The sequence below is a fragment of the Mesorhizobium sp. M1050 genome, from assembly GCF_040318715.1.
In the GTDB taxonomy this organism is placed as follows: domain Bacteria; phylum Pseudomonadota; class Alphaproteobacteria; order Rhizobiales; family Rhizobiaceae; genus Mesorhizobium.
Map to the genome: position 1 here is coordinate 1 of NZ_JAMYMV010000052.1, position 45,547 is coordinate 45,547.

Here is a 45,547-nt window from a genome sequence, read left to right on the forward strand (position 1 = left end):
GGGGGGGGGGGTGCGCCGCACACCCCCCCCCCCTGCCCGCGGTGGGGGCGGGCTGAACAGTGGGGCGCCCTGCGTCGCCCGCCGCCGCCGCCCGGACGGCGCGGGGCCCCCCGGCACTACCACATGCTCGAAGAGGAGCACGCGCTGATCCTGGAAGGGCAGGTGACGCTGCTGCTTGGCGAGGAGCGCCACGAGATGAAAGCCGGCGACTATGTCTGCTTTCCCGCCGGCCTGGCAGTCGGACATTCCTTCCTCAACAGCGGTAGCGGACCATGCCGCTATTTGATGATCGGCGAAAGAAATCCCAATGAAGTCTGCGTCTATCCCGATTCCAACAAGATGGCTGTCGACGCCCTGCGCCGGCGCGACGGTATTTTCGACATGGCGGCGGTGAGGCGTTACTGGGACGGCGAAGAGACGCAATAGCGCCCCGCTGTCTCTGGCTCACAATTGCTTCTCCGCCAGTTCCCTGAATTCGTCGGGTACCGAACGCGTCGCCTCAAGCGCTACCGTGCCGTAGCCGACCGCCTGTTTGCCGAAGCGTTCGCGGATCTTGTCGATGGCGCGGTCGGCGTCGAAGCGTGCCAGGCCTTTCCTGGTACCGGGCCGGCGTTTCTCATCGGCGAGGCCGAGGGGCAGTTCGAGTTGCAGCTCGATGCTTTCCTCGAGATGCGAGACCGAGATCGCCAGCAGCGAGATCGTTTTGTCATGCGGGTGGTCGGCGAGCACGCCGCGCACTAGGTCGCCGGCGATCTCGGCCAGCATCGTTGTCGCCGAGATCGGCTGGTCCAGCGTGATCGAGCGCGTGACGGCACTGAGATCGGCAAAGCGAACGCGCACGGTCACCGTGCGGCCGGGCCTCGCCTTGGCGCGCAACCGGCTGGCGACACGGTCGGCCAGATGCAGCAGAGTGGGCACGATGACCCGCGCCACGGCAGGTTTTTGGCCGAGCGCCGATTGCGCGCCGGCCGAATGCGCGCGGCGCTTCGTCTCCAGTTTTCGCGGGTCGCGGTTCCATGACAGGGCGGCGAGCTTTTCGCCGGCGGCGGGACCGAGCAGCCGCGTCAGCGCGCCGCTGTGCGTCCTGGCCAGCTCTCCGATGGTCTCGACGCCGATTTCGGCCAGCCGCGCCCTGGTCGCCGGCCCGACGCCCCACATCAGCCCGACCGGCAGATCGTGCAGGAAGGCGATCTCGGTGCCGGGCTCGACGACCACCAGCCCGTCGGGCTTGGCGACCTGCGAGGCGATCTTGGCCAGGTGCTTGGTGCGGGCGACGCCGATCGAGATCGGCAGGCCAAGTTCGGCGCGTACCCGGCGGCGGATGGTCGTGGCGATCTCTTCAGGCTGCCCGAACAAATGCGTGCAGCCGGCGACATCGGCAAAGGCCTCGTCGATGGAGATGCGCTCGACCAAAGGCGTGAAATCGTCGAGCACCTTGATCGCCGCGTCGCCCAGCCGCTGGTAGTGGCTGAAATTGCCGCCGACGAAGATCAACTGCGGGCAGAGCTCGCGCGCCTTGCGCCCCGGCATGCCGCCGCGCACGCCGAAGGCGCGCGCCTCGTAGGAGGCGGCGAGCACCACGCCGCCGCCCACCGCGATCGGCTTGCCGCGTAGCGACGGGTCGAGCAACTGCTCGACCGAGGCATAGAAGGCGTCGAGATCGGCATGGAGGATGGTGGCTGTGGTTTCCATCCCGAAGGCACATCCGCAGTTGCTGATAGACACGAACAAATAGAGAACAAAGGGGGATTGTTGTCAAGCAAGAGGTGGTTTCTTGGAGCTCATCCGCAGCAGTGCTGCTTTTCTCAAGTCCGGAACTGCGACCGCCTAGACGATATGCTCCGCCAGCAGCGCCGCCTTCATGGCCTCCAGAGCGGGCTCGCCGCCCGCCGCCAGCTCGTCGGCGACCCGTGCGAGCTTGTCGTCGGCCTTGCGGTGCTTGCTTCCCCAGGCGCCAAGCGTGGCCAGCACGGGCAGCAGGTCGATGCCGGCCTCGGTCAGCCGATAGACTGTCTTCAGCCCATGCGTCGGGTCCTCGCTGCGGGTGAGGATGCCTTCGTCCTGAAGGGTCTGCAGCCGCTCGGCCAGCGTGCGCGACGAGATGCCCTCGTCGGACTGCAGGAATTCACGAAAGTGCCTTTTCCCGGCGAAGACCAGGTCGCGGATGATGAGCAGAGTCCAGCGGTCGCCGAGCAATTCGAGCGACAGGTTGATCGGGCAGCCGGATCTTTCCCGCGTCGACATCTATGGTTCCACTTTTAAAGCAATTTACTATTGATACCGTTTTCGTCCTGTGTCAATGGTTCCAAATGTAAAGCATATAACGCTGGTCGCGACGGCTCACTGGGCGCACGCTTCAAGCCGGCACAAACCGAAGGTGAGTAACGATGAAAAAGCTGATCCTTCAAATGCAGATGTCGGTCGATGGCTTTGTCGGCGCCAATGAGGATCATGCCTGGCAGCTCTGGGAATGGGGCGACGAGAGCGCCTGGGACGAGGAACTGAAGCAGGACTTCAACGCCGTGTTCGCCGGCATCGATACCATCCTGCTCAGCCGCAAGATGGCGCAGGAGGGGTATCTTACCCATTGGGGTAATGCGGCGAAGAAATTTCCGCGCGATCCATTCTATGCTTTCGCGCAGCGCGTTGTCGACGCCCGGAAGGTGGTGCTGAGCGACAAGCTCAAGCAATCGGCCCGGGAGCCGGCTTGGGAGCGCACGAGGGTGGCCAGCGGCGACCTGCCGCGCGAAATCAATGCGCTTAAGGCGAGCGAGGGTGGCGATATGGCCGTCTTCGGCGGCGCCGGCTTTGCGTCCGCGCTGATCGCGGCCAGGCTAGTCGACGAGTTCCAGCTGTTCATCAATCCAGCGGTGCTAGGGGCCGGACGCCGGATCTTCGACCAGGGCGGTTTCCAAAACCTGCGGCTGCTCGGCTCGAAGGACTATGCTTGCGGCATGGTGGTCAACCGTTACGCATCGGTGGGGTGAGGGAGAGAGAAGATCCGGGACCTGACGTATCCTTTTTGTCCGCCCGTTCGTCTCTGTCCTTGAAGGTCGCGCAGCCCGCGATCCGTAACCCGGGAGACCAGCATGGCGAGCATACAGAGCGAGGCGAACAGGAACCACTACGCGACGATCGCCGCCAATGCGGGCAAGCTGACCAGCCCGCAAGCGATCATCGACCACAACGACACGCATTGGACAGCACTGACCGGCGAACCCGGCGGCGTCGATTATGTCGAGGTCGATGCCGGCGGCGTGCCGGCGATGTGGACGGTGCCGAAGGGCGCCGACGAGGGGCGTGTGCTGCTCTATGCGCATGGCGGCGGCTTCATCGGCGGCTCGATCTATACGCACCGCAAGCTGGTCGGGCATCTGGCCAAGGCCGTCGGCTGCCGGGCGCTGCTCTACGACTATCCGCTGGCGCACCGGGCCAAGTATCCGGCCCAGCTCGATGCGGCGATGAAGGTCTGGAACTGGCTCGCCGATCGGGGCTTCGATGCCGGCCACATCGTGCTTGCCGGCGATTCCTGCGGCGCGATCCTGACCTATGGCGTCCTGCAGCGGCTGCGTGCGCAAGGGCGGCCGCTGCCCGTCGCCGCGCTGATCATCTCCGGCTGGTTCGACATGGCGCTGACCGCCGCCAGCTACGAGACCAACCGCGACAAGGACCCGGCCTTCGCCAAGGCCGCCGTCGACTGGCTGGTGACCAACTTCATCGGTGACCGCGACCGGCTCGATCCGGAGGTCAGCGCTCTCTATGCCGACCTCACCGGTTTTCCGCCTGTGTTCCTGCAGGCCGGTGCGGACGAGACGCTGGTCGACGAAAGCCGCATGTTCGCCGAGCGCGCCAGGCTGGCCGGGGTCGAGACGCGGCTCGATGTCTTTGACGGCATGCTGCACTCCTTCCAGATGATGGCCGGCCGGGCGCCGGAAGCAGATGACGCGATCGGTCGCCTGGCCGCCTGGGTGCGGCCGAGACTGGGCTTGCCCGATGCCAGCAAGGCTGCTGGCGACAGGGCGGCCTGACCATGCGCCAGCTGATCGTGTCGAACTCTCACTTGTGGAAGCGTGGCGCTTGCGCAAAGGTGTGGTGATGCCGCGATGAACCAGCAGATCCGCAAATCCCGTCAGACGTCGCAAGGGATGCAACCGAGTCTCGACCCCGAAGGGCTGTACGACCTGCGCTACGCGGCGTTCCTGGCGACCGTCTCGCATCTGCGCGTCAGGTTGCACCGCTACTGCGCGCGCATGACCGGTTCCGCCCTCGATGGCGAGGACATCATGCAAGAGGCGCTGTTCGAGGCATATCGCAAGATCGAACGGCTCGACGATGCGCAGGCGCTGCGGCCCTGGCTGTTCCGCATCGCCCACAACCGCTGCATTGACTTCATCAGAAGCCGCCGCGCGCGGCAGCGAGCCGAGGCTGGCTATGCCGGCGACGACATCGTGCTGCCTGTCGAGCCCGCCGGTCCCGGCGCCGGCCGTGCCATCGAGCGGCTGGTCATGCACCTGCCGCCGAAGGAGCGCGCCTGCGTGCTGCTCAAGGATGTCTTCGACCATTCGCTTGAGGAAATCGCCGACCTGGTCGACTCGACGTCCGGTGGCGTCAAGGCGGCGCTCAATCGTGGCCGTGCCAAGCTCGCCGCCTTGCCGGCGCAACCGGGCGCAGCACCCGCACACGATCCCGAACTGGCGCGGCTGCTCGGCCGCTATGTCGAATTGTTCAACAGGCGAGACTGGGACGGGGTGCGAGCGCTGACCAGTGCCGATGCGCGGCTGCGGGTCTCGGATTGCTACAACGGCCTGCTGTCAGGCTCGCCCTACTTCATCGAATATGAGCGCAGCGAGCTGCCTTGGCGCATGCGGCCGGGCGTGATCGAAGGGAAGATCGTGCTGGTCGTCGACAGGCTGCATGGCGAGGTCTGGCGGCCGGCGTATCTGGTGCGGATCCACGCCGCCGACGGTCTGATCGACCGCATCGCCGACTATTATGCATGTCCGTGGATCCTGGATATGGTCTCCGAGGACGCGGAATGAAGCGCCCCTCGTCCATGACGCTCACTTGGCATCGTGAAAAATGATGCCGACCGTGTGGCGCATGCCAGAGCGCAGCCGGCTGACGCCGTGGCGCAGATTGACGCGGTAGTTGCCCTTGGTTCCCTGCACCGGCCGGTTGTGGACGGCGAAGACAACGGCGTCGCCCTGGCGCAGCGGCACAACCTCGACCCGGCTCTGCATGCGCGGCCGCTGCTCGGTCAGCGCGAACTCGCCGCCGGTGAAATCCTGGCCCGGTTCGGACAGCAGGATAGCCACCTGCAGCGGGAAGGCGAGGTCGCCGTAGAGGTCCTGGTGCAGGCAGTTGAAGTCGCCAGGCACATATTGCAGCAGAAGCGGCGTCGGCCGCGTCTGGCCTGCGGCATGGCATTGTTCGAGAAACGCGGCATGGGTCGCGGGGTAGCGCATGGCCTGCCCCATGCGCTCGTTCCAGCGGTTGGCGATCTCGGCCAGCCTGGGATAGAGCGCGCTGCGAAGACCGCCCAACAGGTCGGGCAGGGGATAGCGGAAGTAGCGGTACTCGCCCTTGCCGAAGCCGTGCCTGGCCATATGGATGTGGCTGCGGAAATGCTGCTCATCCGAATAGAGACCGGCGATCTGCCGGCACTCCTGCGGCGAGAGCAATTTCTCGATCACCGCACAGCCGAAGCCGTCGAGTTCGGCCGCAAGCGCCGGCCAGTCGTAACCGGCGATGCGAGTCTCGGCGGCTTCGACCACGGACGGGGCAACCTTGGCGTGAGCGTTCATATCGCAGCCTCCTTATTGAGCAGAGCGCGTTTGCGTTCGACGCCCCAGCGGTAGCCAGACAGCGTGCCGTCGGTGCGGACGACGCGGTGGCAGGGAATGCCGAGCGCGATGGCGTTGGCCGCACAGGCCGTTGCCACGGCACGGGCGCCGCCGGGCTGGCCGAGCCGCCGGGCCAGCGCTGTGTAGGTGATGGTGGCGCCGCACGGGATAGCGCGCAACGCGGCCCAGACCCGTTGCTGGAATGGCGTGCCGTGGCGCATGTCGAGCGGCATGTCGAGGCCGGCGGCCGGCGTTTCGACGAAGCGCGCGATTGCCGCGAGATCGTCGCGCAGGGCGGGCTCGTCTTCGACCAGCATCTTGCCGGGGAAGCGATGGCCAAGGTCCTGCCCCAGTGCGTCGGAATCCGAGCCGATCAGGATGGCGCAGATAACGATATCGCTGCGCGCCGCCAGGATGTTGCCGATCGCGGATTGCCCGATGGCGTAGACGATGGTGTCGAGGGTGGCATGGATGGTTGCCGGTGCGGCGATTTGAGTTTGCATGAGGTTCATTGCCTTTACTCCTTTGCCTGAACCCTACAGAGACGGCTTCTCGCACTCACTCCGGTGCTTGCTTTCAAATTCGAATCTCCAAGGTAGGTGCTCTACGGCGCCCCCCTCTGTCCTGCCGGACATCTCCCCCTCAAGTGGGGAGATTGGCAGCTTCAGCGCCTCGCTCATTCTTGCAACATTGGAGATTGGCGAAGGCCGCGATGACAGCCAATCTCCCCACTTGAGGGTCACTTGAGGGGGAGATGTCCGGCAGGACAGAGGGGGGCGCCGTAGAGCGCTGATGGTGCTCATTCGACGCGCGTGACGAATATCTCGCCAAGCACGAACACCTCTCCGGTCCACAGCCGCAGCTCGATCTCGCCGGTCGCGGTGCGGCTCCACTCGGCTCTGCCGTCATCGACAAGCGTGCCGATGGCGGCCATCACCCGTGACTTCGCTTCTTGGATGCCGCGGCTGGCGGCAGCTTGGGTCTGGCTGTTCGCATCGGGAGAGCTTGCCATCGCGTGCATCGCGGGTCCTCGTCAGGCCCGCGAAGACCGATATGTGGGTGTCTTCACCACGCTCGATCCGACGGCCGCTTCACGGTCGAGGAGCGCGCGCTTGCGCTCTGCGCCCCAGGCGTAGCCGGACAGGGCGCCATCCTTGCGGATAACACGATGGCAGGGGATGGCGATGGCAAGTTTGTTGGCGGCGCAGGCGACGGCGATGGCGCGGGTGGCCTTTGGCGTGCCGATGCTCTCTGCAATCTCGGCGTAGGAGACAGTCTGGCCGACCGGAATGTCCTGCAAAGCCTGCCAGACGCGCTGCTGGAAGGCGGTGCCGCGCACGTCGAGCGGTAGGTCGAGGCCGAGCGATGGTGCTTCCACGAAACCGACGACGCGGGCTACCAGCGCCTCATAGTCACGGTCGCCGCCGATCAGGCGCGCCCTGGGGAAACGGTCCTGCAGGTCGCGCACCAGCGCGTCGGGATCGTCGCCGAGCAGGATTGAGGCGACGCCCTTCTGGCTCGAGGCGACCAGGATGGTGCCGAGCGAGGATTCGCCGACGGCGAAGCGGATCTCCTCATGGGCACCGCCGGCGCGATAGCGCGTCGGCGTCATGCCGAGCATGCCGGTCGATTTCTCGTAGAAACGCCCGCTCGAATTGAAGCCGGCATCGTAGATCGCCGCCGTTACGCTGACGCCGTCTTCCAGGCCCCGGCGGACCCTGGCGGCGCAGTGCGCGGCGGCATAGTTCTTCGGCGTCAGCCCGGTGACGGCCTTGAAGATGCGGTGGAAATAGCCGGCGCTGCGGCCGGCGGCATCAGCCAATTCAGCGAGTGACGGTTCTTCCTCGCTCTGCTCGATCCTGCGGCAGGCGACGGCGACCATCGCGGCGTTGCCGGCCTCGAGCGATGGGCCGTCCGGATTGCAGCGTCGGCACGGGCGAAAGCCCGTGGCCCTGGCCTGTTCCAGCGTGCCGTGCAACTGCACATTCCTGGGGTTGGCGCGCCGCGAGGGGCAGGAGGGACGGCAATAGACGCCTGTCGTCGCCACCGAATACCAGAACTCGCCGTCGGCAGACTTGTCGCGGGCGACAATGCGCGCCCAGCGCGGATCGTCGGCGACCGGCAGCGGCGCGGATTTCAGATTTTTGGCCAAGGTGATGAACATGGCCGCATTGAAGCCGCCAAAAGCCGGCCCCGCCACCCGTTTCCTGCCAACTGTCAGGAGGGGGCAAGCCTGTTCGTCGGGACGCATAAAGAGTATGACAAGATTGATCCGGAGAAGGTGTGATGGAAAACATTCGACCCATTAAGACCGAAGCCGATTACGATTGGGCGATCGCCGAAATCACCAAATATTTCGAGAATGAGCCGGAGGTCGGCACTCCCGATGGTTACCGCTTCGACGTTCTCGCAACTCTGATCGAGGCTTATGAGGATGACCATTATCCGATCGAAGACCGCTCTCCTAAGCCGCGCGTTTGGGCTCCACCGCGAACGGGCTGAGGCCGAGCCAGGTCTGCATCTTCCTGCCGATGGCCTGGTCGCCGGTCAGGGCGACCTTCGCGCCGGCCTTCTCGACGGTCAGCAATCCCATCCAGATCGCAGTCATCGTGTGCAGGTCGGTCGAGACGTAGAGGTCGACATCGAAGCCCGGATCGTACCAGCACAGATCGACCTCGCCGTGCTTCTCGACGATCAGCCACCACGAGCGTTTGGACGCCGGTAGATCCTGATACAGAAATTGTATCACCGTGCGCCCCTCGGGCAGCGGCGAGGGGTTCAAATTGCGCCGCATGTCCCACATCAGCAACGACGGATCGAGGTTCTTGAGCGACAGCCGGGACTCGACCCATTTCTGCCCCCAGAAGCCCATTGCCTCGACGACCGGGCGCAAGTCCCGGCCGGCCTCGGTCAACCGATAGTCGAAAATCCCCTTCTCGCCCTTGACCTCCTTGCGCTCGACGATCCCGGCGATCTCAAGCTCCTTCAGCCGTTGCGACAGAAGGGTTGGCGACATTTTGGGGACGCCGCGGCGCAGGTCGTTGAAGCGGGTCGAGCCCGCCACCAGTTCGCGCATCAGCACCATCGTCCAGCGGGTGCACAGCACCTCGGCGGCCATCGATAGCGGGCAGAACTGCTTGTATCCGTGCTGGGTCATGATTGGTGTCTCTCCCTCGAACCTTGGGCCGAACATTAGGCCTTCATGAATGAAGCGACCAGTACGGAAACTGTACTGCCCCGGTACAGATCGCGGACTGGTTGGCGAGCGCTCGACTGTGCGAGCCCTTTGGCCGGTTGCACGGGATACCCCTGTGCGCCGCAACCAGGAGACTACAAATGACCGCTTACGTTATCGCAGACATCAAGGTGAAGGACCCGCAATGGATGCCTTCCTATGCCGCCTCGGTGCACGACCTCGTCCACAAGCATGGCGGCAGATATCTGTCGCGCAGCGGTAATGTGAAGACGCTTGAAGGCAAGCCGCTCGACACCACGCTGATCGCCCTGATGGCGTTCCCGTCGGAAGCGGCGGCCCGCGCCTTCACAAACGATCCGGCCTATGCGCCCTTCGTTTCGGCCCGTCAGGGCGGTAGCGAAAGCCGTTTCCAGATGATCGACAACACCGATCTGGCCGGAACGATCCCGTATCTGCCGAAGGGATGACCGGCATCCCTGGCATCGTTTTCGGGATCTCCAAGCAACAACAGCCACAGCGCTTGCCTGCCGGGCCTCCGTATTTTCGGCGGCCGGCCAGCTGGGCTTTTTCAAGAAGAATGGAATGAAGATGATATCGAACTTTCGCGACAGACTTCTCATGGCAGGGGCCATGCTGGCCGTCTGCACCAGCATCGCACAGGCGCATCAGGAAGCGGCCGCGCCTGCGTTCGTCCCCAGTCCGCTGGCAGACAAGGTGCGGGCCGCCAACAGCCGGTTTCTCGACGTCAAGGCCGCTACATCGGAGGGCTATGCGCCCATTCCCTGCGCCAGCGGCATCACCGGCGGCGCCATGGGCATCCACTATGTCAACGGCCAGTATCTGAAGGACGACAAGATCGACATCGCCCGTCCCGAAGCCGTGATGTACGAGCCGATGGCCGACGGCACGCTGCAACTGGTGGCGGTCGAGTACATCACCTCGAAGGGGCCGGCATCGTTGGACGGCCAGTTGTTCAACTTCAACAGCGCGCCCAACCGCTACGGCCTGGGTGAATTCTATGAACTGCATGTCTGGGCCTGGAAGGGCAACCCGACCGGCACTTTCGCCGACATGAACCCGAAAGTGTCATGCGAGCACGCGATGGCTCCCAGCCAGTAAGCGCCGGGCCAGCGAGCAGCGAAGCCAGGCGGCGCCTATGCTGCCTGGATTCGCTCCTGGTGGCGTCGGATAGATAGATCGCTATGACGCTTGATCCGGAAGCGCCAGTCCCACCTCGATGGCATCCCGGCTCGCTTGCGGCAGGACGAAGCGTCCCGTCGCGTACCAGAGCAGGGACACCACAAGGATTGAGACATAGCCATCCACGGCATAGTGCCAGCCGGTGTAAACCGAGCCGAACAGGATGAACGCAGCAAAAGCCCAGCCTGCGATGGCCCGCCGACGACCGAAGCCTGCCAGGAAAAACGCGTTCAGGGTGGCGATGGCGACGTGCATGCTTGGCATGGCGGAGATGCCGCCGCCAAGTTCCGGGCGGCCACTTTGGTAGTCCGCAAGCAGATAGTTGGCATAGACATGGACCGATGCGCCGTAACCATTCTGCGCCAGGGCCATTTGCAACCCGGCAAACCGGTCACCGCCGTAGAACTGGTCGTGGAATATCGGGCCGGTTGACGACAGCAGGGTCGCCAGAACGGTGCCGCACAGGATCGTTGTCAGCGCGAACGCCCATAGATAGCGCAACCGCCTGGCCGGTTCGTTCCAGAAGGCGACGAAGAGTACGGTACCGAACCATTGCACGAGCCAGCCATACCCATAGCCAGCGAAAATGACGACCGAGACCGGTTCGGAAACGACGCTGTGCGCCCATGCCCAGGGATCGGTGCCATGCAACTGAAAGTCCAGCTCCGCCAGGATGCGGTCGGCGTAGAACGGCACGATGTCGGGAATGGCGACCTTCAAGGTGGTGAAGGCGGTGATGCCGAGAAAGAACAAAAGGATCACAAATGCGGCTGTCGGCCAGCGCTGTCCGAGCGTGTCGAGGATGAACCTTGTCGGAGCATGTCGGGCAAATGCCAGCGCCGCCACGCCAAGGCCGGCAGCCAGGAGTGCTGGCAGGAAAAAGGCGAACGGCTCGGCATAGGATAGCGCCAGATGCAGGTAGCGATCCGGCTGCAGACAAAAAGCGGTCACGGCATAGATGAGACACAGCGCGGTCAGCAGCCAGCCTCTCCTCCTGGTTGTCGCGATGTCCAGGTCAACGATGGCAGCCAAGCGGCGATTATCGCCGTGCTGCCCGGTGTGCGCATTCATCGAAGGACATCCCGCCAGCTGCCCGAAAGACTGTTATGGAGTATTTCGCAGATCAAGTATTACCATCTGGTTACACGCGCATTCAAGTAGACAGTTCTACATTAGATGATTATAATTCACAATTTGTTGGCAACGATTCATTGACAAAGATGTTGCGCCGGCAACGCCCGCATCGTCGCTGCCGCGCTGCTTTCAATGGTTGCAGGCTGCTTCTCGTCAAGCTTCGATCACGATCGAGAGAGGACCATCGCTTGGGCGGCGATGGCCACTTTCCAATCGGGCGGTTCGATCAGGCGGCCTTGATAAGACCGAGCTGGGTGAGGGCGGCGACGCCGTCATCGAGCCCGATCTCCTCGACGATCCTGCCGTCGATCACCTTCAGCACGGTGATGCCGGTAAAGCGCATGGTGCGGCCGGTGGCGGCGGGCAGCGAACCGACGAGGAAATCGCTGAAGGCCGGGCCGGTGTGCGTGCCGCCGCCTTCCCACTGGCCGACGACATAGTCGCCCTCGGCAATCAGGTCGGCCGTGGCCCAAAAGTTGAGGTCCGGGAAGGCGGCGCGGAAGTCGGTCATGAAGGCCTTGATGTCGTCGCGGCCGCGGCGCGGCTCGTGCAGCGAATATTTCAACAGCATGTCGGGCTCGGCGATGTCGTCGACGACGGACAGGTCACAGGTTTCACCCCAGAAATCGGTGAACCATCTGACGACGACGGCCTTGTTGTCTTCTTGGCTGGTCATTGGGAGGTCCTCTTTGTCTCTGCAACGCGATCGTCGGATTGGCCGACGACCTGGGGCGATCACTAGGACGATCCGCCCGACGCGAAACTCCGGTTCTTGCCGGCCAATCGAAAGGGCAAGAGATGGCAGGTGAGGAGGCGCAACCGCCTTGTCTCAGCCAAGGTAACGCTTTCTTCTCTGGTTTTGCTGCAGATTGGCCCGTGGCGGGGATGAGCGAAACAGATGATGGTTGGTCGGGACAAGAAGAGTCGCAACGGAACGTTCTGGGCCAGGGCCCTGGAGCGCGCCCAACTTGGCGTCTGGGACTGGGATCTTCGCACCGGCGACTGCTTCTATTCCGCGACCTGGGCGCGGATGCTTGGCTATGACGAGAGCGAGCTTGCCAGCACCAGCGACCTGTGGCTGAAACTGACCCACCCCGACGATCGTGAGCGGGCGCTGGCCAGCGGCGACCGCCACATTGCGGGACAGACCAACGCCATCGAGACCGAGCTGCGGCTGAAGCACAAGCAGGGCCACTGGGTGTGGGTGCTCGATCGCGGCGGCATCGTCGAGCGCGACGCGTCCGGAAAACCACTCAGGCTGATGGGCGTGCAGACCGACATCACCAAGCAGAAGGCGGCCGAAGCCGAGCTCGAACAGGTCAATGTGCGCTTCCGCCTGGCGCTCGCCGCCAGCGGCACCGGCATCTGGCATTACGACATCGCCACCAACAGGAGCTATTGGGACGCCCGCACCAGGGACATATTCGGCCTCGTTGCCGACACCGACGAGGTGACGGCCGACCTCTGGCACAGCTATCTGCATCCCGACGACAAGGAGGCCACCGAACGGGCTCACCTGCCGTCGCGCGGCTCGGACGGTGTCACCGCCTCGCAATACCGCATCATCCGGCGTGACGGCGAAGTCCGGCATGTTGAATCGCTGGTGCGCTTCATCACCGGTGCGGGTGCTGCCGGCCAAATCCTCGGCACGGTGCGCGACATCACCGAGGACAAGCTGCGCGAGCAGGAACTCGCCTATGCCGCCCGCCACGACGCGCTGACCGGTCTGTGGAATCGCTCCGCCTTCGACCGGCAGCTCGCCGACCATATCGCGGCGGGTGCGCCGCTGGCGGTGTTCTATGTCGATCTCGATTACTTCAAGGCGCTCAACGACTTTGCCGGCCACGCCGCCGGCGACCTGGCGCTGAAGAGCGTTGCCGCCGGCATTCGGGGCTGCCTGCCGCCGGCAGCACACGCGGCGCGGCTGGGCGGCGACGAATTCGCGCTGCTGGTGCCGCATTGCGATGCCGCACAGGCCGAGCGGATCGCCACTGGCGTGCTCGGCGCCGTACGCGAGGCCGATCTCGGCCTGGCCGCCTCGACGCGCAAGCTGGCGGCCTCGATCGGAATCGCCTTTATCGATAATGCCAACACCACGGTCGCCGACGCGCTCGCATGCGCCGACGACGCCTGCTACGCGGCCAAAGCCGCCGGACGCAACCGTTTCGCGGTGTTTTCGGCGACAGTGGAAGCGGGCTCGGGCGGGCTGAATGCCGCGCGCATCGCCGCCGACACCGTCGATGCCATGGAAGACGGACGACTGAAACTGTTCGGCCAGGAAATCCATCGGCTGGGCCGGCCCTGGCAGGAAAGCCGCCATGTCGAAGTGTTGGCAAGGCTCGTCGCACGCAGCGGCCGGCTGGTGCCGCCCGGCGAGTTCATTCCGGTGGCCGAGCGCTTCGGCATCGCCTCGCGGCTTGACCGCTGGATCATCCGCACCGCGCTGTCGCGGCATGGTGCCGCCTTGCGCTCGGGGGCGCTGACGCTCGGCTTCAACCTGTCGGCGCAGACGTTGAGCGATCCGCAGCTGTGGGCGTTCGTCGACAACGTCATCGAAGAGACCGGGGCGCCGCATTCGGGCATCGGCTTCGAGATCACGGAAACCGCCGCCGTCACCAATTTCGACGCCGCCGAACAATTCGTGCGCAAGGCGCGCGAGCGGCACTGCCGGGTCAGCCTGGACGATTTCGGCGCCGGCATGAGTTCGTTCGAATATCTCAGGCGTTTCCCCGTCGACACGATCAAGATCGACGGCTCCTTCATCGAGCACATCACGCAAAGCCGCTTCGACCGCGAAATCGTGCTGGCCATCACCAGCATCGCCCGCAGCATCGGCTGCGACGTGGTCGCCGAGAAGATTGAAAAGCAGGATACGCTGACCATGCTCAGCGATATGGGCGTTGCGTTCGGCCAAGGGTTCCTGCTGCACCGGCCGGAGCCGCTGGAGGCGATTGTTTCGCGCGCGACCGAGCCATCGATGGCCCGAAAGGCATCCTGATCCTGGCGTGTCGCATTTCAGGTGAGCCCGGCCTCACCTGAAACGCGACACATCTCAGCCGGTGTGCCGCGCCGTCGATCGCGGAAACTCCAGCACGCCAGCCTCGGGTCGCCTGTGCTGTGCTTCCGCCACCGCTTCGATCAACAGATCCAGGGCGTCACAGGCAGCGCGGCTCGTCTCGTCATTGCCTTGCAGATAGTGATAGGCACGTTCGAGGTGGATGCGGGCGGCTGAAAAATCGCTGGTCAATGGTTCCCTCCATGATCCCGCCCTAATTTCCATCTTGCCGGGCCTGGCGGAACGGAGGGTAAATATCCACAGGCGGCTTTTATTCAAATGCCGGCGAAATCTGGCGAGGAGGCGCGGCCGATGGAACTGTCGATCCCTTCCTCGTGTGCAGGGCGGCCATGAGAGGCGCAACAGGCTTCGGTGGTCACCTCTACAGCTCAACAACCCGCCCCATTCCCCGCCGAACCGCCTCGCGATAGGCGAGGTCGGCCGCAACCATGTCCTCCATGGCGACGCCCATGGCCTTGTAGACGGTGACCTGGTCGGCGCTGACCCGCCCCGGCCGCAGCCCGAGCAGCATTTCACCGAGCTCGGTTCCGGTTTGCGGATCGAGGCCAGCGAGTTCGCAAGAGCCGACCGGCGTCGGGGCAAAGGCCTCCCTGGTCTCGACGAACAGGCTGGCCCTGCCGATAAGCTCGACCGGCAGTTCGCCCCCGGGCGAGGCAACGCCTACCGACGAGACATGCGTGCCGGGCCGTACCCAGTCGGCTGAGATCACCGGTTCGTAGGAATGCGTTGCCAGGCAGACGACATCGGACGAGTGCACCGCAGCCTCGACATCGTTGATGGCGACGACGCCGGGATGCTGGGCGGCGAGCGCCTGCGCATCCGAAAACTCCTTCGAGACGACGCGGATCTCGGTGAAGTCGCGCGCCAGTGGCAGAAGATGCAAGTGCTGGCCGGCCTGTACACCGGCGCCGACCACCGTTGCGACCCTGGCGTCACGGCGGGCGAGTTCGCGCACCGAGAGCACGGCCGATCCGGAGGTGCGCACGGCAGTGATATAAGTGCCGTCCATGACGCAGACCGGCATGCCCGTCTCAGGGTCGAACAGATGGATGGTGGCGAGGTGGCTGGGGATGCCTTTGGCGATGTTGCCCTCGAAGACGTTGACGATCTTCACCGTCAGATGCATGCCCGCCGTCCAGGCCGGCATGGCCAGCGAATAGCCGGCCTGCGGAATATCGAGCTGCGGCCGCGCCGGACTGACGACCTTGCCGCCAGACAGCGCCTTGAAGCCGCCGGCGAGCGCGTCGAGAAGCTGGCGCAGGTCGATGCAGGTTTTCACCTCGGCCTCGCTCAGGATGAGCACGGGCGTGTCGCCTTTAGTCTGGGCGCTGCGGGAGGTTGATACCGCTGATGTCATGGGATCCGCTTTCGTTGTCTGTTGCACGACAACGGTATTGCGATCCGGGAGCGTGATGAAATATGCTGTTTTTGCAATTTTGGCGTGACTATCACGCTTCTTCTGGCTCAAAAGCGTGAATCCCGAAATGGAAGACCTCGACCGTATCGACCGCTCGCTGCTGCGTTTGTTGCAGGAGGACGGCCGCCGCACGACGCTCGATCTGGCCCGGCGGGTCGGCCTGTCGCCGACCGGGGCGGCGCAGCGCGTCAAGCGGCTGTTCGCCGAAGGGTTCATCCGCGCAGTGCGGGCCGTTCTCGACCCGGCCCGGATCGGACGGGCACAGCTCGTCTTCATCGAGGTGCGGCTCGACCACACGGCGCCGCATGTCTTCGACCGCTTCGCGGAGGCTGTTCTGCGGGCGCCCGAGATCATCGAGTGCCATATGGTCGTCGGCGGTTTCGATTATCTGGTCAAGGCGCGCATCGCCGACATGGCGGTGTTCCAGGATTTCCTGCAGCGGGTGATCCTGCCGCTGCCCGGTGTCCGGGAAACGCACACCTATGCCTCGATTGCCAATGTGAAGCCCGACGCCTTGCTGCCTGTCGATCCCTGAAGTCGCAGCGAGGAACTCGCGTTTTTCTGCATCCTGGTTCAGCCTTTCTGGTTCGAACTGCCTGATGAAACCGGCTATACACCGCGAACTGCCAAAGCTTCGCGCCCGCCAATCTTGAGAGGAAAATCCGATGAGTGTAGAAAAAGTAGCTGTTGTCGTGGCCGGCGGCAGCGGCATGGGTGCAGCGGCGGCCAAGCGGCTGGCGGCGGATGGCTTCAAGGTCGCCATCCTGTCGTCCTCGGGTAAGGGCGAGGCGTTGGCCAAGGAGCTTGGCGGGCTCGGCGTCACCGGCTCCAACCAGTCGAACGACGACCTGCAGCGCCTGGTCGACCTGACGCTGGAGCGCCATGGCCGCATCGACGTGCTGGTCAACAGCGGCGGCCACGGACCGCGTGCGCCGATCCTCGAGATCACGGACGAGCAGTGGCACACCGGCATGGATGTCTATCTGCTGAACGTCATCCGGCCGGTGCGCATCGTGGCGCCGCAGATGGTCAGGCAGAAGGGCGGCGCCATCATCAACATCTCGACGGCCTGGGTGGTCGAGCCGAGCCCGATGTTCCCGACTTCCGCCGTGTTCCGCGCCGGCCTTGCCGCCTACACCAAGATCTTCTCCAACACTTATGCATCAGACAATGTGCGCATGAACAACGTGCTGCCCGGCTGGATCGACAGCCTGCCGGCCACCGAGGAGCGCCGTGACAGCGTGCCGATGCAGCGCTATGGAACTTCCGAAGAGATCGCCGCGACCATCGCCTTCCTGGCGTCCGAAGGCGCCGGCTACATCACCGGCCAGAACATCCGGGTCGACGGCGGTATCATCCGCGCTATTTGAGGGCGTCGATCGGACGGGGGATTCCGATATCTCCAAGGAGCAATAAATGCGGCTTTTGATACTCGGCACCGGCTGGATGGCGCAGGAACATGCGCGCCGCTTCAGCGCGATCGAGGGCGTCGACATCGTCGGCGCCGTCGATGTCGATCCGGCGCGCGTCGGCGAATTCGCCGATAGTTTCAGCATTCCAAACCGCTTCATCTCGCTGGAGGAGGCGCTGGCATGGGGTGAGTTCGACGCGGTGGCCAACGTCACGCCGGACCGCATCCATCATCCGACCACCATGGCACTGATCGCCGCCGGAAAGCCGGTGCTGTGCGAAAAGCCGCTGGCTGAAAACTTCGGCAGGGCCACCGAGATGGCCGAGGCCGCCAAGGCCGCCGGCATCGTCAACATGGTGAACCTCACCTATCGCAATGTCGCTGCGCTGCAGAAGGCCCGCCAGATGGTGCAGGCGGGCGAAATCGGCACGGTCAGGCATGTCGAGGCGTCCTATCTGCAAAGCTGGCTGGTGTCGAAATTCTGGGGCGACTGGCGCACCGATCCAAAATGGCTCTGGCGCCTGTCGCGCGGCCACGGCTCGAATGGCGTGCTCGGCGATGTCGGCATCCACATCCTGGATTTCGCCAGCTATGGCGCCGCGCTCGACATCGACCATGTCTTCTGCCGGCTGCGTAGCTTCGACAAGGCACCTGGCAACCGCATCGGCGACTACGGGCTCGACGCCAATGACAGCTTCGCCATGACGCTGGATTTTTCCAATGGTGCCTTCGGCGTGGTGCATGCCAGCCGCTGGGCGACCGGCCATCTCAACGAGCTCCGCCTGCGCATCTATGGCGAAAGAGGCGGCATCGAGGTGGTGCACAATCTCGACGGCTCGGCGCTCAAGGCCTGCGTCGGCGACAATGTCGAGAACGCCAAATGGGTAGAGCTCGACGCCGGCACGGTGCCGACCAATTACCAGCGTTTCACTGACGCGGTGCGAACCGGCGTGCAGGCTGAACCATCATTCCACCATGCGGCCGAATTGCAGAAGGTGCTGGATCTGGCTGTCGTCTCGGACGAGAAGCGTGCGGAGCTGAGGGCGAGCGCCGAGACGCGGTAGGCCTGCTCCGAGAAGCGCCGTCAATCCGGCGCGCCGCGCGCAATTCTTTCAATCATTTCTTGAAATGGGGACCGGCCGTTTCATGATCTGATGACGCTTGAAATAGGGGAGGCGTCATTGACCGACTATATCGGGCTGCCGAAAGCCGAAGTGCACATCCACGTCGAGGGCTGCTTCGAGGCCGATGATGTAATCAGGAATTGCGAGGAAGCCGGCATTCCGCTGCGCGCGCCGCGCGACAGGCTCTTCGAAGCCCATGATCTCAGGAGCTTCCTCGAAATGCTCGACTGGTTGTGCGGGACGTTCCGGACGCGCGAGCAACTCGCCACCACGGCCTACAAGTTTGCACAGCGCATGGGTCGAAGCGGCGTGCGTTATGCAGACGTCATCGTCAACCCTACGCACTGGCCGCATTGGCATAGGAATATCCCCGGCATGATCGATGCATTCGACGCGGGTTTCTCGGCCGCAGGACAGGACGGGCACCCGCCGGTCGGACTGTGCGTAAGCCTGCTTCGTACCCAGTCGGCGGCGGAAGCGATCGAACTCGTCGAATTGTTGAGCGAAATCAGGCACAAGCGCGTCGTTGCCTTGTCGATCGACGGGAACGAGGCGGCTGCCGGGCGCACCGGGCCGCGCTTCGCCGAAGCGTTTCGCCGTGCTGGCGCGGCGGGCCTGCGGCGCACCGTTCATGCGGGCGAGTCGAGCGGCCCGGAAGGTGTTCGCGACGCGATCGAACTGCTGGGCGCCGACCGCATCGACCACGGCGTGCGGGCGATCGAGGACCCCGGGCTTGTCGACTTGCTGGCACGGAGGCAGATTCCCTTAGGCGTCTGTCCGATCTCCAACTTGGCGCTCGGCGTGTATCCCTCACTTGCCGAACATCCGCTCGACGCTCTGCGCAAGGCCGGCGTCCTTGTGTCGATCAACACCGATGATCCGACACTGCTCGATACCACCCTCGAAGCATCCTATGCCGCCTGCGCCGAGGCCTTCGCCTGGGACGATGAAACCATCCGCCAGCTCGCCAAAACGTCGGTGCACGCGAGCTACGCCGACGCTTCGCTGAAGGCGCAGATCCTGGCCGATCTGGCGGCTTGGCGGAGCTAGCTAGGCCAGGGATTCAATCCGCAGGCACTCCTGCTGGTCGGCGTCAGTCAGGATGCCGAGCAAGGCGACGATGTCGTCAGCCGCCATTCAGCAGCGCGAGGATAAGCTTTTGCAAATTGCCGCCCTGGCCGAGTTCGACGCGGTCGAAATCGCGGCTCGCCTGCCGCTGCGCCTGTGACAGGTCGGACAGGCGCTTGGTCATTTCGGTGCGGATCTTGCTGCATTTGGGATCGTCGGCAATACTGAGTCCCACGGTCGCCACCTCGATCTTGCGCACCATGTCGACGATCTCGGCGCCATGCACCTTCTCGTGCGCGCTGACGCCGGCGATGAACACCTCCCAGTTCTTCTGGATCGCCGACGGCAGCGGCGCCGAGGGGCTTGGCAAGGTGTAGGTGATGATGAGTTTCGGCCGCGCTGTGGCCAGCACGCAGGCGCCGGCCCGTGCTTGATAATCCCGGGTCCAGGTCAGCTTGAAATTGGTGTGGGCGATGGCGCGGGTGATGCCGAGCTTGGGGCCGTTTTCGCCGATCGAGCGATAGAGCTCCGGCCCGGACTGGCCTGATATGGCGTATGTCTCGACTTTCTCGACCGGCTTCCAATCGGCATGGGCGGCGAGCGGCAAGGCTACAAGCGCGGTGATCGACAGACCCAGACGGACAAAAACTCTCAACACCGCTCTCCGCGAGAAGCAAAACCGGTCGCCGCGACAGGCAATGCCACCGGACGAGCTTTTCCTATAGGATGCCGACAGGTGCGGCTGCAAATGCCGGAGGGGAAAGTCATGAGATATCTCATCATTGCCGTTGCGATTGCGGTCTTGCAGGCCGCGCAGCCGGGGTTTGCCGCGTCGTGCAGTGGCTGGGCTGCCAGGATGGAGGAGGACGAGGGCGGCAGCGTGCTGACCGCCTCGGTCTGTGGCGGGCCGAAAGGCGATGCGCATCTGATGCTAACCTGTTTCGAAACGCCGGTGCTGAGCTATGATCTGGGCGACACCGGTCAGCAGTTGGAGCCAGGCATCAGCGGTTCATTCGAGTTCAAGACCGACGGCAAGGCGGTGACGAAAACGCTGCAGCTGGAGGCCATGTACAACTACTTTGTGGCGGACCTGGCTCGGGCCGACCCGTTGCTGGACCTGATGCGCGGGAAAGGCGATGTGTCGGTCAGTGCCGCCAAATATGGCGAGAGCAGTTTTGCGCTGAAGGGCTCGAGCGCCGCCATTGCCAAGGTGCTGGCGCAGTGCGGCAAGGCCAAGCCCGCGGACGGGGATTGAGGGGCTCCACAGTTCGATGTCGGCGGGACAGAGGGGGGTGCGCAGGAATGAGGCGGTTCTCGTTGGCTCACCGGGCTTGCTGTAGCATCACCTCACCCAGTCCGTCGCCCCGGCGGTGACTGGCGTATAGCGGAAGGCTTTCAGGCTCTATTCAAATCGCCCGATAAAGCAGATATAGGTCAGCTAGGTTGACCTAAATAGAATTGTCGCGGGAGGCGTGACTTGACCCTTATGAACCTGTTGGCTTCGCGCTCGTCGCGCATGAAAGCGTCCGAAATCCGCGAACTCCTGAAGCTGCTCGACCAGCCCGACATCATCTCGTTTGCCGGCGGCATTCCCGATCCGGCGCTGTTTCCGGCCGAAGCGATCCGCGATGCCTATGCCGATGTGCTTGGCGGCGCGGAGGCGGGGACGGCGCTGCAGTACCAGGTCTCGGAAGGCTATCTGCCGTTGCGGCGCTGGCTGGCCGGGCAGATGGGCAAGCTCGGTGTTGCCTGCGATGAGGCCAACATCTTCATCACCTCCGGCTCGCAGCAGGCGCTGGACTATCTCGGCAAACTGTTCCTGTCGCCGGGCGATACCGCGCTGGTGACCTGGCCGACCTATCTCGGCGCGCTGCAGGCGTTCAACGCCTATGAGCCGCGCTACGACCGGCTGACCCCGGCCGGCGGCAACATGACGCCCGATGCCTATCGAGCGGCGGCTGCCCCGAATGGGGGCAAGGTCAAGTTCGCCTACCTGGTGCCGGATTTCGCCAACCCGACCGGCAACTCGCTGGACCGAAGGCAGCGCGAAGCGGTGCTCGACCTTGCCGGCGAACTCGACATCGCCGTCATCGAGGATGCCGCCTATCGCGCACTGCGCTATGACGGCGAAGGCGTGCCGCCGATCCTGGCGCTCGACTGCGCCCGATCCGGCGGCATCGACAAGGCGCGCACGCTCTATTGCGGCTCGTTCTCGAAGATCCTGTCGCCGGGCATGCGCGTCGGCTGGATGTGCGCGCCGCGCCATATCGTCGAGAAGCTGGTGCTGATAAAGCAGGCCTCCGATCTGCACAGCCCATCGATCAACCAGGTGGTGATGCACCGCGTCGCCGAGACGGCGTTCGACGCTCAGGTCGAAAAACTCATCGGCGCCTATCGCGAGCGCCGCGATGGCCTCCTCGCGGCACTGGAAGCCCACATGCCCGACGGCGTGAGCTGGAACCGCCCGGAAGGCGGCATGTTCGTCTGGGTGACGCTGCCGGAAGGGTCCGACGCCACCGCGCTGCTGGCGCGGGCGGTGAAAGAGGCGCGCGTCGCCTTCGTGCCTGGCAGTGCCTTTCATGCCGACGGCACCGGGCGCAACACGCTGCGGCTGTCGTTCACGCTCGCCGACCGGCGCGCGGTGACCGAGGGCGTCCCGCGGCTGGCGGCCATCCTGAAGGAATAGGCTTCCGCGCCGGATCTCGCGTGGCTCCTATGCCGGCACATTGACCAGGTGCTTGAGCTTCGAAAGCCTGGTGCCGGCCAGCTCGCGGACCGGTTTTTCAAAGCCTTCCTCGCCGGTCTCGACGACGAAGACCAGCGTCATGAAATCCAGTATGAATTCGTCGATCGCGGTATCGATCTCGTCCGTCCTGCCCTTGAACCGACGCAGCAAAGCGTTTGCTTCTCCGACATCGTCGGCACCAGCCCTGTCGACGCGCTTCGAGCCGTTGAAAACCATCCAATTCCAGTTCCTCCAGCCGCGCCACAAAACCTGGCTCCGGACAAAAGGTTCCAGGCTGAACCGATTTTAACCGCCTGACGCATCGTCCGGCTCGTGATGATAACTCGCTGGCGACCTTTTTTCGTCCCGGTGGAACTTCTGTTGCAAAATGGAGTTCTCATCATTGTCTGACCCCCGCAGACACCTGAAAGCTTCTATATCGGCTTTCCAAAGGCCCGTCGGATTCCCCTCCCGGCGGGCTCTTTGTTTGAAGGATGGGTCGGGACGATCGGCCGGATTTGCATCCGCGTTGACGCGGCGCCGTCCGAACCTAGATTCGTGCCCTGCGAGGAGGAATTTGCATGGAAACCCAGGAATTGCATCGCGGCCGGCTCATCGACCATATCCAACTGGTGGTCAGGGATCTCCCAGCCAGCCGGCGTTTCTACGAAGCTGTCCTGCAGGTGCTCGACATCCCGATCGGTGGTGTTGGCGACGGTTATTTCTGGGCCGACGAGTTGTTCATCTCGAGCGCCGACAGCCCGGCGGCGTTGGGCAAACTCACCGGCCGCCATCATCTTGCCTTCCAGGCAAAGGATCATGCCATGGTCGAGGCCTTCTACAAGGCCGGGCTCGCCGGCGGCGGCAAGGACAATGGCGCGCCGGGTGAGCGGCCCTATCATCCCGGCTATTACGCCGCCTTCCTGCTTGACCCGGACGGCAACAACATCGAGGCCGTCCACCACGGCCCGCACACGCGCAGTGCCGCTTCGGTGAAGATAACCTTCTAGCTAAAAGCGTGCTGATATTCAGCCGGTCCTACGGCGCTTCGGTTTCTCACCCGATTGGTGCTGGGCCGGCGGCCAAGGACGGCGACATGCAGATGACTTACACCGCCGAACCGGACGAAAAATCGAAATACGCCTGGCTGGTTTTCGGCTGGGCGAAGACCGAGTAAGCGGCGCCGCTCACTACCTCTGCACGTTTTGACGGGTCGCTTGCGTTCGCTTCGCCCGGGGATGACGACGTTGGAGCTATTCATCCATCTCGTATCCTCGTAGACGACATGGGCCGAACCGCCCGGGGAGACCGCATGAGTCCACTGCCTGAAACCGTGCCGTTTTTCAGCCAGTGGGAAACGCCCGACATGACCCTGGACGTACTCGCTGAGGGCGCCGAAATCGCGCTTAGGCGCGATCCCCTGTGGCAGGGGTCGGGAGCGGAAACGCTTGACGAATACGCGGTCTGGGCCGCCAATATCTGCGGCATGGCCTGCCTGAAGATGATCCTGGCAAGCCGCGGCGAGATCGTGCCGACGATCGAGCTTGCCAGGCGGTGCACCGGATATGGCGGCTATGTCGTCACCGAGAGGTCGATCAAGGGGCTGATCTACGCGCCCTTCGTCAGCTTCGTGCAGGAGGTCTTCGGCCTGCGGGCCGAAGTGATGACCAATGTCGCGACAGCGGAAATGCCGGCAATTCTCGAGCGGTCTCGCTTCTTCATCGCGTCGGTCAGCAGTTGGATCCGCTGGCCGGAGCGCGAGCCGCCGTCGAAGGGCGGCCATCTGGTGCTGGTCACGGCGGCTTCCGCCAAGGGTTTCCGCTTCCACAATCCGTCCGGCCATACCAGCGCCACACAGGCAAACGCAGTGTTGGCGCCAGCCGAGTTCGACCGCTTTTTCGCCAATCGCGACATTTCAGTCGAAATTTGATCGTTTGAGAATTGAGGAACGTCCATGACCGCTAAGACAAGGGTTGCCATCCTCTATGGCGGGCGTTCGGCCGAGCATGACGTATCGCGCCTGTCGGCGGCCAATGTGCTGAAGGCGATCGACCGGATGCGCTACGACATCGTGCCGATCGCCATTTCCCGCAGCGGCAGTTGGCTGCTGCAACAGTTGGCTGCCGGCGACGGGGCAGGGGCGCCGGCATCCGAGGACGGCATCGAGGTCGCCCTGCTGCCCGGCGGCAAGGGCAGGCTGGTCGCGGTGTCGCGTGATGGAATCCAATCTGACCTGGCCCCGGTCGACGTTGTGTTCCCCGTACTGCACGGGCCATTCGGCGAGGACGGCTCGGTACAGGGTTATTCCGAAGTCGCCGATGTCGCCTATGTCGGCTGCGGCATCCTCGCCTCGGCCGCGGCCATGGACAAGGATGTCGCCAAGCGGCTGATGCGCGAGGCGGGACTGGCCGTTGCCCGCTCGCTGACCTTGCGGCGGGGTGAGCACGTGACCTTCGAGGATGTCTCGGCGAAGCTCGGCCTGCCGGTGTTCGTCAAGCCGGCGCGCCAGGGCTCGTCCTTCGGGGTCAGCAAAGCGATCGACAGCTCCGGCTTCACCACGGCCGTCGAGGCGGCTTTCCGGCATGACAGCAAGGTTTTGGCGGAGGAGTTCGTCGAAGGCCGCGAGATCGAGTTCTCGGTGCTGGAGCGGGCCGACGGCACGCTGACGGTGTCGCTGCCCGGCGAGATCATTCCTGCCGGCAAGCATGGCTTCTACACCTATGAAGCCAAATATCTCGATGCCGACGGCGCGGTGGTCAAGGTGCCCACCGATGTCCCGGCCGCGGTCGCCGAAAGAGCGAGGGAGATGGCGCGACAGGCCTTTCAGGCGCTCGGCTGCGAGGCGATGGCGCGCGTCGACTTGTTCCTGCGCGCGGACGGCAGCCTGCTGGTCAACGAGGTCAACACCATTCCAGGCTTCACCGACATCTCCATGTATGCCAAGGCGCTGGCGGCATCAGGCATCGGCTACAGCCAGACCATCGACGTGCTGATCGAGCACGCACTGGCAAGGCATGCGGCGCGTTGATCCGTTCGGGAGTGGATTGGCGCAGGGCCTTGAAGGCCATGTGAAGCGTAGTTACATCAATAACTAAGCGTGCATTTGCACGCGAATTTTACGCTTTGGTCAAGCTTCATCTGTGGAGGTTGTCATGGCTATTACGCTCATGGAAGGAAAGAAGGGCCAGGACTGGCTCAATCTGGTCCTTGCCATCTGCCTGTTCATCTCACCTTGGATAATCGGCTTCGCTGCTGCGACCGCTCCCGCATGGAACGCCTGGATTGTTGGCGTCGTGCTGGGCGTCATGGCGTTGGCGGCGCTTGCCGCGTTCGCCGAGTGGGAGGAATGGGTTAGTGTCGTTCTCGGGGTCTGGCTGATCGTTTCGCCCTGGCTGCTCGGCTTCATGGCGAACAGCCACGCGATGGCCACCCACGTCGTTCTCGGCGTGCTGGTGGTTGCCGTATCAGGTTGGGCCGTCTGGGACTTCCGTCATCCGCACGCGCATGCGTGACCGGTAAAGGGTGGGGGTCCGGCGCGCGAGCGGCGGGCTCCTCCGGATTTGAAAATGCGCCCCATGCTTTTGCCGTCCGGCCCGCGGAGCCGGGTTGTCGGCTTGCAATCCTGCGACCGCGCCAGGGAGTTCGGTGGGATCGGGTCCGGTATCCTGCCCAGGGAGTTTAGAGCGTGAACCTCGCGCGGATGGCGGTTCTTGCCGCGGCCCTCATGGCCGCCGCGGTCGCCAGTCCCTCTTCCGCAACCGGAGAGGCGACGCAGAAGCTGGCGTTGCGCGTCGAGATGGACGGCGCCATCGGTCCGGCGAGCGCGAGGCAGCTCAAGGAGGCATTGGCCGAGGCCGCGGAGCGGCACGCCGAGGTTCTCATCCTCGAGATCGACACACCAGGCGGGCTGGTCACCTCGATGCGCGAGATGATCGCCGATATCCTTGCCTCGCCCGTTCCCGTCATCGGCTATGTCGCGCCGGCTGGCGCGCATGCGGCAAGTGCCGGAACCTATATCCTCTATGCGACCCATGTCGCGGCGATGGCGCCCGGCACCAATCTGGGCGCCGCCACACCGGTCGAACTTGGCGGGCTGCCGTCTCTGCCCGGTGGCGGCGACCAGGATAAGGGCGACCAGAAGAACGCCACCGGGGCGCCGGCGGGCGACGCGATGATGAGCAAGGTGACGAACGACGCGGTCGCCTTGATCCGTTCGCTGGCCGAACTGCGCGGGCGTAATGCCGACTGGGGGGAAAAGGCCGTGCGCGAGGCGGCCAGCCTCTCCGCCGACGCGGCACTTCAGGCACATGTCGTCGACCTCGTCGCCCACGACACGGCCGAACTGCTGCAGCTTGCCGACGGCCGCATGGTCGAGGCAGCCGGCAAGAAACGGGTGTTGGCGACCAAGGACCTCCCGGTCGAGACGCTGGAGCCCGGCTGGCTGATCCGGCTTCTCGCCGTCATCACCGATCCCAACATCGCCGTCATCCTGATGCTGGCCGGCTTCTACGGCCTCGTCTTCGAGTTCACCAGCCCCGGCGCGGTGGCACCCGGCGTGATCGGCACCATCTGCCTTCTGCTCGGGCTTTATGCGCTCAACCTGTTGCCGATCAGCTATGCCGGCCTTGCCCTGATGCTGCTTGGCATCGCCTTCCTCGTCATCGAGGCCTTCAATCCGACGGTGGTGCTTGGGCTTGGCGGCGTGGCCGCCTTCCTGCTCGGCGCGGCCATGCTGCTCAAAGTCGAGGGTCCCGGCTTCGAGATGTCATGGGCGGTCATTGGCACCGCCGCCGCGCTGACGCTTGGCCTGGCGCTGCTGGCCGGCAGCTATCTGTGGGCGGCACGCAAGCGCCTGCCGCGTGTCGGCGCGCAGGCCATGCACGGACTGCCGGCCAAGATCCTCGACTGGTCGGGAAGCGAGGGCCATGTGTTGGCCCAGGGCGAGCGCTGGCGGGCGAAAGGCGACGAACCGCTCGCCCCTGGCGACAGCGTCGAGGTGGCCGATGTCAGCGGTCTCATGCTGACGGTCCGGCGCAGGAACAATGGAGCAAGGCAATGATCATCGGTTACGTGGCCTATCTGATACTCGCCCTTCTCGTGCTGATGTTCCTCTCCGCGGCCATTCGCATCCTGCGGGAATATGAGCGCGGCGTGGTCTTCACGCTCGGCCGCTTCACCGGGGTGAAGGGGCCTGGCCTGATCCTCCTCGTTCCCTTCGTCCAGCAGATGGTGCGGGTCGACCTGCGCGTGGTGGTGCAGGACGTGCCGCCACAGGACGTGATCTCGCGCGACAACGTCTCGGTCAAGGTCAACGCCGTGCTCTATTTCCGCATCGTCGATGCCGAGCGGGCAATCATCCAGGTCGAGGACTTCATGACCGCTACCAACCAGCTTGCGCAAACCACATTGCGCTCGGTGCTCGGCAAGCACGAACTCGATGAGATGCTGGCCGAGCGCGACAAGCTGAACAGCGACATCCAGGAGATCCTGGACCAGCGGACCGACGCCTGGGGCATCAAGGTCTCCAACGTCGAGATCAAGCATGTCGACCTCAACGAGAGCATGATCCGCGCCATCGCCAAGCAGGCCGAGGCCGAAAGGCTGCGGCGCGCCAAGGTGATTAATGCCGATGGCGAGCAGCAGGCGGCGGCAAAGCTGGTCGAGGCCGGCAAGATGTTGGCTGCCGAGCCACAGGCCATGCAGTTGCGCTATTTCGAGGCGTTGCACGACATTGCCGGCGAGCGCTCGTCGACGGTTGTGTTCCCGCTGCCGGTGGACCTGCTCACGATCTTCAACAAAAAGCCGGACAGCGCCAAGTGAACCGGCCCCGCTCCCGACGGCGCACTGCCGCCGGATGGTGAACCGCGTGCGGCAAGATGCCGGATACCCGCGTGATGATCACGACGATTGCCACAGGTCCGACCCATGACGCGTGTGCTTGGGCGGCCGGTCGTTTTCATCCGGATTGGGGACCGGCTCTTCATCCGGAAGACCGTCCGGATCCGGCTCGCGCATGGGCTTCGGTTCGGGAACCGGCGGCGGCGTGGGTGTTGGAATAGGCGTTGGGTTGGGGTTAGGCAGAATGGCCATGAAGTAACTCCTGCGTGGGCGCTTGGTGGTTGGTCGACATCCGGCGGGAAGTCGACGAACCGACATCCAGGTGTCCTCAGTCAGAAAGTCATCGAGCGATCTTAGTCTCGCGCGTCCTTGACAGCGTCTCGATCAGGGCTGATGCGGGCAGAACGGTCGGGCTTGCGGATTGGTTCCGCCGCGGTTTCGATTGCGACCGGGACGCGGGCTCGCGAGCCGTGTCGCGGAAAGGAGCCACGCCACCCAAAATGAATCGCCGTACCGCGCATCTCCGGGTCTTGCCGACGTCACCGGGCGCCATAATTCCATTCAAGGCTGAACCGAATTCAGCCGCTGAATAGGAGGCGTCCGTGAAGCATCAAACCGTTGACCAACTGAATGCCGTTGCCGACGTCCACGCCGAGGCAACCCATCTTCTCGCGACCCGAGGCGAACGCCTCGAACGCTGGGCGCAGCTTCTGGAGCAAAATCCCAACAGGGTCCTAGGGGCGCTGACGGGGACCGAGCACCAATCCGTGGAGACGCGCGAAAGAATGCGTTCCGCAGGATCACCGATCACGATTGCTTTCGAAGATCCGGTGTTTCGCGCGCTGGGCTTGAAGGAAGATACCTACGGTGAGGCCAAGCGCTTCTTCGAGCTGACCGATTGGCAGCTCCACGGGATCGTCTGCCATTGCCATGTAGGCGCCACGATGACGGCACGATGGGCCGCATCCCGTGTCCGCGCGGCAATGTCTGGAAGATCCGGTTTCTTCGCGTGGCTGCGAGGAGCGTTTATGCACTGAAGGCCGATGCCCGGCTGGCGAACATCGCGCACGATGTGGAGCCGGGCTGAACGACTGCTTGAAGAACGATGAGGCGGAAGCGGGCCTCTGCCTCCCGTCGATTGTGCTGGATGGCGCCGCTTGACGCAGTCGTCCGCCGAACATGATGCCGGCCAATGCTTTGCGTCGAATATCGGAAGGCTACGGCGCCGCCGCTCTACCGATCGACCATCGCCATGCCCCGCTCGGTGTAGCGTGGGCCAGCGATTTTTCCGGGCGCCAGGGCGTCGTCGAGCGCGGCCATTTCGGAGGCGTTGAGTTTCAGCGATGCGGCGGCGACGTTCTCCTCCAGATATCTGATCCGCTTGGTGCCGGGGATGGGCACGATGTCGATGCCAAAACCGCTGCCCTTCTGCAGCAGCCAGGCCAACGCGATCTGGCCGGGCTTGACGCCCCGGGCAGTCGCGACGTCGCGCACTTTGGCCGCCGCCTCGACATTGGCGTCGTAGTTTTGCCCCTGGTAGCGCGGGTCGTTGCGGCGGTAGTCGCCCTCGGCATAATCCTCCGCGCGCTTGACCTCGCCGGTGAGAAAACCGCGGCCGAGCGGCGAAAAGGGCACAAGGCCGATTCCGAGTTGCCCGAGCAGCGGGATGATCTCCGGCTCGAGATTGCGCTCCCACAGCGAGTATTCGCTCTGCACAGCCGACACCGGATGCACGGCATGCGCCCGGCGGATGTTGGCCGCACCCGCCTCCGACAGGCCGAAGAAGCGCACCTTTCCCTCGGCGACAAGTTCGCCGACGGCGCCCGCGACATCCTCCATCGGTACTGCCGGGTCGACGCGGTGCTGGTAGATGAGGTCGATATGGTCAGTGGCGAGCCGGCCGAGCGAGGCTTCCACGGCCTCGCGGATGTGCCCGGGCCGGCTATCGGTTCCGACCTGCTTGCCGTTTTCGATGCGGAAACCGAATTTGGTGGCGATCGTCACCTGGTCGCGCTTTCCCTTCAAAGCCCGGCCGAGAAGCGCCTCGTTGGTGTAAGGGCCATAGACCTCGGCGGTGTCGAGGAAAGTGCAGCCGAGTTCGATGGCGCGGTGCAGCGTGGCGATGGATTCGGACTCATCGGCCGGACCGTAGGACTGGCTCATGCCCATGCAGCCGAGGCCGATGGCCGAGACTTGCAGCCCCTGGCTGCCGAGCTTGCGTGTCTTCAGGGTCATGGTGGGGTCTCCAAGAGGGGGATGCCGCGACTATAGCAGCCGCACCAACTTTGGCCGATCTAATCGACGCGGCCTACTCGACAAGGATGTGGGCTTCACGTGCGGCCTCGACAAGCGCCGTCCTGGCGATATCGGGGGCAACATCGCCGCTCGTCGCCCGGCGGCAGGCGCGCAACGCCGTTTGATGTTTTGGGCTGCCGGGGTCACGCCAATGTGTCGTGAGCAATTCAATGGCTTGCTGCGTATTGGACAGATAGTAGATGGAACCGGCGACTCCGACCGACACCGCCACCGGTTTGGAAAACCATGCAGTTTGCATTGGGAAACCTCGACTGGGCTGAAGCCATAAACGCATTTGGCAGCCCAAGGTTTCGTCGGTGCCAATCACTCTGGCGTGAGTTTTCCGAAACATGCGCCTCCGGGCGGAAGACCGTTCCGGAAATTATCCTATTGGATCGAAGTTGGGCGGGGCAGATCGAGCGGAGAACTCGCGGGCTCGCTATCCTCGTCAGCGACTCTATCCACGAACAGGCCGGCCACGCAGTCGAATTCGACTGCCACGCCAACGAGTTGCGCCGCCTGCAGGACCAGATGTTCAATGTCCTCAAGGGCGACGTTCTCGGCCAGATTCCGGACCCTCACCCGTTCCGCCACCGCCGTGATGTTGATGATGCCGTTCTTCTCAAACGCCACCAGAACCGCTGACGTGACGTCATCGCGCAGGCGCGTCGAATAATCATACCGCATTCGAAACCTCCCGAGGGGGATCGGTTTTCTGTTGCTGGGAGTATGCGCCGGGCGCCGACTAGCGGCAAGGAAAATCTACGAAATTACGTTGAAAATCAATCAGTTAGCATAATTATACGAATGCCCAGTCGGCGTCTATACCTCATTATGTGCGCAATGTGCCGTTCACCCACCACCGGCTCTTGACGCACTATGAGTGCTATCCTAATTATCAGTCGAGTGAGGTAAATACTAATTCGACACATTCTAGGTCCTGAGCGAGGAAACGCCATGGCTGAACTGGAACGTCCCGAACGGTTGCAAATCATGCTGACGTCCGATGAGTTGGCCGCGCTGGAGAACTGGCGCTACGACAAACGCATGCCGAGCCGCTCGGCCGCGGTTAGGGAACTGCTGCGGCGCGGCTTGACTTCGGATGGATTCCTGACCGCGGAGCACGGGTTGAAGTCGCGGGATTTTGGAATCCTGCCCACCGCCGGCGACGGCATTGCCGAAGGCGGCAAGGATTAACTGCAGCCGCGCTGATCGCGACCAGCAACGCGCGCTGGCTGATATGCCGGCACGGACTGGCTGTCGCCTCTATAGAATGTTGGTCGTCACTTCGACGACGATCGTTGCACCTTCCAGCGTGCCGTTGGTCACATGCACGACGCGCGACACCCGCAGATCCTGTGTATTTCCATCGATCGACAGCGAAACGCTTTCCCCGATCCGTGGAACCGCCTGGAAAATTGCATCGGTGGCCTCAGGTCGGTTATCGATCGATATGCGGCAGCTGACGGGCATGGGATATCTCCTGTGTCTGACGGTGCGGTCGTCAACGCAGGGTCTGCGAAATGGTTTCAGGGAGAGGTTTCTTGGCGGTTCCTGCCGCGACGGCATGTTGGCAATGAGCACATTGACCACTGTGCCTCTCGCGCGCAAGCACGAAATCCGAAGGGAAAACTACGGGACGTCCGTAGTTTGACTTGCCTTTTTACGGAAATTCCGTAGTATTGGCCATGCACACAGTCGTCGAAACGCCAGCATACCTTACCGCCGGCCACGCCGCCGGCATGTCCGAGGAGGAGCGGACAGAGGTTGTCGAACTTCTCGGAGACGAGCCTCGGTTCGGCAAGGTGATGAAGGGCACAGGCGGCTGTCGGAAATTCCGTGTTGCCGGTCGTGGGCATGGCAAGAGCGGCGGCTATCGAATCGTGACCGTGTTCGGTGGTGAGGATATTCCAGTGTTCCTCCTGACCGTGTTCGGCAAGGGCGAGAAGGACAATTTGTCGAAGGCCGAGTGCAATGACCTCGCAAAACTGACGAAGATCTTGATCGACACCTACGGAAAGAAGGGAAAAGCGAAATGAGCAAGAGTGCGTTCAACAAGATCAGGGCCGGTCTCGACGACGCCATCGCGTTCGCTGAGGGTGATACCGACGGGGCCGTGATCCATGTGCCGGAGCGGGTCGATGTCCGCGCAATCCGCAAAGTCCTCCAACTCAATCAAGAGGCCTTCGCAGCCCGGTTCGGCTTCGGCCTTGCTCGTTTGCGCGATTGGGAGCAGGGCAGGTCAGCGCCCGACAGCGCGGTGCGCGCCTATCTCACTGTGATCAAGAAGAACCCCGAGGCCGTGGAGCAGGCACTTGGCGCCGAGGAGACCGAGGCGCGGCTTGCCGGCTAGCCATCTGTTGAAATCAATTGCTGGTTCCCGCTCATGGGCTCGAACCACGATTCACGCCTTCAAAGGGCGCTGTCCTACCATTAGACGAAGCGGGAAGATGCAATTGCCCTAACACCCGTAGCCGGTTCGCGCGCCGGGATCAACGCAGTGCTGCGGCAAAGGCGCGTGGTTGGCATCAGTTCGGGAAATTGTTGACAGGCTCCTCACAGCGGTAGACCGGGCAGCCGCCGTCACGGGTCGGGACATAGGCTGACATCGGCACCTCGGGCCAGTCGCATTCGTTGCCGAACTGCCTGACATAGCGGTCATAGGTGTCGGGGCCGGTGGTCAGCACCACGGCTCGGTGGCTCTGGATCAGTAGCTGGAGCTGATCGCAACTCATCGTGCGGGTATCCGGCCGGGCCTCGGCGAGGCCGGTCGCGGCGAGCAGGATCGCTGCCGTCATCAAGGCAATTTGGCGCATCGGCATGGCGGTTCCCTCAAGCTGACGTGTCACGTGAACTGATGTACCAGGCGAAACTCGCATTTCGGCCCGAAGTTCCGCAACAGCCAACTGGCCGCGTCCTTGCGGCGCAACCAAACGGTGCGTCGTGGACGGGGATGGACGGCCGCGGCCGGCGTCGAGCACAGCTCCTTTGTCTTGGCGGGGTCGTTGGAGACCGCCGCCAATCCGCTGACGGAAACAGAATCTTGCGCGGCGATTGCAACCAAATCGGACCGCCGCGCATTGCTGGCGCTGGTGGAACCTGTCCAATGGGCGAGAAAGCTGCGCAAGGAGGGGATGGGACATTGATGGAAATGGCGAGCCTTGCGGCGTCGACCAATGTCAGCGCCGACGCACGGCTGGCTGCCATCGTCGATTCCTCCTTCGATGCCATCATCAGCAAGGATCTGAACAGTATCATCACCAGTTGGAACGGGGCGGCGCAGCGCATGTTCGGCTACGCTGCCGAGGAGGCTGTCGGCCGGTCGATGCTGATGCTCGTTCCCGATCATCTCAGGGATGAGGAGGCCGACATCATCGGCCGGGTTCGCAACGGCGAACGGGTGGCCAGCTATGAGACGATCCGGCAACGCAAGGACGGTAGCTTCATTGCCGTGTCGCTCACCATCTCGCCAATCAGGAATATTACAGGCGAGATCATCGGTGCTTCGAAGATCGCCCGCGACATCACCGCGACCAGGGAGAGCGAGCGCAGAATCCGGCATTTGCTGCGAGAGGTGAACCATCGCGTCAAGAACCAGTTCGCGGTGATCCTCTCGATGATCAGGGAGACGAGCAAACGCTCGACCGATCCGCGCGAATTCGAAGAGCTGATCCGCTCCCGCATCATGGCGCTGTCGCGGTCGCACGACCTGCTGGTGAACTCGGATTGGGCGGGTGCCAGCCTTTTCGACCTCGTCCAGGAGCAGCTCAAGCCATTCGGCCGCGAGGAACAGGTATCGCTCTCCGGACCGCTTTTGACCCTGCAGCCGAACGCCGTGCAAAATCTCGGCATGGCCTTTCATGAGCTCGGCACCAACTCTTCCAAATATGGCGCGCTGGCGTGCGATGCCGGACGGCTGGAGATCACCTGGCAGATCGCCAATGGTGTTTCGGGAAACCGGGAAATCCATCTCGCCTGGGACGAGACGATGCCGAAGCAAGGGGAGCGGCGGGACGAAAGCACGCGCAAGGGCTTCGGCACCGTCGTGCTGCAACGGGTCGCTCCGCAGTCGCTGAACGGCTCGGCGGTCCTGAAGCGGAGCCCGGGCCATCTCAGCTGGTCGCTGACGGCGCCGCTGGAATCGATCATCGTTCCGCAACTCGGCGCCGAAATCGCTGCTGCCGACAGCGAGCCGTCTTTCCGCCCTTGAGGTCTATTCAGCCATTTCACCCGCTACGATCTGTCCGAATCGGCTTCACCGAAGAAGCCGGCCAGCGCCTCGGCGGTCTGTGCCGGTTCTCCTCGGGAAAGAAATGTCCACCCGGCATCGCCCGGCGCGCACGTCATCGGCCCAGCCGCGCCACAGCGCCAGCGGCCCGCCTTCACCGGCATACCAGTCCGCGAGTGCGCCCTGGCCGCTCCACAGCGCCAGCAGCGGGCAGCGGATGCGCCGGCCGGTGGCCTTATCCGACCGGTCATGCTCGCGGTCGAGCGTGGCCGCTGCCCGATATTCCTCGCAGATGGCATGGATGTGGGAAGGCGCGCGCAAGGCATCGATGTAGGCCCGCCGCACCTCGGGTGGAAACACCGAAGGCGATGAGCCCCAGCCGCTGAGTGCATTGTCGACGATCGCCTCGGCGGCACCTGCCAGGATCTTTTCCGGCAACGGCTCGGGCTGCGCCAGCAACGACCATGGCCAGTAGCCCAGCGCCAGCCTGTCGTCGGCCCGATCCCAGGCATCGGCCGTGGCCACGATGTCGAGCACGGCAAGCCGGTCGATGCGGTCCGGATGATCGAGCGCCATCCGGTAGGCGACACGGCCGCCGCGATCATGGCCGGCGACCATGAAGCTTGAGAAACCGAGCCTTGCCATCAGCGCCACCATGTCGGCGGCCATGGCGCGCTTGGCATAGGGCGCGTGATCCGCAGCCGACGCCGGACAGGAACTGCGGCCATAGCCGCGCAGATCGGCACAGACGACGCTGAACCGGCTGGCCAGCATGGGCGCAATGTCGCGCCACATCAGATGCGTTTGCGGAAAGCCGTGCAGCAACAGCAGCGGCGGCCCGCTGCCGGCACGCAGCGAGAAGATGACGGCGTCGCCGGTGTCGATTTCCGTACTTTGAAAGTCATCGAACATGGTCGCCTCCGGCACGCGCAACGGCCGGCGATCGGGTTTGGTTGCAACGCAACCCGGGCGGAAGCGGCCAACCTTTTTCCTCGACAGGCGTTGTCCCTGTGAAGGGAAGGTCGCCGCGGGCGGCCGTCACAGGAAAGGAGGCCCGGGATGAGAATTCTCGCCATCATATCATGCGGCCTGATGCTGGCGCTGGCGGCGCCGGCGGCTGCCCAGACCGACCAGCAGAACGACAGCACAGTGCCGCAGGCCGACAAATGCCGTGCGCAGCCGGAGCAAGGTGCAAAACAGCAGCCCGACAGCGGCAATCTGACGGAGAAACTCAGCGATTGCGGCGGTGTGCTGAAACCGCCCCCCACAGGTGATCAAGGAATGGCCGCGCCGGCGCCCGACGAAGGCAAGACGCCGGTGATCAAGCCTGGCGAAGTGCCGCCCCAGCCGCCGAAGCAATAGAGGCAGGGCCTGTCATCGTCGGGCGGCGCAACCTCGTCTGGGGTTCGAGACCTCTCGCCCGGTCGTACAAGGCGACCCTTTCCGTGGGTCCATCGGCCCCAACACATTCTTACCGCACAATCACGCCGGCGTGGCTGCAGAGCGCAGCGAACGCTTCCTGCGCCTGGGCAGCACTTGCCTTGTCGTCCATCGCTGCCTCGACCTGTTCGCGCGCCGCCTGATAAAACGGACCACGCTTGGCCTGCGGCCAGTCGATCAGAATTTCGCTGGCATCCCTGACCGTGGTGACGTCGCGGATCGTGTCCGAGCCATGTGCCTTGATCCGCATCGGCGTGGGCAGCATCAAGTCGGCCATGTCTTGATCCCCGTCACTGGAGGAGTTTTGCTTCGCGCGCGGCGTCGATCATCGCCCGCATCGCCTTTTCCGGCGGCGTCCAGCCGTCCAGCGCGTCGCGACAGCTGCGCAGGGCCGCCCTGTAGCGCTGGCCCTGGCCAGCCGGCCAGTCGCCGAGACATTCCAGGCCTTCCCAGGCGCTGCGAACGATGCGCTCATCCTCGGGGGCGAATTTCATCCGGATGGGTCGGGGAAACATCTTGTCGTTCAACGGGTCGTCTCCATGAACTGATGCCAAACGCATCCCGCGGGCTTGACCCGAGACTGCGCAGCGGTTTGGGACAACGACATGCACAAAAAACGAGGCGCCGGATAACGTCGGCGAAAGGGCAGGGTTCCCCTCGCGAAAGATTAAATTTCACTCGCCCGCATCAACGTCCGACAGCGATCTTGGCGCCGGCACCTCGGCGGCGTGCGCCGTCGGCCGGTCATGCTCGAACTGTTCGGTGCCGGGCAAGGCATGCAGCCAGGTTTCGCGCCTCGAGGTCCACAATTCATATTCGGGCGCGAGATCGGTCGGCGCGACGTCGAGGCTGCCGAGCGCCACCTCGGCCTCGGTGTCGTCGACCCAGGCAACGCGGCCGCCGCAGGTCGGGCAAAAGCTGCGCGTGCCGTAGGAGCTGATGAGGCCGGTGGTCTCGAAGGCTTCGCGCGGCCAGACGGCAAAGGCGGAATAGGCCGAGCCGCCGGCCTTACGGCAATCCTTGCAATGGCAAAGGCCAACGCGAAGCGGCGGTCCGCTGACCGAGAACTGCACGCCACCGCACAGGCAACTGCCGGTCCTGCGTATGGTATCGGACATGGTCGTGGCCTCCATCCTTGTCAGCCTGCGGGGCTGCCGGCCGGGCGGGACAGGTTCCATGGCTCATCCATCAAAGACGATCCCCACCCCGGTCGTCGCGCCAGGCTCTAGCCGCGCGCCGCCATATGGGCGTCGAGCTTCTTGCGCGATGGCCCGTAGCGCTTGATGATGGTCTGCGCCTCGCTTGGCGGAATACCGTATTTTCGGGCAAAGGCAGCGACCTCGTAGGTCTCGTCGCTCGAGACCAGCTTGCGGTCCTGTTTGGTCTTCGACTTGTCGTCAGCCATGTCGGTCTCGCTTTCTGTTGTCGGGAACATGCAGCCGTCGGCGCACGATCCCGCGATTAACAGGACATAACACAGATCGGCGCCGCGGGTTCCGCAACCACGACAATAAGCCTGGGTGGTTCCGGCACGGTCATGGATTCAAGGAGGCACTCCGGATAAAGCGGGTTTCCAGACAAAAATCTGCTCCGGGGGTGTCGGACCGGGCGTCGGTCGCGCGTCCTTGGGTCGGAACCCATTGCAAACCTGGAGAACGACCATGCCGTCGCAAATCACACAGTCGCAAATCATCACACAGTCGCCGTGGCAGACCACGGCGCTTCTCATCGCCCGCCTGATCTTCGCTGGCGTCTTCCTGATGGCCGTAAGCTTCAAGTTCATGGGCATGGAAGCGACCGCCGGCTACATCGCCGCGGCCGGCTTTCCGTTTCCACTGTTCCTGGCCTGGTGCGCGGCGATCCTGGAAGTCGCCCTGGTGCTGTGTTTCCTGACCGGTGCCTTCTTCTCGCAGGCGGCCCTGATCGCCGCCGCCTATGTGCTGTTCCTCGGCCTTGCCTTCCACGGACCCAGCCACTGGGCCGGAAACCAGGCCGAGTTCGGCTTCTTCGTCGACCATTTTTCGTTCCTGGCCGGACTGCTGTTTGCCGCCGTACATGGGCCGGGCAAGGTGCTTTCGCTCGACCTGGGATGGTCGGGCAGGGCTTGAGGCGAGGGATCACAGCTGGTCGTTGTAGGGTTCCTTTATCTTGCCGACCATGCGGGCCAGCTTCGAAAAGGAGGGCATGTCGACCTCCGGCTGGCACTGATTGGCGAGTTCCAGCAGCCGGAGTGGAAAGTTGATGGCGTCGCGGCTGGACGCGGAAATGGCTTCGGATCGCTCCTGGCTGGTTTCGCAGGCCTCGGCCTTGCGCAAGGCGAGGTCTATTTCCTCTGCCGTCAGCACCCCCTTTTGAACCAGGAGTCGGTTGATCGATGCGACGGCCATCAGCAGGCCCTCAAGTTGCAGATTGGCGACATTCATGGCGATTGCTCCTGTGACTACGATCGAAACGCGCGAGCGCCGTTTTCGCTCCGGACGCGGCGGATTGCCCGCCGGAATGACCAGCAAGCCGGAGCCAAACGGCCTATTCCTGCGTCAGGCGCTCGCCATACTCACGCCACAGCGCCTTCACCTCCAGGCCGCCGAGGCGCGCGATGGAAGGATCGCCGCAGCTGATGGCGACGGCGCTGATGTCGTATTGGGGGTAGGCGTGGGCGACGAAGCGGATCGCCTCGCCAAGCGAACGCACGCGGATGACCGGATCGGCCTGGCCCTGGCCAGTGCTGCGCACGCCGGAAACCGTGGCCGGTGCATGCCGCATCCTGAACACGGATGCCATGGCTGGTCTGTCCATCGTCCTCTCCCATTAGGCCGTGCGACGGGAATCATTCCATGAGCGTCGTCTAATGATTCCACACCCGCTGGCTCATGGCCAGCCGGCCGGTGAAAACGGGAATTGCTGGCGCCGGTCGGGTAGCGGCTTCGACCGATATAGGAATTTTTTCTCAGAATTCTGTTGACGGGGTGAGGGCAGCTATGCTACATATTTGCCTATGGTGCTGAGTTGCGCCACCGACCCGCCGCCGAGGCGGGTTTTGCGTTTTTGGGCTGCCTTTGATCGGAAGCCTGCCTGTGTTGTCGATGTCGGCGGCACAGAGGGCGCGCGATACAGAGCGCGGCATCTTGCGAGAAATCCAATGTCCACACGCTATGCCACCATCATCGCCGGCGATGACGGCCGGGAAATCGTCAGCGCCATCGGCGAGTTCGAACGGGCGGCGCCGCAGCCCCGTCTGGGCCGTGTCGAACCGGTCGCGCCCGGCGTGCTGATCGGCATGGTGCGGGATGCGGCCGGTGGCTTTTGTTTCCCGCAGGCAGGCATCGCCGGACAGCTTGTCGGTCTCGTCATGGCGCGGCTCAAGGCCCGGGCCGGTGTGGTAAAGCCCGCCCAGGCGGCAAAGCCGAAGCGCGCCCAAGGAGCCAGGAAGAGGGCTAGGAAGAAATCCATCCGCTCGAAGAAGCGGGCCAGCAGGCCAGCGCCGCCGAAGGCCGGCACGATGGTTTCTGCCGCCGATGCCACCAATGCCACGGACGGCCACGTCCATGACTGACAAACCCGCTGCCAAGCCCACGCGCGCCAAGGCAAAGCCGGCAAGGCGCAAACCCGCCGCCACGCCAGCGTCTGTCAAGCCGCGCCCCAAGCGCGCGAAAAAGACGCTGGGCGACGACTTCCTGGCTGCCGTGCGCGCCGATTTCCGCACCCATGGCGCCGGCGTCATCGCCGAGGTGCGCGCCGACAAGCCGGACCAGTATCTGAAGATCGTGCTTTCGGTGCTGCCCAAGGATTTGCATGTCACCATCAACCAACTGGACGGCTTGAGCGATGACGAGATCCGCAACCGCATCCGCGCCCTTGAGGGCGTCGTCAAACCGTTCCTCGAAGACCTCGGTGATGTCCGCGAGGACGGAATATCTGGCGCTGCTTGCGGAACTGGACCGCAGGCGCCGCACTAATCTTCTTGCCGCTTACCAGCCGTATCAACGCCAGGCCGAGTTTCACGCGGCGGGAGCCCACAATCGCGAGCGCCTGTTCATGGCCGGCAACCAGCTCGGCAAGACCAGGGCCGGCGCTGCCGAATGGGCCATGCACCTGACCGGCCGCTACCCCTCGTGGTGGCAAGGCAAGGTTTTCGACTCAGCCGTCCGGCTATGGGCGGCAGGCGTCACCGGCGAAGGCACGCGCGACAATCCGCAGCGCGTGCTGGTCGGCCCGCCGCAGCAGCAAGCGGCCTGGGGCACCGGCATGATCCCCGCCGACGCCATCGTCCAGACCGCCATGGGCCGCGGCGCGCCCGGTGCGCTCGACAGCGTCGTGGTGCGCTGGGGCGGCGGCGGCGATGTGCAGGCCGGTGAATCGGTGCTGTCGTTCAAGAGCTTTGAGAAGGGCCGCGAGAAATGGCAAGGCGAGACCCTGCACGGCGTCTGGTTCGATGAGGAACCGCCGCTGGATATCTACTCCGAGGGGCTGACGCGGACCAACGCGACGGGCGGCATTACGATCGTGACGTTTACGCCGCTGCTTGGGATGAGCGACGTGGTGTTGCTGTTTTTGTCGGCGGGTGAGGTGGAGGGGATGGGGAAGGATTGACGCCTCAGAACTTGGGTTCCTCGCCCCCGCAAAGCGGGGGAGAGGTGGCTGCGAAGCGGTCGGAGAGGGGGCCTTCGTAGAGCGCGGGCTTGGCTAGGGAGGGTTCGCTTAGTCTGGCTTCGTCCGCGCCATCCCCCTCTCCGACACGGCTTCGCCGCGACACCTCTCCCCCGTTTCACGGGGGCGAGGAACCCAAGCTTTCCAATGATTTCGCGATGGTTCCTGGTGCAAAGATTCTCTTCGAACGATGTAAGTTGGAGAACCTAAAGAATGTCCCGTCACGTCACCTTCATGACCATCGACGAAGCCGAGCACTACACGCCCCAGGAACGCGCGGCGATCGTTGCCGCCTATCCGGCGCATGAGCGCGAGGCCCGCGCTCGCGGCATTCCGGTGCTGGGCTCCGGCCGCATCTTTCCGGTGGCCGAGGAACTGATCGCCTGCGAGCCGTTCCGGCTGCCGCGCTACTGGCCCAGGCTCGGCGCGCTGGATTTCGGCTGGGACCATCCGTCGGCCGCGGTCGAGCTTGCCTGGGATACGGAGGCCGATGTCGTCTATGTCACCAAGGCGGCCCGCGCCTCGCAGCAGACGCCCGCCATGCAGACGCTGACGCTGAAGCCGTGGGGCGAATGGCTGCCCTTCGCCTGGCCGCGCGACGGCCGCCGCGAAACGCTGGAAGGTGCGGGCGTGGCGCTTGCCCGGCAATATGCCGCGCACGGGCTGAACATGCTGACCCGCCACGCGCAATTCCCGGACGGCTCGGTGTCGGTCGAGGCCGGGCTGATGGAAATGCTCGACCGCATGCAATCAGGCCGCTTCAAGGTGTTCTCGACGCTCTTGCCTTGGTTCGAGGAGTTCAGGCTTTTCCATCGCAAGGACGGCCAGGTTGTGAAGCTGCGGGATGATCTGATGGCGGCGACACGCTATGGCGTGATGATGCTGCGGGAGGCGGTGGTGGATCCGGCGGAGTTTAAGGCAGGGCGGAGGAAGGTGGGGCAGAGTGATCCGCTGGGGGCGTTCCGGTAGGGGGAACAAAGACAATCAACGACATAGGTTTGCAAGCGCCTTCGCACCAGGCTGAAAACGACTCAAGTTGGGCGGCATGACACTATTCGGTCACCACCAAAGCATCTGGTCGATCGACAAGGAGCGTTAAAGATTTGTGGGACGGTCCGGCAATAACGACGTCGACCTTAAGGAAAATTGGCACCCGAATGAGATTATTCTCGGCTATTGCAACGGCAGCCGGGTCCCCCGTCTCAAAGGTCAGGTCAAACTCAGCGATGATTGGGGTTTTGTTCCTGTCCACCCAACCCGGTACAAACATCCGCCCGCGTCTGTATTCCTGCTGCAGGATATTCTTCCTTCCTGCGTCGTGATCTTCCACCTCGACATGAAATAAGTTGACTGTCAGTGGAGAAATTAAGGCAATCGACCTGATCAAAATCGGGTGTCGATTCCAGTTGACGATCTGAAGGCGTGAGGAAAACGCGTTGTTTACGCGTGTTTCTCTAGGATCATGCATGGATGCGGTCGGCAGCGCATCGCCTACAATGAATTCGGTTTGGCGCCTAGCCTCACGAACTTGGGCCGCAAGAAACGGGATGGCTAGCAGAGCGCCTAAGAACGCCGCCCACCCGCTCAACGCGCTGACCCAAGTCTGCACGCACGTGACGGTCTGGTCGGCTGCGGGACAGATGTCTACGAAATCGAAGTTGTACGGCAGTAGGATAGCCGCTCCGAGAAGGATCACCGAAAAGTAGAATAGAACTGTTGCCGTCTCTTTCGACATTTGGTTTTCCTGTCTGGAAATGCGAAAATTGTAGTGTCATCAGTCTTGGGCATGTCCGGCACGCCAGCTTACGGGTGAGTGTGATTTGTAGACCAGTTTTTGCTACTGCGAAGATCTGAATTGCGGGGACAGTGCTATCTTACGTGCCCGACCGCTGAATAGTGCACCGTCAACGCAATTTCCTGTTTTTGCCTTTCCATTGCGACTCAGCTCTAGTCCCGCACGGAGGGGCGAGTATGACTGCTGAAATCGCTATATTGAACAAAATGGCGGTTGCTCTTGCGACCGATAGCGCGGTCACCATTTCGGCTGGCAGCGAAGAGCAGAAGATTTATGACTCGGCTGACAAGCTATTCGATCTATGCGGGCCCACGCCGATCGGCGTGATGATCTACCACGGCATGCAGTTCATGCAGGCCCCGCTGCCGATGCTGATTGCAGACTACAGGCAGCGCTATCAAGAGTTCGATCGGCTTCCAGCCGCGGGGTTTGACCTTCTTCGGTTCCTCTGTGAGTGGGGCGCGAAATCTCCAAACAAGGTTCTTGAGGCTTCTCTATCGAACATGATCGAGCCGGTCCTGGATCGGATTAAGGGACGGGTGCAGGAGAAGTTAGAAAAGTTGGTCAACGCGCCACCGCTGGCCCAGCAAGACGATTTCATGAAAAATCTTCGGGCTGTTTTTGAAGAGTCGGTCGCGTTGTTCGAGCGCGTTCTTGCAAAACGGCCGGACGGGAAATTCTTGGGCCCGGACGGCTCCAAAGGCCCTCCGGCCATTGGCGATGCCGAGATGGCGGCCATGACTTCGATAGTGGCAGCGAATTTCCATGGCGAGTCCGAGGCGATGATAGCCCGACTTGTTGGTATCGCGAGGAACGCGGTCCTGAAAGATTGGCTGTCGGGCGGTGAGACTGGCATCGTGGTGGCGGGATTCGGGAAGAAGGACATCTTTCCGAGTCTTGCCTCGTTCGAAATTGACGGCATGGCTTTCGGCCGCCTGAAATATATCGAAACGAACACTGTCGACATCGATCGCGATGGAGATCGCGCCCGCGTCATACCGTTTGCCCAGAAAGAGATGGTCGAACGCTTCCTTTACGGTCTCGACGAGGGCATCGAGCGCTACATCATGCAGTTCTGTATAAACACGGTGCCATCTATCAGTACGCACATTTTGGCCAACCTCGAAATGAGCGAAGAGGATAAGGCGGCGCTGGGCGCTAAGGCAGAGGAGGCGCAGACCGCCTTTTTGGGCGAACTTGCAAATTCGACCTTTGCTGACATACGGTCGCAGTCAAAGTCCGCTATTGAAGATATGGTGGAATTCATGCCAAAGCCGGAGCTGGCCACGATGGCCGAGGCATTGGTGAACCTGACGTCGATAAAGAGAAAGGTTTCGAGGGGGATGGAAACCGTCGGCGGCCCGATAGACGTGGCTGTCATATCCAGGGCGGACGGCTTTATCTGGGTCAAACGAAAGCATTATTTCGTTCCCGAGTTGAACCCAAGGTACGCCAGTCGCGTTCAGCACCAATCATCTCGTAGGGAGAACAGTCATGAATCGCAGCCAGATCCGAGACCCAATCGCCCGGCGAAAGCTCGATCACCTCGCCGATCGGCTGAATGAGCCAAACTCCCACGAACTGAATGCAGCAATAGATAAAACCAAAAAGAAGATTGCAGCGGCGTTTTCTGATGCAAAGAAGGTCCAAGCGACCTTCAAATCCGTGCATTCGAAGGATCAGCCGGCCGGCTGATCACGACGCGGACATTACCCAGCTTATTGAGCCGCGCGGCGATAGCCTTCGCTGTGACGTCCCAGCGGCTACTCCACAATCTTCCAGTAAGAATCCTTGCGAATCACCTTGCCGTCGCGAAACGTATAGAAGTCGCAACCCCGGACTTCCTTTTTTACGCCCTCGCGGGTGGTGCCGGTGAGGGTCCATTTCGACATGCCGGTGTCGGCGGCCTCGTCCACAAAGTGTTCAGCCTTGCCGTAGTGGACATCGGGCAGGCCTTCGAAGCGTGTCGCCAGCGCGTCTCTTACGCTGCGCCTGCCCTCGAAGCGAGCGCCCCAGGGCTCGGCTCCCCTCGGCATCTCCAGGACGCAGTCGTCGGCAAAGGACGCCATGATGCGATCGAGATCGTGCGCGTTGAAGGCTTCGCATATCTCCGTCAGTGTCGCTCGAATGTCCATTGGCCCGTCTCCTGGATAACCGGCACCGTTCCGAAGTAGGTCACTGGTGACGGGAACGGTCAAGTGGACAAACCGCCGAGACTTCGACCGAAAGTGGTAAATGCAACCCCATCGCCCGGCCTCATCATGACCCTCCGCATCATCCCCGGCACGCTGCGCGACCTGTCCTACGTCGCCGCCAATCTGCGCCCCGAAGATCGGGCCGAGATCGACTGCCAGCTTGACCACTGGTCGCCGGCGTTGCTGGCGCTGACGGCGTTGCAGGGGTTTGCCTATGTCGCCGAGCTCGACGGCAATCCGGAGGCCGGGTTTGGCGCCGCCGAGCAGCGCGGCGGGCTGTGGATCGCCTGGAGCTGGGGGACACGCCGCATGAAGCGCTGCGTGCCTGGAATTACCGAGTATTTTCACGCCGTGCTCGGGCCGCAAGTATCCGCGCGCGGCGCCTGGCGGGTCGAGGCGCGGGCGCTGGCCGCCAATGAACTGGCGCTGCGCTGGCTGGGACGGCTGGGCGCCACGCAACGCTGCCTGCTGCCTGGATATGGCCGCAACGGCGAAGACTTTTTCCTCTACGACTGGACAAGAGAAGGCTGGAACCATGTGCCTGTTTCAAAAACCACCGGAACTGAAGCCGCTGCCGCCGGTGCCGACCGCCGAGGACAAGGACGTGCAAGCGCGGGAAGCTGCGCTGCGGGCTGAGCTCGAACAGCGCAACGGCAGCGCCGGCACGATCAAGACCGATCTCGCGCCCAGCAGCCTCACCGGCCAGCGCCGCGTGCTTTTGGGGCTCTGACCATGACCGCGATGAAGCGCAGTTTCAGGAAGCGTGTGTGGGATTGGTGGGTGTGGAGACGCCAGGCAGGTCGGCGAAGCGGCGAGGATAATCTCCCCCTCGAGGGCAGGGCTATCGCATATGAGTAAAGAGGCTAAGCAGGTTTTGATCGGCCCATCGTGCCTTGAGTCGTTTGTGGCTGAGCG

The 45,547-nt window shown here is 63.4% G+C and carries 60 protein-coding genes, 1 tRNA gene and 3 pseudogenes; 35 read left to right on the plus strand and 29 right to left on the minus strand.

From position 1 onward, the window contains the following. On the plus strand, window positions 1–426 hold a 426-nt coding region (locus NKH57_RS24030), incomplete at its 5' end, for a cupin domain-containing protein (RefSeq protein ID WP_352947889.1). An 18-nt stretch (window positions 427–444) separates the two neighbouring features. Here the strand turns inward: NKH57_RS24030 and dinB are convergent. Both dinB and NKH57_RS24040 read right to left on the minus strand, forming a co-directional pair. Beyond that, the gene (dinB, locus tag NKH57_RS24035; protein ID WP_352947892.1) at window positions 445–1,692 is read right to left on the minus strand and encodes a DNA polymerase IV; all 1,248 of its coding nucleotides are present in this window, start codon (window positions 1,690–1,692) and stop codon (window positions 445–447) included. A 135-nt stretch (window positions 1,693–1,827) separates the two neighbouring features. Further along, window positions 1,828–2,244 carry a winged helix-turn-helix transcriptional regulator gene (locus NKH57_RS24040; RefSeq protein WP_352947895.1) on the minus strand — a complete coding sequence of 139 codons (417 nt, stop codon included), beginning with the start codon at window positions 2,242–2,244 and terminating at the stop codon, window positions 1,828–1,830. 143 nt (window positions 2,245–2,387) lie between these two features. On the opposite strand from NKH57_RS24040, the gene NKH57_RS24045 reads away from it, so the two are divergent. The 3 genes from NKH57_RS24045 to NKH57_RS24055 all read left to right on the plus strand — a co-directional run bounded on the left by NKH57_RS24045 (window position 2,388) and on the right by NKH57_RS24055 (window position 5,039). Next, the gene (locus tag NKH57_RS24045; RefSeq protein ID WP_352947898.1) at window positions 2,388–2,987 is read left to right on the plus strand and encodes a dihydrofolate reductase family protein; all 600 of its coding nucleotides are present in this window, start codon (window positions 2,388–2,390) and stop codon (window positions 2,985–2,987) included. Between the two features lie 102 nt (window positions 2,988–3,089). Then, on the plus strand, window positions 3,090–4,028 hold the full coding sequence (locus NKH57_RS24050; protein ID WP_352947901.1) for an alpha/beta hydrolase: 939 nt from the start codon (window positions 3,090–3,092) through the stop codon (window positions 4,026–4,028). Window positions 4,029–4,103: 75 nt separating this feature from the next. After that, complete coding sequence (locus NKH57_RS24055; protein WP_352947903.1) at window positions 4,104–5,039, plus strand: sigma-70 family RNA polymerase sigma factor; 936 nt, start codon at window positions 4,104–4,106, stop codon at window positions 5,037–5,039. A gap of 21 nt (window positions 5,040–5,060) precedes the next feature. On the opposite strand, the gene NKH57_RS24060 is transcribed toward NKH57_RS24055, so the two are convergent. The 4 genes from NKH57_RS24060 to ada form a co-directional block, all read right to left on the minus strand. Next, window positions 5,061–5,804, minus strand: a complete 744-nt coding sequence (locus tag NKH57_RS24060; protein ID WP_352602055.1) for a 2OG-Fe(II) oxygenase — start codon at window positions 5,802–5,804, stop codon at window positions 5,061–5,063. Next, the gene (locus tag NKH57_RS24065) at window positions 5,801–6,355 is read right to left on the minus strand and encodes a methylated-DNA--[protein]-cysteine S-methyltransferase (protein ID WP_352947906.1); all 555 of its coding nucleotides are present in this window, start codon (window positions 6,353–6,355) and stop codon (window positions 5,801–5,803) included. The genes NKH57_RS24060 and NKH57_RS24065 overlap by 4 nt, the downstream gene beginning before the upstream one ends. Before the next feature lie 287 nt (window positions 6,356–6,642). Further along, a complete protein-coding gene (locus NKH57_RS24070; protein WP_352947909.1) occupies window positions 6,643–6,855 on the minus strand; it encodes a hypothetical protein in 213 nt (70 codons plus the stop codon). Window positions 6,856–6,876: 21 nt separating this feature from the next. After that, complete coding sequence (gene ada, locus NKH57_RS24075) at window positions 6,877–8,007, minus strand: bifunctional DNA-binding transcriptional regulator/O6-methylguanine-DNA methyltransferase Ada (protein ID WP_352947998.1); 1,131 nt, start codon at window positions 8,005–8,007, stop codon at window positions 6,877–6,879. Window positions 8,008–8,129: 122 nt separating this feature from the next. Between ada and NKH57_RS24080 the strand changes: the two genes are divergently transcribed. Then, window positions 8,130–8,345 (plus strand): helix-turn-helix domain-containing protein, encoded by a 216-nt coding sequence (locus NKH57_RS24080; RefSeq protein ID WP_352947912.1) that lies wholly within the window; start codon window positions 8,130–8,132, stop codon window positions 8,343–8,345. Here the strand turns inward: NKH57_RS24080 and NKH57_RS24085 are convergent. Then, a complete protein-coding gene (locus NKH57_RS24085) occupies window positions 8,308–9,000 on the minus strand; it encodes a winged helix-turn-helix transcriptional regulator (RefSeq protein WP_352947915.1) in 693 nt (230 codons plus the stop codon). The two genes, NKH57_RS24080 and NKH57_RS24085, sit on opposite strands and share 38 nt — an antisense overlap. 179 nt (window positions 9,001–9,179) lie before the next feature. On the opposite strand from NKH57_RS24085, the gene NKH57_RS24090 reads away from it, so the two are divergent. Both NKH57_RS24090 and NKH57_RS24095 read left to right on the plus strand, forming a co-directional pair. Further along, the gene (locus NKH57_RS24090) at window positions 9,180–9,506 is read left to right on the plus strand and encodes a DUF1330 domain-containing protein (RefSeq protein WP_352832128.1); all 327 of its coding nucleotides are present in this window, start codon (window positions 9,180–9,182) and stop codon (window positions 9,504–9,506) included. A 115-nt stretch (window positions 9,507–9,621) separates the two neighbouring features. After that, window positions 9,622–10,158, plus strand: coding sequence for a hypothetical protein (locus NKH57_RS24095; RefSeq protein ID WP_352602043.1), 537 nt, complete (start codon window positions 9,622–9,624; stop codon window positions 10,156–10,158). Between the two features lie 81 nt (window positions 10,159–10,239). On the opposite strand, the gene NKH57_RS24100 is transcribed toward NKH57_RS24095, so the two are convergent. Both NKH57_RS24100 and NKH57_RS24105 read right to left on the minus strand, forming a co-directional pair. Continuing rightward, the gene (locus NKH57_RS24100) at window positions 10,240–11,310 is read right to left on the minus strand and encodes a phosphatase PAP2 family protein (RefSeq protein ID WP_352947919.1); all 1,071 of its coding nucleotides are present in this window, start codon (window positions 11,308–11,310) and stop codon (window positions 10,240–10,242) included. A gap of 289 nt (window positions 11,311–11,599) precedes the next feature. After that, complete coding sequence (locus NKH57_RS24105) at window positions 11,600–12,049, minus strand: ester cyclase (protein WP_352947922.1); 450 nt, start codon at window positions 12,047–12,049, stop codon at window positions 11,600–11,602. Window positions 12,050–12,274: 225 nt separating this feature from the next. Between NKH57_RS24105 and NKH57_RS24110 the strand changes: the two genes are divergently transcribed. After that, a complete protein-coding gene (locus NKH57_RS24110; RefSeq protein WP_352948001.1) occupies window positions 12,275–14,371 on the plus strand; it encodes an EAL domain-containing protein in 2,097 nt (698 codons plus the stop codon). Window positions 14,372–14,425: 54 nt separating this feature from the next. Here NKH57_RS24110 and NKH57_RS24115 read toward each other — a convergent pair whose 3' ends face one another. Together NKH57_RS24115 and NKH57_RS24120 are read right to left on the minus strand one after the other, a co-directional pair. Then, window positions 14,426–14,620, minus strand: coding sequence for a hypothetical protein (locus NKH57_RS24115; protein ID WP_023761065.1), 195 nt, complete (start codon window positions 14,618–14,620; stop codon window positions 14,426–14,428). Between the two features lie 190 nt (window positions 14,621–14,810). Continuing rightward, a complete protein-coding gene (locus NKH57_RS24120) occupies window positions 14,811–15,806 on the minus strand; it encodes an ornithine cyclodeaminase family protein (RefSeq protein WP_352947925.1) in 996 nt (331 codons plus the stop codon). Between the two features lie 127 nt (window positions 15,807–15,933). Here NKH57_RS24120 and NKH57_RS24125 point away from each other — a divergent pair, with 127 nt between their 5' ends. The 4 genes from NKH57_RS24125 (at window position 15,934) to add (ending at window position 19,451) form a co-directional block, all read left to right on the plus strand. Beyond that, complete coding sequence (locus NKH57_RS24125; protein ID WP_352728900.1) at window positions 15,934–16,401, plus strand: Lrp/AsnC ligand binding domain-containing protein; 468 nt, start codon at window positions 15,934–15,936, stop codon at window positions 16,399–16,401. A 130-nt stretch (window positions 16,402–16,531) separates the two neighbouring features. Then, window positions 16,532–17,236 (plus strand): SDR family oxidoreductase, encoded by a 705-nt coding sequence (locus NKH57_RS24130; RefSeq protein WP_352947928.1) that lies wholly within the window; start codon window positions 16,532–16,534, stop codon window positions 17,234–17,236. 46 nt (window positions 17,237–17,282) lie between these two features. Next, window positions 17,283–18,341 carry a Gfo/Idh/MocA family protein gene (locus NKH57_RS24135; protein WP_352947931.1) on the plus strand — a complete coding sequence of 353 codons (1,059 nt, stop codon included), beginning with the start codon at window positions 17,283–17,285 and terminating at the stop codon, window positions 18,339–18,341. A gap of 117 nt (window positions 18,342–18,458) precedes the next feature. Continuing rightward, entirely contained in the window at window positions 18,459–19,451 is a 993-nt protein-coding gene (add, locus tag NKH57_RS24140; protein WP_352947934.1) for an adenosine deaminase, read from the plus strand. A 76-nt stretch (window positions 19,452–19,527) separates the two neighbouring features. Here add and NKH57_RS24145 read toward each other — a convergent pair whose 3' ends face one another. Further along, window positions 19,528–20,124 (minus strand): DUF922 domain-containing Zn-dependent protease, encoded by a 597-nt coding sequence (locus tag NKH57_RS24145; RefSeq protein WP_023761058.1) that lies wholly within the window; start codon window positions 20,122–20,124, stop codon window positions 19,528–19,530. Between the two features lie 81 nt (window positions 20,125–20,205). On the opposite strand from NKH57_RS24145, the gene NKH57_RS24150 reads away from it, so the two are divergent. Both NKH57_RS24150 and NKH57_RS24155 read left to right on the plus strand, forming a co-directional pair. Further along, on the plus strand, window positions 20,206–20,724 hold the full coding sequence (locus NKH57_RS24150; RefSeq protein WP_245266799.1) for a hypothetical protein: 519 nt from the start codon (window positions 20,206–20,208) through the stop codon (window positions 20,722–20,724). Window positions 20,725–20,955: 231 nt separating this feature from the next. Then, window positions 20,956–22,155: an aminotransferase-like domain-containing protein gene (locus tag NKH57_RS24155; RefSeq protein WP_352948004.1), complete on the plus strand. Its 1,200-nt coding sequence runs from the start codon at window positions 20,956–20,958 to the stop codon at window positions 22,153–22,155. A gap of 27 nt (window positions 22,156–22,182) precedes the next feature. Here NKH57_RS24155 and NKH57_RS24160 read toward each other — a convergent pair whose 3' ends face one another. After that, window positions 22,183–22,431: a hypothetical protein gene (locus NKH57_RS24160; RefSeq protein WP_352947937.1), complete on the minus strand. Its 249-nt coding sequence runs from the start codon at window positions 22,429–22,431 to the stop codon at window positions 22,183–22,185. A gap of 344 nt (window positions 22,432–22,775) precedes the next feature. Here NKH57_RS24160 and NKH57_RS24165 point away from each other — a divergent pair, with 344 nt between their 5' ends. From NKH57_RS24165 to NKH57_RS24195, 7 genes are all read left to right on the plus strand, one after another. After that, on the plus strand, window positions 22,776–23,204 hold the full coding sequence (locus NKH57_RS24165; protein WP_023761054.1) for a VOC family protein: 429 nt from the start codon (window positions 22,776–22,778) through the stop codon (window positions 23,202–23,204). 8 nt (window positions 23,205–23,212) lie between these two features. Next, window positions 23,213–23,371 (plus strand): hypothetical protein, encoded by a 159-nt coding sequence (locus NKH57_RS24170; RefSeq protein ID WP_023761053.1) that lies wholly within the window; start codon window positions 23,213–23,215, stop codon window positions 23,369–23,371. A gap of 135 nt (window positions 23,372–23,506) precedes the next feature. After that, window positions 23,507–24,124: a C39 family peptidase gene (locus NKH57_RS24175; protein ID WP_352947940.1), complete on the plus strand. Its 618-nt coding sequence runs from the start codon at window positions 23,507–23,509 to the stop codon at window positions 24,122–24,124. Between the two features lie 24 nt (window positions 24,125–24,148). Further along, a complete protein-coding gene (locus tag NKH57_RS24180; protein ID WP_352947943.1) occupies window positions 24,149–25,222 on the plus strand; it encodes a D-alanine--D-alanine ligase family protein in 1,074 nt (357 codons plus the stop codon). Between the two features lie 124 nt (window positions 25,223–25,346). Further along, the gene (locus NKH57_RS24185; RefSeq protein WP_023761050.1) at window positions 25,347–25,706 is read left to right on the plus strand and encodes an SPW repeat protein; all 360 of its coding nucleotides are present in this window, start codon (window positions 25,347–25,349) and stop codon (window positions 25,704–25,706) included. Window positions 25,707–25,879: 173 nt separating this feature from the next. Next, window positions 25,880–27,253 carry an NfeD family protein gene (locus NKH57_RS24190; RefSeq protein WP_352947946.1) on the plus strand — a complete coding sequence of 458 codons (1,374 nt, stop codon included), beginning with the start codon at window positions 25,880–25,882 and terminating at the stop codon, window positions 27,251–27,253. Continuing rightward, window positions 27,250–28,014, plus strand: coding sequence for a slipin family protein (locus NKH57_RS24195; protein WP_352947949.1), 765 nt, complete (start codon window positions 27,250–27,252; stop codon window positions 28,012–28,014). Before NKH57_RS24190 ends, NKH57_RS24195 begins: the two co-directional genes overlap by 4 nt. Before the next feature lie 78 nt (window positions 28,015–28,092). Here NKH57_RS24195 and NKH57_RS24200 read toward each other — a convergent pair whose 3' ends face one another. Further along, window positions 28,093–28,284, minus strand: coding sequence for a hypothetical protein (locus NKH57_RS24200; RefSeq protein WP_502907333.1), 192 nt, complete (start codon window positions 28,282–28,284; stop codon window positions 28,093–28,095). Between the two features lie 350 nt (window positions 28,285–28,634). On the opposite strand from NKH57_RS24200, the gene NKH57_RS24205 reads away from it, so the two are divergent. Next, window positions 28,635–29,069, plus strand: coding sequence for a hypothetical protein (locus NKH57_RS24205; RefSeq protein ID WP_023761047.1), 435 nt, complete (start codon window positions 28,635–28,637; stop codon window positions 29,067–29,069). A 196-nt stretch (window positions 29,070–29,265) separates the two neighbouring features. Here the strand turns inward: NKH57_RS24205 and NKH57_RS24210 are convergent, their stop codons facing one another. The 3 genes from NKH57_RS24210 to NKH57_RS24220 all read right to left on the minus strand — a co-directional run bounded on the left by NKH57_RS24210 (window position 29,266) and on the right by NKH57_RS24220 (window position 31,014). Further along, window positions 29,266–30,267 (minus strand): aldo/keto reductase, encoded by a 1,002-nt coding sequence (locus NKH57_RS24210; protein WP_352602016.1) that lies wholly within the window; start codon window positions 30,265–30,267, stop codon window positions 29,266–29,268. 73 nt (window positions 30,268–30,340) lie between these two features. Next, window positions 30,341–30,655, minus strand: a complete 315-nt coding sequence (locus NKH57_RS24215) for a DUF982 domain-containing protein (protein ID WP_352602014.1) — start codon at window positions 30,653–30,655, stop codon at window positions 30,341–30,343. A 59-nt stretch (window positions 30,656–30,714) separates the two neighbouring features. Then, window positions 30,715–31,014 (minus strand): hypothetical protein, encoded by a 300-nt coding sequence (locus NKH57_RS24220; RefSeq protein ID WP_352947954.1) that lies wholly within the window; start codon window positions 31,012–31,014, stop codon window positions 30,715–30,717. 270 nt (window positions 31,015–31,284) lie between these two features. Here NKH57_RS24220 and NKH57_RS24225 point away from each other — a divergent pair, with 270 nt between their 5' ends. Next, a complete protein-coding gene (locus tag NKH57_RS24225) occupies window positions 31,285–31,524 on the plus strand; it encodes a hypothetical protein (protein ID WP_023761043.1) in 240 nt (79 codons plus the stop codon). A gap of 69 nt (window positions 31,525–31,593) precedes the next feature. On the opposite strand, the gene NKH57_RS24230 is transcribed toward NKH57_RS24225, so the two are convergent. Further along, the gene (locus tag NKH57_RS24230; protein WP_352947957.1) at window positions 31,594–31,800 is read right to left on the minus strand and encodes a hypothetical protein; all 207 of its coding nucleotides are present in this window, start codon (window positions 31,798–31,800) and stop codon (window positions 31,594–31,596) included. A gap of 215 nt (window positions 31,801–32,015) precedes the next feature. On the opposite strand from NKH57_RS24230, the gene NKH57_RS24235 reads away from it, so the two are divergent. Next, on the plus strand, window positions 32,016–32,366 hold the full coding sequence (locus tag NKH57_RS24235; RefSeq protein ID WP_352948010.1) for a type II toxin-antitoxin system RelE/ParE family toxin: 351 nt from the start codon (window positions 32,016–32,018) through the stop codon (window positions 32,364–32,366). Then, window positions 32,363–32,680, plus strand: coding sequence for a helix-turn-helix domain-containing protein (locus tag NKH57_RS24240; RefSeq protein ID WP_352947960.1), 318 nt, complete (start codon window positions 32,363–32,365; stop codon window positions 32,678–32,680). Before NKH57_RS24235 ends, NKH57_RS24240 begins: the two co-directional genes overlap by 4 nt. A 21-nt stretch (window positions 32,681–32,701) precedes the next feature. Here the strand turns inward: NKH57_RS24240 and NKH57_RS24245 are convergent. Both NKH57_RS24245 and NKH57_RS24250 read right to left on the minus strand, forming a co-directional pair. Then, window positions 32,702–32,775: transfer RNA gene (locus tag NKH57_RS24245), tRNA-Gln, on the minus strand. Window positions 32,776–32,855: 80 nt separating this feature from the next. Beyond that, the gene (locus tag NKH57_RS24250) at window positions 32,856–33,149 is read right to left on the minus strand and encodes a hypothetical protein (RefSeq protein ID WP_352947962.1); all 294 of its coding nucleotides are present in this window, start codon (window positions 33,147–33,149) and stop codon (window positions 32,856–32,858) included. A 284-nt stretch (window positions 33,150–33,433) separates the two neighbouring features. On the opposite strand from NKH57_RS24250, the gene NKH57_RS24255 reads away from it, so the two are divergent. Further along, window positions 33,434–34,537 (plus strand): sensor histidine kinase, encoded by a 1,104-nt coding sequence (locus tag NKH57_RS24255; RefSeq protein ID WP_502907334.1) that lies wholly within the window; start codon window positions 33,434–33,436, stop codon window positions 34,535–34,537. A 23-nt stretch (window positions 34,538–34,560) separates the two neighbouring features. On the opposite strand, the pseudogene NKH57_RS24260 reads toward NKH57_RS24255, so the two are convergent. After that, window positions 34,561–35,467: pseudogene (locus NKH57_RS24260) on the minus strand (alpha/beta fold hydrolase). A gap of 147 nt (window positions 35,468–35,614) precedes the next feature. Here NKH57_RS24260 and NKH57_RS24265 point away from each other — a divergent pair. Continuing rightward, a complete protein-coding gene (locus NKH57_RS24265; protein WP_352947965.1) occupies window positions 35,615–35,917 on the plus strand; it encodes a hypothetical protein in 303 nt (100 codons plus the stop codon). A gap of 109 nt (window positions 35,918–36,026) precedes the next feature. Here NKH57_RS24265 and NKH57_RS24270 read toward each other — a convergent pair whose 3' ends face one another. From NKH57_RS24270 to NKH57_RS24285, 4 genes are all read right to left on the minus strand, one after another. Next, window positions 36,027–36,272, minus strand: a complete 246-nt coding sequence (locus NKH57_RS24270) for a DUF982 domain-containing protein (protein WP_352947968.1) — start codon at window positions 36,270–36,272, stop codon at window positions 36,027–36,029. Between the two features lie 13 nt (window positions 36,273–36,285). Beyond that, a complete protein-coding gene (locus NKH57_RS24275; RefSeq protein WP_352947970.1) occupies window positions 36,286–36,522 on the minus strand; it encodes a DUF982 domain-containing protein in 237 nt (78 codons plus the stop codon). A 147-nt stretch (window positions 36,523–36,669) separates the two neighbouring features. Then, window positions 36,670–37,113: a GFA family protein gene (locus NKH57_RS24280; RefSeq protein WP_352947972.1), complete on the minus strand. Its 444-nt coding sequence runs from the start codon at window positions 37,111–37,113 to the stop codon at window positions 36,670–36,672. 107 nt (window positions 37,114–37,220) lie between these two features. Further along, complete coding sequence (locus NKH57_RS24285; protein WP_023761031.1) at window positions 37,221–37,400, minus strand: DUF3606 domain-containing protein; 180 nt, start codon at window positions 37,398–37,400, stop codon at window positions 37,221–37,223. A 256-nt stretch (window positions 37,401–37,656) separates the two neighbouring features. Here NKH57_RS24285 and NKH57_RS24290 point away from each other — a divergent pair, with 256 nt between their 5' ends. Further along, the gene (locus NKH57_RS24290; protein WP_352947975.1) at window positions 37,657–38,103 is read left to right on the plus strand and encodes a DoxX family protein; all 447 of its coding nucleotides are present in this window, start codon (window positions 37,657–37,659) and stop codon (window positions 38,101–38,103) included. Window positions 38,104–38,112: 9 nt separating this feature from the next. Here NKH57_RS24290 and NKH57_RS24295 read toward each other — a convergent pair whose 3' ends face one another. Together NKH57_RS24295 and NKH57_RS24300 are read right to left on the minus strand one after the other, a co-directional pair. Next, window positions 38,113–38,418, minus strand: a complete 306-nt coding sequence (locus tag NKH57_RS24295; RefSeq protein WP_352728952.1) for a hypothetical protein — start codon at window positions 38,416–38,418, stop codon at window positions 38,113–38,115. A gap of 103 nt (window positions 38,419–38,521) precedes the next feature. After that, on the minus strand, window positions 38,522–38,791 hold the full coding sequence (locus NKH57_RS24300; RefSeq protein WP_352728954.1) for a hypothetical protein: 270 nt from the start codon (window positions 38,789–38,791) through the stop codon (window positions 38,522–38,524). A gap of 343 nt (window positions 38,792–39,134) precedes the next feature. On the opposite strand from NKH57_RS24300, the gene NKH57_RS24305 reads away from it, so the two are divergent. The 4 genes and pseudogenes from NKH57_RS24305 to NKH57_RS24320 form a co-directional block, all read left to right on the plus strand. Then, the gene (locus NKH57_RS24305) at window positions 39,135–39,548 is read left to right on the plus strand and encodes a hypothetical protein (RefSeq protein WP_352947979.1); all 414 of its coding nucleotides are present in this window, start codon (window positions 39,135–39,137) and stop codon (window positions 39,546–39,548) included. Then, complete coding sequence (locus tag NKH57_RS24310) at window positions 39,541–39,951, plus strand: hypothetical protein (RefSeq protein ID WP_352947982.1); 411 nt, start codon at window positions 39,541–39,543, stop codon at window positions 39,949–39,951. Before NKH57_RS24305 ends, NKH57_RS24310 begins: the two co-directional genes overlap by 8 nt. Continuing rightward, window positions 39,890–40,549: pseudogene (locus NKH57_RS24315) on the plus strand (terminase large subunit domain-containing protein); the annotation flags it as partial. The gene NKH57_RS24310 and the pseudogene NKH57_RS24315, both read left to right, overlap by 62 nt. Window positions 40,550–40,867: 318 nt before the next feature. After that, window positions 40,868–41,611: pseudogene (locus NKH57_RS24320) on the plus strand (phage terminase large subunit family protein); the annotation flags it as partial. An 82-nt stretch (window positions 41,612–41,693) separates the two neighbouring features. Here NKH57_RS24320 and NKH57_RS24325 read toward each other — a convergent pair. Further along, window positions 41,694–42,377, minus strand: coding sequence for a hypothetical protein (locus NKH57_RS24325; protein ID WP_352947985.1), 684 nt, complete (start codon window positions 42,375–42,377; stop codon window positions 41,694–41,696). Between the two features lie 236 nt (window positions 42,378–42,613). Between NKH57_RS24325 and NKH57_RS24330 the strand changes: the two genes are divergently transcribed. Then, window positions 42,614–44,002 (plus strand): hypothetical protein, encoded by a 1,389-nt coding sequence (locus tag NKH57_RS24330; protein ID WP_352947988.1) that lies wholly within the window; start codon window positions 42,614–42,616, stop codon window positions 44,000–44,002. A gap of 198 nt (window positions 44,003–44,200) precedes the next feature. Here NKH57_RS24330 and NKH57_RS24335 read toward each other — a convergent pair whose 3' ends face one another. Continuing rightward, window positions 44,201–44,572, minus strand: coding sequence for a nuclear transport factor 2 family protein (locus tag NKH57_RS24335; protein ID WP_352947991.1), 372 nt, complete (start codon window positions 44,570–44,572; stop codon window positions 44,201–44,203). A 126-nt stretch (window positions 44,573–44,698) separates the two neighbouring features. Between NKH57_RS24335 and NKH57_RS24340 the strand changes: the two genes are divergently transcribed. Both NKH57_RS24340 and NKH57_RS24345 read left to right on the plus strand, forming a co-directional pair. Beyond that, window positions 44,699–45,268: a hypothetical protein gene (locus tag NKH57_RS24340; RefSeq protein ID WP_352947993.1), complete on the plus strand. Its 570-nt coding sequence runs from the start codon at window positions 44,699–44,701 to the stop codon at window positions 45,266–45,268. Beyond that, window positions 45,237–45,362: a hypothetical protein gene (locus NKH57_RS24345; RefSeq protein WP_352947995.1), complete on the plus strand. Its 126-nt coding sequence runs from the start codon at window positions 45,237–45,239 to the stop codon at window positions 45,360–45,362. Before NKH57_RS24340 ends, NKH57_RS24345 begins: the two co-directional genes overlap by 32 nt. Window positions 45,363–45,547: the final 185 nt, after the last annotated feature.

Coding starts and splice junctions, on each gene's coding strand:
- NKH57_RS24135 (WP_352947931.1), top strand. CDS start 17,283: ATGCGGCTTTTGATACTCGGCACCGGCTGGATGGCGCAGGAACATGCG.
- NKH57_RS24120 (WP_352947925.1), bottom strand. CDS start 15,806: ATGACATCAGCGGTATCAACCTCCCGCAGCGCCCAGACTAAAGGCGAC.
- NKH57_RS24255 (WP_502907334.1), top strand. CDS start 33,434: ATGGGCGAGAAAGCTGCGCAAGGAGGGGATGGGACATTGATGGAAATG.
- NKH57_RS24090 (WP_352832128.1), top strand. CDS start 9,180: ATGACCGCTTACGTTATCGCAGACATCAAGGTGAAGGACCCGCAATGG.
- NKH57_RS24240 (WP_352947960.1), top strand. CDS start 32,363: ATGAGCAAGAGTGCGTTCAACAAGATCAGGGCCGGTCTCGACGACGCC.
- NKH57_RS24175 (WP_352947940.1), top strand. CDS start 23,507: ATGAGTCCACTGCCTGAAACCGTGCCGTTTTTCAGCCAGTGGGAAACG.
- NKH57_RS24325 (WP_352947985.1), bottom strand. CDS start 42,377: ATGTCGAAAGAGACGGCAACAGTTCTATTCTACTTTTCGGTGATCCTT.
- NKH57_RS24165 (WP_023761054.1), top strand. CDS start 22,776: ATGGAAACCCAGGAATTGCATCGCGGCCGGCTCATCGACCATATCCAA.
- NKH57_RS24300 (WP_352728954.1), bottom strand. CDS start 38,791: ATGGACAGACCAGCCATGGCATCCGTGTTCAGGATGCGGCATGCACCG.
- NKH57_RS24305 (WP_352947979.1), top strand. CDS start 39,135: ATGTCCACACGCTATGCCACCATCATCGCCGGCGATGACGGCCGGGAA.
- NKH57_RS24230 (WP_352947957.1), bottom strand. CDS start 31,800: ATGCCCGTCAGCTGCCGCATATCGATCGATAACCGACCTGAGGCCACC.
- NKH57_RS24250 (WP_352947962.1), bottom strand. CDS start 33,149: ATGCCGATGCGCCAAATTGCCTTGATGACGGCAGCGATCCTGCTCGCC.
- NKH57_RS24110 (WP_352948001.1), top strand. CDS start 12,275: ATGGTTGGTCGGGACAAGAAGAGTCGCAACGGAACGTTCTGGGCCAGG.
- NKH57_RS24095 (WP_352602043.1), top strand. CDS start 9,622: ATGAAGATGATATCGAACTTTCGCGACAGACTTCTCATGGCAGGGGCC.
- NKH57_RS24045 (WP_352947898.1), top strand. CDS start 2,388: ATGAAAAAGCTGATCCTTCAAATGCAGATGTCGGTCGATGGCTTTGTC.
- NKH57_RS24155 (WP_352948004.1), top strand. CDS start 20,956: ATGAACCTGTTGGCTTCGCGCTCGTCGCGCATGAAAGCGTCCGAAATC.
- NKH57_RS24280 (WP_352947972.1), bottom strand. CDS start 37,113: ATGTCCGATACCATACGCAGGACCGGCAGTTGCCTGTGCGGTGGCGTG.
- NKH57_RS24210 (WP_352602016.1), bottom strand. CDS start 30,267: ATGACCCTGAAGACACGCAAGCTCGGCAGCCAGGGGCTGCAAGTCTCG.
- NKH57_RS24065 (WP_352947906.1), bottom strand. CDS start 6,355: ATGAACCTCATGCAAACTCAAATCGCCGCACCGGCAACCATCCATGCC.
- NKH57_RS24040 (WP_352947895.1), bottom strand. CDS start 2,244: ATGTCGACGCGGGAAAGATCCGGCTGCCCGATCAACCTGTCGCTCGAA.
- NKH57_RS24295 (WP_352728952.1), bottom strand. CDS start 38,418: ATGAATGTCGCCAATCTGCAACTTGAGGGCCTGCTGATGGCCGTCGCA.
- NKH57_RS24290 (WP_352947975.1), top strand. CDS start 37,657: ATGCCGTCGCAAATCACACAGTCGCAAATCATCACACAGTCGCCGTGG.
- NKH57_RS24220 (WP_352947954.1), bottom strand. CDS start 31,014: ATGCGGTATGATTATTCGACGCGCCTGCGCGATGACGTCACGTCAGCG.
- NKH57_RS24330 (WP_352947988.1), top strand. CDS start 42,614: ATGACTGCTGAAATCGCTATATTGAACAAAATGGCGGTTGCTCTTGCG.
- NKH57_RS24340 (WP_352947993.1), top strand. CDS start 44,699: ATGACCCTCCGCATCATCCCCGGCACGCTGCGCGACCTGTCCTACGTC.
- NKH57_RS24270 (WP_352947968.1), bottom strand. CDS start 36,272: ATGGCCGACTTGATGCTGCCCACGCCGATGCGGATCAAGGCACATGGC.
- NKH57_RS24085 (WP_352947915.1), bottom strand. CDS start 9,000: ATGACCCAGCACGGATACAAGCAGTTCTGCCCGCTATCGATGGCCGCC.
- NKH57_RS24335 (WP_352947991.1), bottom strand. CDS start 44,572: ATGGACATTCGAGCGACACTGACGGAGATATGCGAAGCCTTCAACGCG.
- NKH57_RS24235 (WP_352948010.1), top strand. CDS start 32,016: ATGCACACAGTCGTCGAAACGCCAGCATACCTTACCGCCGGCCACGCC.
- NKH57_RS24310 (WP_352947982.1), top strand. CDS start 39,541: ATGACTGACAAACCCGCTGCCAAGCCCACGCGCGCCAAGGCAAAGCCG.
- NKH57_RS24185 (WP_023761050.1), top strand. CDS start 25,347: ATGGCTATTACGCTCATGGAAGGAAAGAAGGGCCAGGACTGGCTCAAT.
- NKH57_RS24130 (WP_352947928.1), top strand. CDS start 16,532: ATGAGTGTAGAAAAAGTAGCTGTTGTCGTGGCCGGCGGCAGCGGCATG.
- NKH57_RS24100 (WP_352947919.1), bottom strand. CDS start 11,310: ATGAATGCGCACACCGGGCAGCACGGCGATAATCGCCGCTTGGCTGCC.
- NKH57_RS24070 (WP_352947909.1), bottom strand. CDS start 6,855: ATGGCAAGCTCTCCCGATGCGAACAGCCAGACCCAAGCTGCCGCCAGC.
- NKH57_RS24195 (WP_352947949.1), top strand. CDS start 27,250: ATGATCATCGGTTACGTGGCCTATCTGATACTCGCCCTTCTCGTGCTG.
- NKH57_RS24160 (WP_352947937.1), bottom strand. CDS start 22,431: ATGGTTTTCAACGGCTCGAAGCGCGTCGACAGGGCTGGTGCCGACGAT.
- NKH57_RS24055 (WP_352947903.1), top strand. CDS start 4,104: ATGAACCAGCAGATCCGCAAATCCCGTCAGACGTCGCAAGGGATGCAA.
- NKH57_RS24105 (WP_352947922.1), bottom strand. CDS start 12,049: ATGACCAGCCAAGAAGACAACAAGGCCGTCGTCGTCAGATGGTTCACC.
- NKH57_RS24285 (WP_023761031.1), bottom strand. CDS start 37,400: ATGGCTGACGACAAGTCGAAGACCAAACAGGACCGCAAGCTGGTCTCG.
- NKH57_RS24225 (WP_023761043.1), top strand. CDS start 31,285: ATGGCTGAACTGGAACGTCCCGAACGGTTGCAAATCATGCTGACGTCC.
- NKH57_RS24125 (WP_352728900.1), top strand. CDS start 15,934: ATGGAAGACCTCGACCGTATCGACCGCTCGCTGCTGCGTTTGTTGCAG.
- NKH57_RS24060 (WP_352602055.1), bottom strand. CDS start 5,804: ATGAACGCTCACGCCAAGGTTGCCCCGTCCGTGGTCGAAGCCGCCGAG.
- dinB (WP_352947892.1), bottom strand. CDS start 1,692: ATGGAAACCACAGCCACCATCCTCCATGCCGATCTCGACGCCTTCTAT.
- NKH57_RS24200 (WP_502907333.1), bottom strand. CDS start 28,284: ATGGCCATTCTGCCTAACCCCAACCCAACGCCTATTCCAACACCCACG.
- NKH57_RS24265 (WP_352947965.1), top strand. CDS start 35,615: ATGAGAATTCTCGCCATCATATCATGCGGCCTGATGCTGGCGCTGGCG.
- ada (WP_352947998.1), bottom strand. CDS start 8,007: ATGTTCATCACCTTGGCCAAAAATCTGAAATCCGCGCCGCTGCCGGTC.
- NKH57_RS24080 (WP_352947912.1), top strand. CDS start 8,130: ATGGAAAACATTCGACCCATTAAGACCGAAGCCGATTACGATTGGGCG.
- NKH57_RS24180 (WP_352947943.1), top strand. CDS start 24,149: ATGACCGCTAAGACAAGGGTTGCCATCCTCTATGGCGGGCGTTCGGCC.
- NKH57_RS24050 (WP_352947901.1), top strand. CDS start 3,090: ATGGCGAGCATACAGAGCGAGGCGAACAGGAACCACTACGCGACGATC.